Origin of the sequence: Vibrio sp. 1F169 (assembly GCF_041439605.1) — a bacterium.
Taxonomy (GTDB): Bacteria; Pseudomonadota; Gammaproteobacteria; order Enterobacterales; family Vibrionaceae; genus Vibrio; species Vibrio tasmaniensis_A.
Window position 1 is genome coordinate 36,987 of record NZ_JBGOOI010000015.1, and the last position, 47,357, is coordinate 84,343.

Below are 47,357 nucleotides of genomic sequence, written 5' to 3' on the forward strand. Positions count from 1 at the left end.
CGCTACTCGCTACTCGCTACTCGCTACTCGCTACTCGCTACTCGCTACTCGCTACTCGCTACAGCATATCAACGGCTTTTTCTATCGCCGCTACGAGCTTTTCAACATCATCTAGATTGTTATAAATACCAAATGAAATACGAACAGTTCCTTTCACATTAAGTGCATCCATTAATGGATGAGCACAGTGGTGGCCAGCACGAACTGCGATACCTTGTTGATCCAGCAGAGTAGCAATATCTTGATGGTGAACACCGTCCATCACAAAAGTAATCACACTCGCGTTGGGTTGATAACCCAATATCTGAATATCATCCAGTTTACTGAGTGCAAGATAAGTCTCGTGCTGTAGCTGGTGGATATGATTTTCGACATTTTGCTGGGCAAAACCACTTAACCATTCTATCGCTGCACTTAATGCGATGGCTCCCGCTACGTTTGGCGTGCCCGCTTCAAATTTTCCCGGCAGTTCAGAAAAGGTAGTGCCAGAGAAAGACACGCGTTCAACCATCTTGCCACCACCATGCCAAGGTGGCATCGCTTCTAGCAATTCAAGCTTGCCATAAAGCACCCCAATACCAGCTGGAGCATAGAGCTTATGCCCAGAGAACACGTAGAAATCAGCCCCTAAAGCAGTAACATCTACAGGCTCATGAACAATACCTTGCGCTCCATCGACCACAACAATCGCATTCATCTTGTGTGCTTTCTCGATCACTTCTTTGATGGGCTGACGAGAACCAGTCACATTAGTTATCTGAGCCAGAGCAACAATCTTGGTTCGATCATTTAATAGAGCGTCAAAGGCAGTAAGATCAAATTCACAATCTGACGTCATTGGTACTTTCACGACTTTAGCACCAGTTTGTTCAGCCACTATTTGCCAAGGCACGATGTTGGCGTGATGTTCCATTTCACTGACTAAGATCTCATCGCTAGGTTGAAGCGTGCTTCTTGCGTAAGTTTGTGCGATCAGGTTAAGTGCTTCGGTTGCGCCGCGAGTCCAAATAATCTCTTTTGACGATGTCGCGCCAATAAACTGAGCGACCTTATCTCTTGCGGCTTCAAATTGACTGGTCGCGTTCGCTGTTAAGCTATGACTACCACGGTGAACATTGGCATTTTGTTTGGAGTAGTATTGGCTAATGGCATCAATAACCACCTGAGGTTTTTGTGTCGTTGCTGCGCTGTCTAAATAAATCAACGGTTGTTGATTGATGGTTTGTGATAGCGCAGGAAACTGCTCTCGGATGTGATTGATATCAAGCATCTATTCTTACCTAAAATCTTGGAAATTGTTGCTAGCGTTATGCTGAGCGGTATCGTTATTTTATCGCGACTTGTTAATCGTTGCTGACTAATCTTGATGATTCCAGCGATTTTCTCGTTCTTTAACCTGCGTAAACAGCTTTTGGTTAACAGGAACCTCTATCTGATGCTTAAGTGCTGTTTTTATCAAGTGTCCGGTAATGAAGTCGATCTCTGTCTTTCGTTGGTAAAACATATCTTGCTTCATTGATGAATTGTTCTTTGCTGTCGCTTGAATAACCTTGTTGACGCTTGTTTCTAATTCGTCGAATGAACAAGTAATGCCTTCCGCCAGCATCACTTGCGTGAGTTCTTTAACTATAGAACTCAAAATATCGTTAAACCTTTGGTCAGCAAGCTCTCCATTTTTGATTTGTTCCAGCCCAGTCAGTGGGTTGATTGCACAATTTATGGCGAGTTTAGCCCACAGCGCCGTTGTTATTTCTGGATTCCAACTCACGGCAGGGAAGGCATGTTCCAACACATCAACTAAAAAAGTGCACTGTTGCCCCTTTAGGTTAAAAGCACCCAATTGAGTTTGGCCGATTCCGGTGTGGGATACATTGTTGCTATTGGGTTTGAATGCTGCTTGAGTCGTGGTCGCCAATACTACAGGGTGAGCGTCAATTTGATTAGCAATGTTATCGACCGCTCCCATACCGTTGTGCATGAACATGAGAATGGTGTCAGAGTCTAGATACTGAAGTAACGGAGTGGTGGCTTCTTCTACTTGCCAAGCTTTGACCGTGAAGATCACTAGATCACTTTCTGGTAGCTTCTCAATATTGTTGTTACTGAAGGAAAGTGAAGTTTGTTCATCAAGCGATAAGTCAATTGAGTTATCTGCGGAACGACTCCACAAAGCCACATTATGACCCGCTTGAAGTAGTTTTATCGCCCACAAAGAGCCGATAGCCCCAGGCCCAACAATAGTGATGTTCACAGCAATACCGAGATAAGAAAGTGGTGCTGCAAGGATAGCGAGGCATTAAATGAAAGCAATAAAAAATGGCACCCGAGGGTGCCATTTTGGAAACTTTCTTAGAAGTTCGATTAGAACTTGTAAGTTACAGCGAAGTAGTGACCTACGCCTGAAGTAGAGAATTCACCAATTTGTGGTTTATTCGGATCCATTAGAGCACCATCTCTTAGACCGTATACATCTTGGTATAATTTAAGACCGTAACCTACAGCAAATTGGTCATTGTGCCAGTAAATACCATTGAACATAGATCCGCCGTTGCTCGACTGGTTGTATGAACTATCACGACCAAACTCGTAATCGATGTAACCTTGGTAAGCAATGAATGAACCGTTATCGAAGTTTACGAATGGCTTAAACCAGTTTGTAGAAAATTGGTAACCGTTCCAGTCTTTCGCATTTAGATCGTACGTAGCGTAAAGGTTGAATTGCATTTTACCAAACCAAGGTACCATTACGTCTGAACCGATACCTGTTTTAGTTGCGTAACCACCGTCAGCTTTGCCATCGATAGTTGTGTAGTTTGCAACGTATAGTTCTTGTACTGGACCAAAAGAAAGGTCTTTACCAGTCAGACCATCGATAGACATACGAGGCGCAAATTTAACAAACAGTTGATCGTCATTTGCTTTATCACTGCCACTATCGTTAGTTAGGTTGAATACATCAATGTAACCGTAAAGATCGAAGATACCAGAGCGTCCACCAAACTCCATTTCAAGATAAGTATGATCTTTGTCTTGAGGCTTCTCATCGATAGTGTGCATGATATTAAACTGCATCCAGTTGTAATCATTCTTGTGAGTATCGCCGTCAGAATAATCAGCCGCCATTACTGGAGCAGAAGCTGCTGCAAGTAGGCCAAGAGTTAAAAGTGATTTACGCATAATGGAACTCTCTATGTTTGAAATAAGTAACCCGCTAATCCGTGCGTGTTTATATGTCCGAATGCCGAGCATAATAGCGATTTTGTTCTCAAATAAAAGTGAGACAGAGTGAAAGCTATGATTATTATGGTGAGCGTGATCACACTAACGATCTAAATGATGGAACTTTAATGTTGCTATGCATCTTGATGAATCCCCACTTCTATTGATTTTGTGAAATTCGATTATTTTGTGTATAAATTGGTGAAATACCGCTCTAAGCAAACGATTCTACCAAAAATCGTGACATGCATATCAAAATCAACAGTATTCCTTTCCAAGGCTTTTCGTGCTGAAAAGTGACTTAATCAAATCGCCCTCCATCCTGTCTTTGATCTATTTTTGACCAACTTCGTAATGGTGTTGGAATCAATTGATGAACAATTCATGTGATGACTAGCCTGACATTTAAATCTGTTTGTTTTTTCATCGCTGACAATATTGAGACCGTTCATTGCACCAATTTTGAGGCAACATTTAAAGATCTGCTCCTGAGCTTATCTTCTGTGTGACGAACTGGTCGAACTTTTTGGAGAGAAGACCAATGAAATATTCACCTATACTCGCTGTAGCGATGTCAGCCCTATTCATTGTAGGGTGTAATGATGACGATCAACCAACAACCCAGCTGCAAGCTGTTCACGCATCGCCAGATGCTCCACTAGCTAATGTGTTAGTTAATAGTCAGGCTCGTTGGACTGGGGTTGATTATGCTCAGGCATCTGGATATACCTCGGTCAATCAAGGCCAGACAACTCTACAGGTCGATGTTCAACTCCCTGGAGATGGTGTGGCGACGGTGATTCCGCCAAGCCAGTTCAATTTAAGCGGTGATTTAGATTACACGGTGATGGTGGTCGGTGATGCTGACGGTTCCAACAACCCAGTTGAGGCTCTCGTTGTGACACGACCTGCAGCAGGCACGGCGACGAGTTCGAGTTTGGATGTGCAAGTTGTTCACGCGGCAACTGGAGTTGGTGATGTGAATCTATACGTTACAGCGCCGAATGATCCTCTAGGCGCACCGATTGGAACTTTGGGATACAAAGGGTTCACTGATGTGCTAAACATACCTGCAGGACAATATCGAGTGAGATTAGAAACCGTGAGTGGAAGTGCTATCGCGTTTGATTCAGGAGAGATCACTCTCCCTGCTGGTAGCGAGCTGACCATTGCAGCCGTGCCAAGAGCGGATTCAACCAGTACGTCTCCGGTGAAGTTGATGGTAATGGATGGCAAAGGTTCATCTATAATTTACGACATGGCAGAATCTGCAGAAGTGAGAGTAGGGCATTTAGTTGATGGTGCACCCTCTGTGGATGTGTTTGTAAACTCGGCTAAGTTTGCTCCTCTTGATGCTCTAATGTTTAAAGAAGTTCGTGGCTTCTTAGATTTGGCAGCAGGCAGTTACGATATCGATATTTATGAAACAGCAACCACCTCTCCAACATTCATTGATGTTGACGGTTTAGCGGTGTTTGCCGGAATGGATTACAGTATCTATGCCGTGGGGACGGTAAGTCCTTTCAATTTGGAAGCGCTAGTTGTTCCAGAAAATCGACGCTCTGTTGCAACCAGTGCAGTATTGAACATTACTCATGCTGCAGCTAATCCAATTGCAGCTTCGGTTGATATTTATTTAACCGAGAACGTGGGAATTTCTGGAAGTACGCCTGCGTTGAGTAATGTGAAATTCAAAGACTTCGCGAATGGTATTTATGTAGCTGCGGGAACTTACTATGTGACGATTACGGTGGCTGGCGATCCATCTACTGTTGCTATTGACTCCGCGCCTGCGACCTTAGTTAACGGTGTTGTGTATCAAGTAGTGGCGATTGATGATTCGATGGGAACGGGATTTAACTTAATAGTAAGTGAAACCACAGATTAATCCGTTAAGCGTCTGCAAATAGAAAAGAGAAGAGGGTAGCTCAATGCTCCCCTCTTCTCTTTTGCTTTCTTTTTCTTTTATTCGTGGTTGTTTTTCGCTTTTTCTAATAAATCAGTGAAAAAGTGGCGTAGCGAATAGAGCATGATCAAACTCGGAATCACCATTAATGACGTCAGTATAAAGAAGGTTGACCAATCATTTAGGTAATCGACGAGCTCGCCACTGAATGAAGCCAGTGTTGTTCTACCGAAATTGCCTAAGGATGCTAATAAGGCATATTGCGTCGCTGAGAAAGCTTGACCAGTCAGTAAGGTTAAGAAAGAGACAAATGCTACCGTCGAAAAGGCGGTTGTGAAGTTGTCGACAATGATAGTTGCCAAGAACAGAGTTTCACTAGGGCCAGCCTGAGCGATCCAAGCAAACATTAGGTTGCTGGCTGCCATTGCTATGCCACCAATCATTAGTCCGCGTACAATACCGAATTTCACATTGAAGATACTGCCGAGCAAGGTGAAGAATATCGTCGCGCCCCAACCGATTAACTTAGAGTAGTGGCCAATCTGTTCATTGCTAAAGCCTATCTCTTTATAGAAGGTGATTGACATTCTACCCAAGAAGGCTTCACCTATCTTAAATAGGAACACAAACAGTAGAAGGGTGATGGCAACTTGAACTCCGTTTCGTTTGAAGAAATCATAAAACGGTTCTAGCACTGTAACGCTGAACCAAGCGACGACTTTTGAACCCACAACTCTGTTGTGACGTTGTTGTGCTTGCTCTTGTAATGCTTCACGTTGTGTATTGGGTTCTCCGACAAAAAGAGTAAACAGCATTAACACGACAACCACACCAGCCATACCGTAATACACACCATTCCAACCGATTGAGTCAGCATTGATAAAAGCAAGATAACCTGGAAGAGAATAGCCAGTCCACCATCCCATCACGGCCATTGCGGATGCTTGTGGCAACTTTGATGCTTCCGATTTTGGAAATGAATCAATACGGAAGGCATCTATTGCGACATCTTGAGTTGCTGAGGCGATAGCTATTCCGAGAGCAAGCATAGAGGTGAACATCAAGTCATTGGCTGGGTTTACTCCAGCAATGAACAGGGTACAGATCAATACCAAGCTTTGGCACAAGAATATCCAACTGCGTCGTTGGCCTAATATCGCGTGTAAAACTGGCAGTTTGACTCGGTCTACCAACGGTGCCCATAAAAAGTTAATAGCATAGACAGCAAACACACTGCCGAAATAACCGATCGCAGCACGAGTTAACCCGGCATCTTTTAGCCAACCAGACATGTTGGATCCAATCAGAACCCATGGGAAGCCACTCGAACAACCGAGCATAAACACCCAAAGTAGACGTTTGTCTAAGTAGCTGCGGAAAGTTTGCATCCAAGAAAGAGAGGGGGTGCCTGATGACATGGGGCGTCCTTGTATAGAAAACGCCCTTAAGAATAAGGGCGTTACATTGGATTACTTAAGAAGGGTCACTTTAGTGATGACGATTGGGTCGACAGGAATGTCTGACATGCGGCCCATTCGCTTGGTTGGAATTGTTGCCATCTTCTGAACAACGTCAAAACCATCGGTTACTTTACCAAACACAGCGTAACCAGGATTACCGCCTTTCGCGTTTAAGAAATCGTTGTCTGCAAAGTTAATGAAGAACTGGCGAGTTGCAGAATCTGGTGCATTGGTGCGAGCCATTGCGATCGTTGCAGTATCATTCTTCAGGCCATTGCTGCCTTCATTTTTGATAGGCGCATAAGTTGCTAATTGCTTCATATCTTGATCGAAGCCACCACCCTGAGCCATAAAGCCCGGGATCACACGGTGAAACTGAGTGCCTTCGTAGCTACCGTCAGCAACATATTTCAGAAAGTTATCAACACTAACCGGTGCTTGCTCTTGGTTTAGCTCGATAGTGAAGCCGCCTAATGTTGTTTCTACGTTCACTTTAGGACCAGCCCAAACGCTCACGCTCACCAGCATCAATGCGATAGAAGATAGAATGCGCCCCATTAGAAACGTTCCTTCATGTAAGTTTGCAGCTCTTGGTCATTGGCAATCTCTTTAAGAACTAAGTCGATAACATCGTTTAGTACCATTGCGATATCGTCATTTGATGCACTTAATGCACCTGTGCGAGTTGCTGTACCATTGAATGTCTTAACTAGCTTGCCTTCAGGCGTTTCAGCGGTTACTTCAAGAGTTACTTTACCATCCATTTGGTTTTCCATGATGGTGTGCTTGACGGTAACAAGCGCTTCTTGAATCTCTAAAACAATTGAGTTTTCACTGTTAACGCTTGCACGAAAACCTTGAGACTCCAATTGTTGAGCAATAGCGTTTTCTAGAGAAATACGCATGTTTTGCTTAGCGTGAATTGGCTGAATGTTTGAACGGCCACTATCAACCAATGCAACATATTGAGCGGCACGAACATCTTTACTGGTTAGTGTGTATGTTTTGCCTTGTACAAGGTTGCTTGAGCTTAGTGAAGCTTCTGGCATTACGTTGATCTGTTCTTTCTGAGGGGCTGAACATGCTGTCAAAGCCAAAATAGAAGCAGCCAAAATCAGTTTTTTCATTCCTTTATCCTTTCTAAATTCACACCAGGAGCTTGGTATCTTAAATTCTTGTGACGTCGTTTCTGCTTATTTATTAAAATTCGCAGGTTCTCTTGTTGCTTGTAATATCTCAAATTTCTGGTTCAGTTCAAGCGTTTCAACGTTTGCTTCACCAAATAGTCTTGCTAGTTTGACATCGTATCCGAGGTGTCGGTTACCAATAACAATTAATTTGCCTCCGTTGCTAAGAACATGCTTTGCATCACAGAACATTTGCCATGCAATGTGATCTGTAATCGCTTGTTGTTGGTGGAACGGAGGGTTACACATAACTAAGTAAGTGCTGTTTTTCTTAAAACCATCTAAACAGTTATTGGCGATGAACTGGAAATTACCTTCTTCGCCAAGGTTATCCTTAATATTTTGGCGCGCTGATTCCACTGCCATAAAGCTTTCATCAACACAGGTGATACGCGCTTGTGGGTTTAATTGCCCAGCTTTTACACTCAATACACCGTTGCCACAACCTAGGTCGATAATATGACGCAGTTCAGGATCTTGAGGGATGTGCTCTAGCATATAGCGAGCACCTTGATCGAGTGCCTCGCCTGAGTAAACGTTCGGTAAATTTTTCAGGCGAATATCTTCACCGTCTACATCCCATTCAACAAAAGGTTCGACCGTTTGAATCGGCTGACAATTTGGTGAAGAGAAAACCAAGCGATGTTTCTTCTTCGCTAGAGAAGTTTTGGTTTCACCTAGGTACTTTTCGAAAATATTAAGTGTAGATGTGTGGATATCTTTTACTTTGTTTACACCGATGACTTGGCAGCCTTCTGGCAACGCTTGGCGTAGTTGGCTCAATTGCCATACTAGATGACGGTTTGTTTTCGGTAGTTGCATGATCACAAGATCGATACCGTGTGGGATATCATCCATCGTATTCAGGAAGTTCACACGGTTACTTTGATTGCGCTGCAAGTTTTTTAGCGCACCGCGATGAGAGATAAACGAGTCGCTCATCATGGTGACATCATGATCTTTAGAGAACCATGCCGACAGGGCACCAAAGCTATCGTTCATGATCAGGATGTGTTTGCCAGGTTCCAGATTCATCTCTTCAACGTGACTAATAATGTATTCGTCGCCCGCATCCCAAGCTTGAAGGGTTTCATTTGAACGGTTGGGGAAACGATGTAAGGTCAAAGTTCTATCGAGAAGAGTAAGTTCGGTTTTCATAGCTTGAGATACTTATGTAAGAAATAACAAAGATATTGTCTCAAATGCAGCCTGAACAAGATAGAAAAAACTCAACCAAACCTAAGTCGTTCGTTATGAAATACTCAGACAGTCGACCAGTTAGGGTTTATACTTCCCCCACAGATAATGCCAATACGTTATTAAGGAATCATAATGATCCAAGAAGTTATCGAAACAAAATTGCACAATGAGTTTTCACCAAGTCATTTAAACGTGGTCAATGAGAGCTACATGCACAATGTTCCGGCTGGTTCTGAGAGTCATTTTAAAGTGATTGTTGTCAGCGATGCGTTTGAAGGCTTGCGCCTTATTGGTCGTCATCGAGCGGTAAATAAAGCACTTTCAGAAGAGCTAGCGAATAATATTCACGCACTATCTATTCACACTTATACAAAAGATGAATGGATGAAGCAACTCGATAACGTGCCAGACAGCCCTATGTGTATGGGCGGTGGTAAGTAATAAAACTAACTGATAGAAGAGGTGGCGATGCTGCCTTTTTTATCGCCAGGCTGATGTGTTTTTAGGGTTTATATCACTCAAATTGATGTCAAATTAGGCGTCTTTAAATACCCACAATGAGTAATGTTTTTATTAACAGTGTTTCAACATAACTCGTAAAATATTAGTTTGTGACAGAGTATTAATCTCTTGTTTAAAACACGATTCAAAAGCCATTTTATCTGTGCGGCTCGTCAAATTTATACATATTTGAGAGTCCATATGCTTCAAATCTCACCAAATTAAGGCCGTATTCAAGTTATTGGTCATGGCATCAAGTTGTCAAAAAATGCTAGAATACGGCACCTGATAAATCTCACATAATCTTTGTGATGAGTTTATTAATGTAATGTTGCGATTTTGGTATCTCTAATTTACCAAAACCGGACACTGTAATGTCGTGTCTAAGGGCGATTTTAAAACGTCCCGAATTTACGCAATTAAAAGAATCTTTTTCCCGATAAAGTAGTGCAAGTGCGTATGATTACAATAAAGAAGGGTTTGGATCTTCCTATCGCAGGAACTCCATCCCAGGTGATTAATGATGGTAAGTCCATCACTAAAGTCGCCTTGCTTGGCGAAGAGTACGTTGGTATGCGTCCTACGATGCATGCTCGCGTTGGTGATGAAGTGAAGAAAGGCCAAGTTCTTTTTGCAGATAAAAAGAACCCAGGTGTTGTATTTACTTCTCCAGCAAGCGGTAAAGTTATTGAAGTGAACCGTGGTGCTAAGCGTGTTCTTCAATCAGTAGTGATTGAAGTAGCAGGCAATGAGCAAATCACGTTCAATAGCTATGAAGCTAACCAACTAGTAAGTCTTGACCGTGAAACGGTTAAAACTCAGTTAGTTGAGTCTGGCGCATGGACCGCTTTGCGAACTCGTCCGTTCAGCAAGGTTCCAGCAGTTGATTCTGAAACTCAGGCTATTTTCGTTACTGCTATGGATACTAATCCGCTAGCAGCTGAGCCAGAATTAATCATTAACGAGCAGTCTGATGCTTTTGTTGCTGGTTTAGATCTTCTTTCAACTCTGACTAACGGTAAAGTGTACGTTTGTAAAAAAGGTACTAGCTTACCTCGTTCAGCTCAGTCTAACGTTGAAGAACATGTTTTTGATGGCCCACACCCTGCAGGTCTTGCAGGCACGCATATGCATTACCTATATCCGGTAAATGCACAAAATGTAGCGTGGAGCATTAACTACCAAGATGTTATCGCATTCGGTAAGCTTTTCCTTACTGGTGAGATTTACTCTGAGCGTGTTGTTTCTCTGGCTGGTCCAGTGGTGAATAACCCACGTCTAGTTCGTACTCAAATTGGTGCTAGCCTTGAAGAGTTGACAGACAGCGAGTTAATGCCAGGCGAAGTTCGTGTGATTTCTGGTTCTGTACTTACGGGTACTGAAGCAACAGGTCCACATGCTTTCCTTGGTCGTTACCATCAGCAAGTTTCTGTTCTACGTGAAGGTCGTGATAAAGAGCTATTCGGCTGGGCTATGCCTGGTAAGAACAAGTTCTCTGTTACTCGTTCATTCCTTGGTCACCTGTTTAAAGGTCAGTTGTTCAACATGACAACGACGACAAACGGTAGTGACCGCTCAATGGTTCCAATTGGTAACTACGAGCGCGTAATGCCTCTAGATATGGAACCTACATTGCTGCTTCGTGATCTATGTGCAGGCGACATTGATAGTGCTCAAGCACTTGGTGCGCTAGAACTAGACGAAGAAGATGTAGCATTGTGTACCTTTGTATGTCCAGGTAAGTACGAGTACGGTCAACTACTTCGTGAATGCCTAGATACGATTGAGAAGGAAGGGTAATTTTCATGGGCCTTAAAAAGTTTCTTGAAGACATCGAGCATCATTTTGAGCCAGGTGGTAAACACGAGAAGTGGTTTGCGCTTTACGAAGCAGCAGCGACAGTGTTCTACACGCCAGGTCTTATTACAAAGAAAAGCTCGCACGTTCGTGATAGCGTTGATTTAAAACGTATCATGATCATGGTTTGGTTCGCGGTATTCCCAGCAATGTTCTGGGGTATGTACAACGCGGGTGGCCAAGCTATCGCTGCACTTAACCATATGTACGCAGGCGCTGAACTAGCATCTGTTATCAGTGGTAACTGGCACTACTGGCTAACCGAAATGCTTGGAGCCTCCTTAGGAGCCGATGCAGGTGTTGGCAGCAAGATGCTACTTGGTGCGACATACTTCCTACCTATCTACGCAACGGTATTCATCGTAGGTGGTTTCTGGGAAGTTCTGTTCTGTATGGTGCGTAAGCACGAAGTAAACGAAGGTTTCTTTGTTACTTCTATCTTATTCGCGCTTATCGTTCCGCCAACGCTTCCTCTATGGCAAGCAGCACTAGGTATTACCTTCGGTGTTGTTGTGGCGAAAGAGATCTTCGGTGGTACGGGTCGTAACTTCCTGAACCCTGCACTTGCTGGCCGTGCGTTCCTATTCTTTGCATACCCTGCACAGATTTCAGGTGACGTAGTTTGGACTGCTGCAGATGGTTTCTCTGGTGCAACTGCTCTTAGCCAATGGGCTCAAGGTGGCGGTAGCGCACTAATGAACGTGACATCAGGTGAAGCAATCACTTGGATGGACGCATTCATTGGTAACATCCCAGGTTCTATCGGTGAAGTATCAACTCTAGCACTTATGATTGGTGCAGCGATGATCGTTTACATGCGTATCGCTTCATGGCGTATCATTGCCGGTGTAATGATCGGTATGATTGCTGTGTCTACGCTGTTCAACGTGATCGGTTCTGATACTAACGCAATGTTCAGCATGCCTTGGCATTGGCACCTAGTTCTAGGTGGCTTCGCATTCGGTATGTTCTTCATGGCGACTGACCCAGTATCAGCTTCATTTACCAACAAAGGTAAGTGGTGGTACGGCATCCTAATCGGCGCAATGTGTGTAATGATTCGTGTAGTTAACCCTGCATACCCAGAAGGCATGATGCTTGCGATTCTATTCGCAAACCTATTTGCTCCTCTGTTTGATCACGTTGTAATCGAGAAGAACATTAAGCGGAGACTAGCGCGCTATGGCAAGTAATAACGATAGCATTAAAAAGACGCTGTTTGTTGTTATCGCATTGAGCCTAGTGTGCTCAATCATCGTTTCAACAGCTGCAGTTGTTCTTAAACCTAAGCAGCAAGCTAACGCAGTTCTGGATCAGCAAACTAAGATCCTTGAAGTTGCGGGTATTGAGCTTGCAGGTGATATCCCAGCACTCTACGCAGAGAACATCGAACCTCGTCTAGTTGATTTCGCTACTGGCGATTTCGTTGACGGCGATGCCGCTGCATACGACCAACGTAAAGCGGCAAAAGATCCAGCTCAGTCAATCAAGCTTTCAGCTGAAGATGACATCGCTAAGATCATTCGTCGTGCTAACACGGGTACTGTATACCTAGTGAAAGATGGCGCTGAGACTTCTAAAGTTATCATCCCTGTTCACGGTAACGGCCTTTGGTCAATGATGTACGCATTCGTTGCGGTAGAAACTGATGGCAACACAGTTTCTGGTATCACTTACTACGAGCAAGGTGAAACTCCTGGACTTGGTGGTGAAGTTGAGAACCCAACTTGGCGCGCTCAATTCGTTGGTAAGAAATTATTCGACGAAAACCACAAACCTGCTATTCAGGTTGTTAAAGGTGGCGCTCCTCAAGGTTCTGAGCACGGTGTAGATGGCCTTTCTGGTGCAACACTGACTAGCGTTGGTGTTCAACATACATTTGACTTCTGGTTAGGTGATATGGGCTTTGGTCCGTTCCTAGCAAAAGTTCGTGACGGAGGTCTGAACTAATGTCTAGTGCAAAAGAAATTAAAAAGAGCATCTTAGCGCCTGTGTTGGATAACAACCCAATCGCGCTACAGGTTCTTGGTGTGTGTTCTGCTCTTGCAGTAACCACTAAGCTAGAAACAGCATTTGTTATGACTATCGCGGTAATGTTCGTTACTGCTCTGTCTAACTTCTTCGTTTCTTTAATCCGTAACCACATTCCTAACAGTGTGCGTATCATCGTTCAGATGGCAATTATCGCATCATTAGTAATCGTGGTAGACCAAGTGCTTAAAGCATACCTATACGATATCTCTAAGCAGCTATCTGTATTCGTTGGCCTAATCATTACTAACTGTATTGTAATGGGTCGTGCTGAAGCATTCGCAATGAAGTCTGCGCCAATCCCATCGTTTATCGACGGTCTTGGTAACGGTCTTGGTTACGGTTTCGTTCTTATCACTGTTGGTTTCTTCCGTGAGCTTCTAGGCTCTGGCAAACTATTTGGTATGGAAGTACTACCTCTAGTGAGCAACGGTGGTTGGTATCAGCCAAACGGCTTGATGCTTCTAGCACCTTCAGCATTCTTCCTAATTGGTTTCTTGATTTGGGCAATTCGTGTGTTCAAACCAGAACAAGTAGAAGCGAAGGGGTAAGGTAGTCATGGAACATTATATTAGTCTGCTAGTTAAATCGATTTTCATCGAAAACATGGCGCTTTCTTTCTTCCTAGGTATGTGTACGTTCCTAGCGGTATCTAAGAAAGTTAAAACTTCTTTTGGTCTTGGTGTTGCGGTAGTTGTAGTACTTACAATTGCTGTTCCTGTAAACAACCTTGTTTACACACACATCCTGAAAGAAAACGCGCTTGTTGAAGGTGTCGATTTAAGTTTCCTTAACTTCATCGCATTCATCGGTGTTATCGCGGCACTTGTACAAATCCTAGAGATGGTTTTAGACCGTTTCTTCCCACCTTTGTACAACGCACTAGGTATCTTCCTTCCACTGATCACAGTTAACTGTGCAATCTTTGGTGGTGTATCTTTCATGGTAACGCGTGACTACAACTTTGCTGAATCTGTTGTTTACGGCTTCGGTTCTGGTGTGGGTTGGATGTTAGCTATCGTTGCTCTTGCGGGTATCCGTGAGAAGATGAAGTACTCTGACGTACCTCCAGGTCTTCGTGGCCTTGGTATCACGTTCATTACTGTTGGTCTGATGGCGTTAGGCTTTATGTCTTTCTCTGGTGTTCAACTGTAGGGTAAGCACCCAGTAATAAGGAATAACAAATGCAAAGCATTATTCTTGGCGTAGCGATGTTTACCATTATTGTATTGGCTCTAGTACTAGTGATTCTTTTCGCTAAGTCTAAGCTAGTACCATCAGGTGACATCACTATTGCTGTAAACGGCGACCCTGAAAAGGCGATCGTTACTCAGCCTGGTAGCAAGCTACTTGGTGCCCTAGCTGGCGCAGGTATCTTCGTATCTTCTGCTTGTGGTGGCGGTGGCTCTTGTGGTCAGTGTCGTGTAAAAGTTAAGTCTGGTGGTGGCGACATCCTTCCAACTGAACTTGATCACATCACAAAAGGTGAAGCTCGCGAAGGCGAACGTCTTGCATGTCAAGTTGCTATGAAAACTGACATGGAGATTGAACTAGACGAAGATATCTTTGGTGTGAAGAAGTGGGAATGTACTGTTATCTCTAACGATAACGAAGCTACTTTCATCAAAGAATTGGCTCTAGCTATCCCTGAAGGTGAAGAAGTTCCGTTCCGCGCGGGTGGTTACATTCAGATTGAAGCTGAACCACATCACGTGAAATACGCAGATTACGATATTCCTGAGGAATACCGTGGTGACTGGGATAAGTTCAACTTGTTCCGTTACGAGTCTATCGTTAAAGAGCATTCGATCCGTGCTTACTCTATGGCTTCATACCCAGAAGAGAAAGGCATCATCAAGCTTAACGTGCGTATCGCAACTCCGCCGCCAAACAACCCTGACGTAGCTCCTGGTGTGATGTCTTCATACATCTGGTCTCTTAAAGAAGGCGACAAATGTACTATTTCTGGTCCATTTGGTGAGTTCTTTGCTAAAGACACAGACAATGAAATGGTATTCATCGGTGGTGGTGCAGGTATGGCGCCAATGCGTTCACATATCTTCGACCAACTTAAGCGTCTTAACTCTACTCGTAAGATGTCTTACTGGTACGGTGCACGTTCTAAGCGTGAGATGTTCTACATTGAAGACTTCGACGGCCTAGCAGCTGCAAACGAAAACTTCGTGTGGCATTGTGCTCTGTCTGATCCTCAACCAGAGGACAACTGGGACGGTTACACTGGTTTCATCCACAACGTATTGTACGAAAACTACCTGAAGGATCACGAAGCTCCTGAAGACTGTGAGTACTACATGTGTGGTCCACCAATGATGAACGCGGCTGTGATCGGCATGCTGAAAGATCTTGGTGTAGAAGATGAAAACATCCTACTAGATGACTTCGGTGGTTAATCCATTTAAGTGATTGATATTATGGCTGACTCTTACGAGTCAGCCATTTGTTTTTCTAAGACTACTCGTGACAACAAACTGGCTTATATAAGAAAGAGTAAGGCATTTAAAATACCTATTTTTCACTCTTATTTTTCCTTATATAAATCCTCAACATTAGACAGGAGTAAGCAAGTGAGAATTTGGCTTGTTGCATTAACTTCTTTAATTTTTCTTGCGGGCTGTGAGCAGGCAAGAGAGCAAGTACATTTAAGTGGTCCGACAATGGGGACCAGTTATAACATTAAGTACATCAATGGCGATGAATTTCCTGAGTCTAAAGAAGTTCATACCGAGATCGATCGTCTACTTGAAGAAGTAAATGATCAAATGTCGACTTACCGTGAAGATTCAGAGCTGAGCCGTTTCAACCAACATAAAGGTGCGGACGCATTCGAAGTATCTGAACAAACCGCTATCGTTGTGAAAGAAGCGATTCGTTTGAACGGTCTTACTGAAGGTGCGTTGGATGTGACGGTTGGTCCATTAGTTAACTTGTGGGGTTTTGGTCCAGAAGCACGTCCTGAAGTGGTTCCATCAGACGAAGAGCTTGCGGCTCGTAAGGCTAAGATTGGTATTCACCACTTAAGCGTTGAAGGTAATAAGCTAAGCAAAGATTTGCCTAATTTGTATGTTGACCTTTCGACTATCGCAAAAGGTTGGGGCGTGGATGTCGTTGCTGACTACCTCGATTCAATTGGCATTCATAACTACATGGTAGAAGTGGGCGGTGAAATCCGTTTGAAGGGCTTAAACCGTGAAAGTGTGGGTTGGCGTATCGCCATCGAGAAGCCAAGTGTTGACGAGCGCAACATTCAAGAGATCATCGAGCCTGGTGATATGGCGATCGCAACGTCTGGCGACTACCGAAACTATTTTGAGCGTGATGGTGTTCGTTATTCACACATCATCAACCCAGAAACAGGTAAGCCGCTTCATCACAAAGTGGTTTCAGTGACTGTTTTAAACCCGTCTTCAATGACTGCAGACGGTTTATCTACTGGCCTTATGGTCTTAGGTGAAGAAAAAGGACTGGAAGTCGCAAACCAACATAACATCCCAGTGTTCATGGTGGTAAAAACAGCTGATGGCTTTAAAGAAATTGCTTCAGAAGCATTTAAGCCATACTTAGGTAAATAAGGTAAGCGAGATAATTATGAATACATTTCTGATTACATTTGGTGTTTTTCTTGCAGTAATCGCAGCGATGTCAATTGGCTATATTATCCAAAAGAAAGTTGTGAAAGGTAGCTGTGGTGGCTTAGGTGCTGTTGGTATTGATAAAGTATGTAACTGCCCTGAACCTTGTGATGCGCGTAAAAAACGTGAAGCACGTGAAGCATACCGTGAAGAGAAACTGGCAGAACGTCAACAAAAAGAAGCGGCTTGGAGTAAAGACCGTATCGCTTAATTGGTGACAGTCATAGGGGAATAGAGTTGTCTATGCCCTTAGAATAAGAAGCTCAAGATTATCGTCTTGAGCTTTTTTTGTTTGAGTGAACTGTCTATTTTGGAATGCTAAAAACGGAAACAAAAACGAATTTCTAGTGGTCGATTTGCATGTTATTGCGCGCAAAGACCAGTTGGTTCCTACCTTGTTCTTTTGCAGTATAAAGTAGTTCGTCCGCGGCTTTTATTTGCTCATCCAAACTGCCAACTAAGTCGCTTAACCCGATACTCATGCTGACTTTAATCCGTTGTGAGTCATGAATAACTTCTTGGTTTTGTATCGCAATCCTCATTGACTCTAGCGTGTCGACAAATTCTTCAAATGGTCGGCATGATTGAATGCAGAACTCTTCACCGCCGAAACGAACGGCGACATCATCTTTAAAATGATTTTTGATGATCTTTCCGACTTCAATGAGTACCGCATCGCCACCATCATGACCGTAGGTATCATTCACCTTTTTAAAGAAGTCTATATCCATCATGGCGATGCTGCGATGTTCGCAGCCTTTACATGTTTGATTGAATAGATAACGACGGTTCCAAAGCCCGGTCAGAGCATCTTCATTTGCATGACGAAATAGTTCATTGGTGGCCTCTTTCATATCGAGTAGCTGATGAATACGGCAGAAAAACTCTTCTTGGTTAAATGGCTTGTAAAGGAAGTCGTTGGCACCAGCCTTAAGGAAACGAGCTGTCATGGTTCGGTCGTCACTGCCAGATAGCCCAAGAATAGCGAGTTGATTACGATCATGGTGTACTCGAATGTCACGGGTCATCGAAATGCCATCTTTGTTTGGCATGTCATGATCGGTAACGACGAAAGTGATGTCGGGGTCGTTTTGGAGAAGCTCTAGTGCTTGTTCGCCATCTTCCGCTTGAATCGTTTGAATATATTGGTGCTCAAGAAGTTGCACTACATATCGACGAACAACCGCAGAATCATCAACAACCAAGGCTTTATGATATCGGTTATTTGAGATTCGATTAACCAAAGGAAGCAAATAACTGACTGATGACATGCTGTCTTTGAGGATGTAATCAATCACACCCTTCGCGAGTACTTGTTCTCGAAGTGTGTTGTTGAACATGCCGGTTAGGACTATAATTTTTTGTTGATAGCCGAGTACCAAATCAATGATCTCGCCATCTTGACCATCGGGTAAGCAGTAATCGAGCACCGCGCACAAGAAATCCGTATCTTGTTCTAAGATTGCTTCAGCTTCAGCCACTGATTCAGCCAGCGCAACCTCATAGCCATCATTTTTCAATTGCTGGTACAGGTAGTTTCTGAATGCACGACTATCTTCGACTACTAGTATTTTATCACTCAAAAGTTATCCCTACTTATAGGTTAAATACTCTCTAACAATACTATCAGAATAGTAAGTGGCTAATGAAGTTAAAGCTATTTAGCTGGGCTCCAGATCATTTTAAATCTGAGAATAATTGATTATACTGTTTATAAATACAGTTGTAAGGTTGGGTTATTCCTAGATGTGTAGTGCGGGTGAAGAGAAAGTAAGAAAGATAATCCACGTTGATATGGACTGTTTTTACGCAGCTGTTGAAATGAGAGATAATCCCGCTTACCGAAATCGACCACTTGCAGTAGGGGGGCATGAAAAGCAGCGTGGCGTTTTGAGTACCTGTAATTACGAAGCTCGCAAGTTTGGTATTCGTTCTGCAATGCCGACGGGAAAGGCGCTGCAGCTTTGTCCCAATCTGTTGGTTGTTCCTGGGAGGATGTCGGTCTACGTCGAGATATCGAAAAAGATTCGCGAGATTTTTTCTCGATATACATCCATCATTGAACCCCTGTCTTTAGATGAAGCTTTTCTTGATGTCACGGATTCGACGCTGTGTCGTGGTTCGGCAACACTTATTGCCGAAGCAATTCGTAGCGATATCTGGAATGAACTTAACCTGACCGCTTCTGCTGGTATTGCGCCGATTAAATTTTTGGCGAAGGTGGCCTCGGATCTAAACAAGCCCAATGGTCAGTTTGTTATTCCTCCACAGGATGTTCAATCAGTGATTGATGAGCTGCCACTCGAAAAAATCCCAGGCGTTGGCAAGGTCAGTATTGAAAAGCTCCATCAAGCTGGCTTCTTTACTTGTAAGGACATTAAGGAATCTGACTATCGAGATCTATTGCTCCGGTTTGGCCGTCAAGGCGCATCACTCTGGAAGCGCAGCCATGGTATTGATGACAGAGAAGTTATTATTGAGCGTGAACGAAAATCGGTAGGCGTGGAGCGAACTTTTACTCAGAATATTTCTACTTACGCAGAATGTTGGCAGGTAATTGAAGACAAGCTTTTTCCTGAGCTTGAAGCACGTCTAGAGAAAGCTAGCCCAAGTAAAGCGATCATCAAGCAGGGCATTAAGCTCAAGTTTGCCGACTTCCAGCAAACCACTATTGAGCACATACACGCCTCTCTCGATCGAGAGCACTTTAAAGAACTGTTGAGTGAGATACTTAAAAGGCAGCAAGGGCGAGAAATACGCCTACTTGGTTTAAGCGTAATGCTACAACCCAAAGACCAAATGCGTCAATTGAGTTTCTTCTAGGGAAAGGCGCTGAGAGTTTAGATTTAGAGGTGTTGCTGGAAGGGTTAGAGTTTGAATAGCGACTAGACTCCACAGCCTAGCCAGCTTCTATATCAATACGTGATATGCCTTATCTAGGAAGTTGTTTAACTCGCGCTAAGGTATCACTGAATGGTTGTTGCTCTAGCTTTCCGTATCCAACCATTTTGCTGGCTTTAAGCTTGGTTGAAAGTGGAGTTGCGATTCCGCATAGAAAACGAGTAATAGCTTCGTCGGTGATCAATTGTTGACTCTTAGATACAAATTCATGAATCCATGTCATTACCGTTTCATCATCAATAGGCTCAACATCAACGGTTGGTAATATTGCTACTTGACCGCGACATACTGAGCAGTGACCACACTTGGCTGGCGCTTTATCATCGGCGAAGTAACTCGCAAGGCAAGAGCTTAGGCAGGTATCAGCCTCAAAGAAGCTCAGCATTTGGTTAAGGCGGTTTATCTCACTGTTCTCTTTTGCCTTAAACAATTCAGTTAGACGTTCCGATAACTGCATCATGTCTTCAGTGGTGTTGTGGATCGCATACACATCTGTGATCTGCTTACTTTCCAACTCAATCCAACCTTGTTCATTGAAGTAATCGATAGCCGCAATCACACGCTGACGATCTGCTTGAAAGTGAGTCCAAAGGGCATCGAAATCGACTTGGCACCAAACTCTGGCTTGAGGAGAGCATTGGAAAATTGCTTCTACAAAATGGCGACGTTCGCTTTGGAATTGCTCGATGATCTGCTGCTTAGTACGTATGAATTTAAATTTGTAGTCAGCAAAGTAGCTGTATTTAGGCTCAATCACGCCTTCAATTTCGAGATACACCAGTAGCGTTTTAAGTGGTAACTGACGAATGTTGGACTCACGCGATAGTTGGTTGAACATGATTTCCCATTGGTTTGCGCCAGAAGCAGCAATGTTTTGGTTTTCGTATATTTCTTTTAAGACCGTTTGAATTGATATGTTGTCTGGCGTATCACCAAAAACGAAGTTCTCGAGTGTGCTCAAACCATGTTTGTTAGCCAGTAAAATACATTCAGACGCTTGCCCATCTCGGCCTGCTCTGCCTATCTCTTGCGAGTAGTTTTCGATCGATTTCGGTAAGTCAAAGTGAATCACTCGGCGAATGTTGGACTTATCGACACCCATACCAAAAGCAATGGTTGCCACGATGCAGTTCACATCATCGTTCATGAATTGATGTTGAATGGCATCTCTGTTTTCAGGCTTAAGACCCGCATGGTAAGCCACGGCATTAACGCCAGCATTACGGAGTTGCTGAGCCACCATCTCTGCTGTCTGTTGAAGGGTGACATAAACAATAGTCGGAGCGAGAGAAGCTTGGTTAACGACATTGCACAAGGTTTCTAGTTTGCTGGTTTGTTCGCAAGGTTGAATCGACAGGTCGAGGTTTTGACGATAGAAACCCGTAACCACAACGCGCTCCTCATCAATTTCAAACTTCGACTTCATATCTTGGATAACCGATGTCGTCGCAGTAGCTGTCAGTAGCAGTACTTGTGGAATATTGAGCTGCTTTTGGTATTGGGGAAGCTTCAGGTAGTCTGGCCTGAAGTTGTGCCCCCATTCTGAAATACAGTGCGCTTCATCGACCACCAGTAACGAGATTGGTACTTGGGAGATAAACTGACGAAAGCGTTCATTCTTCAAGCGCTCAACAGAGATCATTAGGATTTTGGTGTCCCCGTTACGCACGGATTGCATCACCTGTTGTGTGGTTTGTCTGTCTTGGCTTGATTCGATTGCAGCCGCGCTTATTCCCTTACTGTGTAAGAAGCTGAGCTGGTCTTTCATTAAGGCTAACAATGGTGATATCACTAAGGTTAAGTGCGGCAACTCTAATGCTGGCAATTGGTAGCAAAGCGACTTGCCTGAGCCTGTTGGGAATATAGCGGCAGTCGAGTGACCAGATAGAACATTATCAATGACTTGCTTTTGCCCATTACGCAGTGAGTCGAATCCGAATACTTGTTTTAGCTTCTGCTCAATCATTTATGTTCTACCTGAGTTATTAAGTGTCGTATTGATGTTAAAGCGGGCGCCTATTGATGATTGCGTCGCTTGATGAATCAAATGTCTTGCACCTGATTGTACCTAATTCTATTCTGTAGCTCCTATACAAAAGCACCCCAATAGTATGAATAAGTCTGAGCTTCGCCAAATAATCATAGAGCAACTTGAATCCCGATTACGTATTGCACAATCTGCTACTCAACGCGCTATTGATGCGGCGACCGATGAAGAGACAGTGCCTGAGCATAAGTACGATACATTGGCACTAGAAGCTTCGTATCTTGCTCACGGTCAAGCAGTAAGAGTGCAAGAGTGTGAAGGTGACATTCAGTGTTATCGTAACTTAGTGCTGCGTGATAGTGAGAAGATTACAGTGAGCAGCTATGTTGTGGTCATTGACGAGCATGATCAATATAAACACTTTTTCATGGGGCCGAGAGTCGGTGGGCTTTCTGTTACGTGGAATAACAATGAAGTTGCTATCGTGACGGAAAATGCACCTTTTGGTCAGGCTCTAATGGGGAAAGAAGTCGGTGATGAGATTGAGTTTAAGGTCGCAGATAAACAGTTTTGCTATGAAGTAATATCTATCGACTAACTGAGTAACGGATATATATAAAACGTTTCTCTGACAAAGAAGCATATACCAAGGGTATAGTAATCTGTCAGATTGATGAGAGGATGTTATGAAAAACAATGTATTTATGAAAAACAAAATGTTTATGAAGAACAGTGTATTAATCGCATCGTTAACAGCGGTAATCTCTGTTGTGAGCCTGCCAACTTTTGCTGCTCAGTGTCGAGTTGATTTGAAAAATGAATTGCGAATCGATGACCAGAAAGTCGAAATCCACCAAGTGAATGGTGATACTGCCGTTTTTGATGGTAACAACGATTTATATATCCATGGTGAGAAGGTTGAGCTTGATGCCGACCAACAAGCGGCGATTGAGAAATACCGCGAAAAAGTGAGTGAGTACTTGCCACGAGCGAAACAAATGGCTAACGATGGCTTAGCGTTAGCGAATGACGTTATTGATGACATTGCTGCTAGCCTAGATTCACCGGAATCATTTGATAATGTAAAAGAGTCAATGAAAACCTACTTTGATGAACTGGAAGCTCGTTACTACAAAGATGGCGAGTTAGTGTTACCAGCAGACAGTTTTGATTCGATGGCCAATGGTTGGTCTGAAGATTTCGAGAAGGCTAAGGAGATCTTTAACCAAGAATTTATCTCTAGCGCTTTTAATGCGATGTCAGAAAAAATGAAACAAGATGGTGGCTTAAATCTTACTGAATTGGCTGACAGCATGGCTGCATTAAAGCTTAAAGTTGAAGAGCGCATGAAAGAACACTCTCAACAAGTGCAAGAGGAAGCGAATGAGTTCTGTGATTCTCTTGATGAGATGGCAGAACAAGAGCAACAGCTGCATGAAATCATTCCGAACCTAAAAGACTATCAAGTCTTCACGATCTAATCTGAATCTAACTATAAGTCACAAGAGCACCATTTGGTGCTCTTTTTGTTCGTATAAATTGAACAATACGACGAGTAATCATCTCAATTCAATCCATTGTTTCTCTAGTCCTGAACCTTGCTTTACTGCTTTTCGGTAAACGATAAGACCAGTTATTTGTTAATTTAATGGTTCTAAATAGCGTATTTGTTGTAAAAACTAGAAGATCACTCATTTATTAGTTGTGCCTATCATTGCTTTTGATTACTGTACTTCTCAACTAGTTCACTGATTTTTAATGCGGGCAATATGGACCAACAATCTTCCTCTTCAAGAGAGCACTTTAGCTCTCGTTTGGGTTTTATTTTAGCAGCGGCGGGTGCAGCTGTTGGCTTAGGTAATATTTGGGGTTTCCCAACCCAAGTCGCCAGTAACGGCGGTGGTGCTTTTCTGCTTGTTTACCTAATTATGATTTTCGTGGTTGCTTTCCCGATGCTGGTGGTTGAGATGGCTATTGGTCGACATGGCCAAGCAAATCCTGTCGATAGCATGCGTTCTTTGACTACAAACCCGTTAGGCAAGAAAGTCGGTGAATTTGTCGGTTGGATTGGGTTGAGTGTTCCAAGTGCAGTGCTAGCGTTTTATAGCATTGTCGGTGGTTGGTTGATCTGCTTCCTAATTGGTGCTGTCGCTGACCTGATTGGTCTAGAGGCCGCTGCTGATTGGTTTAAAGGCTTCAGTGTTGAGCGCAATGTTTTTGGTACCGTCGCATTCTATGTGCTGACTATCTTGATTGTTCAGGGCGGTGTTAAGCAGGGGATCGAGAAATGGTCGACCCGTTTGATGCCTGCGCTATTTGTGTTATTTGGCTTATTGTTTGTTTACATCATGACGCAATCTGGCGCGATGGAAGGCCTAAAGCATTACCTCGTTCCAGACTTTGAGAAAGTGTGGGATAGAAAACTGATTTTGGCAGCTATGGGGCAGGGCTTCTTCTCGCTCACTATTGGTGGTTGCTCGATGTTGGTTTATGGCTCTTACTTAAGTAAGAAAGAGAACCTGCCAAAAATGGCAATGAACGTTACCTTAGTTGATACCGCGGTTGCTTTTATTGCGGGCTTAGTCGTGATGCCTGCCATGTTTATTGCGATGCAAAAAGGTGTTCAAATCTATGCTGAAGATGGCTCATTACTGAGCTCTGATACCCTAGTATTTACGGTTCTGCCTTTGATGTTTGATAGCTTAGGTATGCTGGGTCAGGTCTTCGCAATTGTGTTTTTCTTATTGCTAACGATTGCTGCACTTACTTCATCGATTTCAATGTTGGAAGCCCCTGTCGCTCTTGTTAGTGAGCGTTTTAAGACCAGACGAACGCCAACAAGTTGGGTAATTGGTGGTGCTATCGCATTGTTCAGTGTGGTGATTGTTTACAACTTTGCCGCTATGTTTGGCATGGTTGCGATGATTGCGACTCAGTACCTTCAACCAGTCGCTGCACTGATGTTCTGTGTGTTTGGTGGTTGGGTATGGAGCCGAGCTTCAAAAGTGAAAGAACTTGAACAAGGTTGTCCTGATTTTCAACTTGGTTGGTTTGGTAAGGTTTGGCCAATGTATGTGAAGTTTGTGTGCCCAATTTTAGTCGCAACGGTTATCTGGGCATCTTTTGGCTAGTAGACCATTTAACATCTAGATGATTAGACTTGCAGTTCAAGGCCACTCTTAATGAGTGGCTTTGTTGTTTTTGTATCGAACAAGCTTGTTCGATAGAAAAAAGGCGCTGAACATAAAATTCAGCGCCTTTGTATTGTTCGTTAAGCAATCGTGATTACTTAATTTCCATACCTTGTGCTTGCAAGTCTGCATGGTAAGAAGAACGTACAAACGGACCACATGCTGCGTGAGTGAAGCCTAGCTCTAGAGCAATCTCTTTCAACTCATCAAACTCAGAAGGCGGCACGTAGCGTTCAACTGGCAAGTGGTGACGGCTTGGTGCTAGGTATTGGCCTAGAGTCAGCATCGTTACACCATGTTCACGAAGATCTTTCAATACTTGAACGATCTCTTCTTTCGTCTCACCAAGGCCCATCATCACACCTGATTTGGTTGGGATGCTTGGATGCTGCTCTTTGAATTTTCTTAACAGATCAAGAGACCACTTGTAGTTCGCACCTGGACGCGCTTTACGGTATAGACGCGGCGCTGTCTCTAGGTTGTGGTTGAAAACATCTGGTGGGTTGTCTTTCATTAGTTCAAGCGCAACGTCCATACGACCACGGAAGTCCGGAACCAGTGTTTCGATACGAATGTTTGGGTTTTGCTCGCGAATTTCACGGTTACAATCAGCAAAGTGTTGAGCACCGCCATCACGTAAGTCATCACGGTCTACTGAAGTGATTACAACGTACTTCAGTTTCATGTCTTTAATCGTCTTAGCCAGTTTCTTCGGCTCTTCGGCTTCTGGAGCATTCGGTCGACCATGGGCAACATCACAGAACGGGCAGCGACGAGTACAGATAGCGCCAAGAATCATAAACGTTGCCGTGCCGTGGTTAAAACACTCAGCTAGGTTAGGGCAAGACGCTTCTTCACAAACTGAGTGCAGGTTGTTTTTGCGCATTGCAGATTTGATTTCTTGAATACGATGGCTGTCTGAAGGAAGTTTAATCTTCATCCATGCAGGCTTACGTAAAACTTCTTTCTGTTCAGCAGGCATATTCTTTACGGGAATTAATGCCATTTTGTCAGCGTCACGATATTTAACGCCTTTTTCCATTTGGATTGGTTTGCTCATGATTTTATGCTTCTGCTGTAATGTTACTGGTGGCTTGAATGTCTACTTGGTCATAGCCGAGTAGTTCTACGAGCTCTTGTATTAACTGTTGCTCAACGTTTTCTAGTTCACTTGGACCGCCGAGTTGGCTTACTTGCGCCATTTCCATTCCTTGGTAACCACATGGGTTAATACGTTGGAATGGAGACAAGTCCATATCGACGTTGAGTGCTAGCCCGTGGAACGAGCAGCCGCGTCGAATTCGTAATCCGAGTGAACAGATTTTCTTGCCATCGACATAAACACCAGGAGCGTCAGGTCGGGCAGTTGAATCTATATTGTAAGCTTTCAGAGTATTGATTACGAGGTTCTCAATATGAGTAACCAAATCACGCACTCCAAATTTCTTGCGGCGGATGTTTATCAGGAAGTAAGCGACTAACTGACCGGGCCCGTGGTACGTCACTTGGCCACCGCGATCGCTTTGTATCACAGGGATATCACCAGCATTTAATACATGCTCAGCTTTACCTGCTTGTCCTTGAGTGAAAACTGGGTTGTGTTCAACCAACCAAATTTGGTCTACGTCTTCATCCGTGCGTTCGTCTGTGAACTTATGCATGGCTTTCCATACAGGTTCGTAATCCTGACGACCTAATTTTTTTACGATTAGCTTATTTTGCAAAGCGGCACTTCCTCAAGGATTAATAAAGTGAGCGCATTATAAACGCGAAACAGGTTTCTAACTACAGACGGACAGCAAGGTTTTTCAACTTTCTTTGTATTTATTGAAAATTAAGTTGAATGCTTTGGAAGGGGAGCGAGGGTTTCAAACAAAAACAGCGGCAATAAGCCGCTGTTTTTCATGCGTAATCGAAAGTTACAGAACCATACGAACGATTTCGATTTCGCCCAGTTCTTTATATAGCGTTTCTACTTGCTCAATTGAAGTCGCAGTAATATTGATAGAAACAGAGTGGTAGTTACCTTTCGCACTCGGTTTTAGAGTTGGGCTGTAGTCACCAGGAGCATGACGCTGGATCACTTCTAGTACTAGTTCAGTAAGTTCTGGCTTAGCGTAGCCCATAACTTTGTAAGTGAATGAACAAGGGAACTCTAAGAGGTCTTTTAGTTTTGCATCAGAATTGATGTTCATGATTAGCTCCAAAAGGCTAGACTCTCGCAAATTGGCGAAATGTCGATAAAAAGCGTGTTCGGTCAACAGACACGAGTAATAATGCGGAATATTACGTGTAAATATCACCGAACTCAAGATCAACAAAAGCCGCACATGGCGGCTTTTGTTTCGCTAATGAGAAAATCATGAACCTACTCATTAGGTTAGCTATACAGCAAGCTTAGGTTTTGTGTAGAACAAACCGTTGGCTGATTTAGAATAAACCCTTGAACAGCAGTACTAGGTAGTCCCATAGGCGGCTAAATAAGCTGCCTTGCTCTACATTTTCTAGTGCAAGTAGTGGGTATTCAGCAACGTCTTCACCGTCGACTTGGTAGAATAGTTTACCCACAACGTCGCCTTTGCTGATTGGTGCTTCTAGCTCTTTCTCAAGAACGAAGCTTGCCTTCAGGTTCTTAGCTTGGCCACGAGGCAGAGTAACGAACGTATCTTCGTCGACACCTAGTGCAACCGTGTCCTTGCTACCCATCCAGATTTTTTCTTCAACGAATGTCTCGCCAGCGGTGTGTGGTGCCACTGTTTCGAAGAAGCGGAAACCGTAGCTAAGCAGTTTTTTGCTTTCTGTTTTACGAGCGTTAGCATTCTTGGTGCCCATAACAACAGCAACTAGGCGCATTTTACCTTCGGTTGCTGAGCTTACTAGGCTGTAACCTGCATTGCTTGTGTGGCCCGTTTTAATGCCATCAACGTTCATGCTCTTATCCCATAACAGACCGTTGCGGTTGTACTGGGTGATGCCGTTGTAAGTGAATTTCTTTTGTGAGTAGATACGGTACTCATCAGGAACATCGCGAATCAGCGCCTGACCTAGTAGCGCCATATCGTAAGGCGTTGAGTAAAGGTTAGGGTTGTCTAGACCGTGCACGTTAGCAAAGTGCGTGTCTTTCATTCCGATAGAGCTCGCCCATGCGTTCATTAAGTCAACAAATGCATCTTCAGAGCCAGCAATATGTTCAGCCATCGCAACACAAGCATCGTTACCTGATTGAATAATGATACCGCGGTTCAGCTCTTCAACTTTAACGGTTGTACCCACTTCAATGAACATCTTAGATGAATCAGGGAAGTTTTTAGCCCAAGCATTTTCACTGATAACAACATCGTCGTTTAGGTTGATGTTGCCGCGCTCTAGCTCTTGGCCGACTACGTAGCTCGTCATCATCTTGGTTAAACTTGCTGGAGAAAGTTGAGTGTTCATCTCTTTCTCTGCGAGTACTTTGCCTGAATGGTAATCCATCAGAACAAATCCCTTAGCAGCGATTTGAGGAGCGTCAGGAACAATAATAGGAGCGGCGAATGACGATGTTGCTATCGTTGCAGAAAGTGCAACTGAAGTAGCAAAAATCGATTTAACAAGTTTATTAGATTTAATCATTTTGAATGCAATTATTAGGTGAACTATTCATATATTAACAGAATCACTCTGTCACACCAGAGCGCTGATTACCAGAAGTAACTGTTAGATAAATTAGCGAGTTAGCGTGTGTTTTTTTATATAAGCTGACGGGTAACCCATTAGCTTAACTTGTTCTAATTTTTCTTGAGTCAGAGCATAGTCATGAAATGGGCCAAGCATCAGGCGGTAGTTATCATCATTTGGCTGCAAGAACGTTGCTACAGCTAACTTTTCGCCTAGATCTTTGGCTAACTTCTCGGTTCTATCTTCATGTTGGGAAGTGGCTACTTGAATAATAAATTGAGGTAAAGCCGCCTTTTTATTTGCGTCAGTTGGCATAGCCACAGTGATGACTTCTATCTCAACATTTGCCGTGCCTGTTCTCAATACATCGAGTTTGTATGCTGCGGCATAACTAAGGTCAATGATTCGCCCTTCATGAAATGGGCCTCGGTCATTGATGCGCACAATCGTCGTTTTGTCATTGTCGGTATTCGTCACTTTTACATAGCTCGGAATCGGCAATGTTTTGTGTGCCGCAGACATCGAATACATGTCGTAGATCTCGCCATTCGACGTTAAATGACCATGAAATTTCTTACCGTACCAAGAGGCTTTGCCTTTCTCAGTAAACCCTTCTGTCTTCTTTACGATTTTGTAGTCTTCGCCACGCAAAGTGTAATCCGTGTTACCACCTAAACTATAAGGTTCATACTGAGGGTGAGCATCCTCGAGATGCTCTACTGAGATCGGTGCGTCTGGTGCAATGTCTGAATCTATATCGTAGCGTCCTGTTGGTTCTGTCGAAGAACAACCGTTTATAACAACGGCTAGGCTCACTATAGATACTAGTTTTTTTATTGGCAGCTCATTAACCAAAGATGTTTTTATAGGAGTTACTTTAACAGACATCAATTAGGTCGCCTTTGAGAATGCTTTTCTGTGTGTATGGATTGACATTAAAATACCGAAACCAGCCATAAGGGTAACCATAGAGGTACCGCCATAGCTGACCAGAGGTAGAGGGACACCCACCACAGGTAGAATGCCGCTTACCATACCAATGTTTACGAAAATATAGACGAAGAAACTCAGTACGATACTGCCGCCCATCATTCGCCCAAATGCTGTTTGAGCTTGGCTTGCAAGCACTAAGCCACGGCCAATAATGAACAGGTAGATAGCGAGCAAAAACAAAATACCAATCATGCCCCACTCTTCTGCGATGACCGCAAAAATAAAGTCGGTATGGCGCTCTGGAATGAACTCTAGTTGAGATTGGGTACCTTGCAGCCAACCTTTTCCTGATATACCACCAGAGCCAATTGCAATCTTACTTTGGATGATGTGATAGCCTGCACCTAATGGATCTGATTCAGGGTCAAAAAGGGTTCTTACACGAACTTTTTGATATTCACGCATCAAGAAGAACCATAAGATTGGAATAAACCCACCCAGTGCAATCGCGGCACTAGCAATGATCTTCCAACTAATACCTGCCAGGAATATCACGAAGATACCGGATGCTGCGATGAGTATCGATGTGCCTAAATCGGGCTGTTTAGCGATAAGGATTGTAGGTACAAACACCATCACTAATGAGATAGCCAAGGTTTGGAAAGTGGGTGGCAGTGAGCGCTTACCAATAAATCGAGCTAGCATCAAAGGTACTGCAAGCTTCAATAGTTCAGAGGGTTGGAATCGAATAAAGCCGAAGTTTAACCAGCGCTGTGCACCTTTAGAGGCCTCGCCAAAGAACAACACTCCGAGTAGTAGAATAACGCCGCCCGCAAACAGTAGTGGAGCCAAGGTCTCATAAGTACGAGGCGAGATTTGCGCTAAAAAGATCATCACACCTAAAGACAGCACCATACGCATCGCTTGGCGATCCATCATCGCAAGGCTTTGTCCGCTTGCGCTGTACATGATCAATAGGGCAAAGCCCATTAAAACCAGAATGCCAAGCAATAGCGGAAGGTCGATATGCAGCCGTTCAAATAGGGCTCTATTTCGTCCAGTTGAAGGATCAAGTTTCATTATTTTATTGGCTCACTTTCATAATCTTCTGCAAGAATAATATGGTCTAAAATTCTTCTTACAACTGGGCCACCATTTGATGAACCACCACCGGCATTCTCCAAAACGATAGTTACGACCGCTTCAGGATCTTCAAAAGGCGCATAACCGGTGAAGAGGGCATGATCGCGTAAATGTTCTGCGATTTCATCTGCGTTGTATTCTTCATCTTCTTTTAGACCGAATACTTGTGCAGTACCTGATTTACCAGCAGTTTGATAAGACATTTTTTGGAATGAGCGTCTTGCTGTGCCTTTCTTTCCGTGGTTTACCAATCTCATGCCTTCTTGCGCGATATCCCAGTATCTCTGCTTAACACCAGTTACCGGAGGGTACGTTTCGATTTCAGATATCGTTTGTTCATCGAACGGTTGACCGTTCTCAATTGTCGCGCGTAGTAAATGGGGAGCGGTTACCTCTCCTTCATTGACCAATACTGAAGTCGCTTTTGCAATCTGCATTGGTGTTGCTGTCCAGTAGCCCTGGCCAATACCGACAGGGATGGTGTCACCTTGATACCAAGGTACACGGTGTCTGGCCATTTTCCATTCGCGAGTGGGCATATTCGCTTTGCTTTCTTCGTAAATGTCGATGCCAGTGTAATCACCAAAACCGAATAACATCATCCATTTAGATAAGCGATCGATGCCTAAATCAAATGAAATTTGGTAGAAGAAGGTATCAACCGATTCTTCAATGGCTTTCTCTATGTCAACGACACCGTGTCCCCAACGTAACCAGTCGCGGAACGGCTTCGTTTTTGAGTTTGGAATCTTCCAATAGCCCGGGTCATTACGCGTCGTGTTCGGAGTAATTACGCCTTCTTGTAGAGCTGCGACGGCAATGAAGGGTTTGATCGTCGATGCTGGCGGATAAATTCCTAGCGTTGCACGGTTAACTAAAGGTCGGTCTTTGTCTTGAAGCAGGGCATTATAACCTTTCGAGGAAATACCATGCACAAAGGCATTTGGGTCGTAGCTTGGGCTGGAAACCATGGCTAATACGCCATTGTCTTTCGGGTCGAGAACCACGGCTGAACCACGACGTCCATCAAGCAGTTTATGCACGTATAGCTGAAGTTTGATATCCAAGTTGAGCACGATATCTTTCCCCGGAGCCGAAGGTACAAATTTAAGAGTGCGGATCACTCGTCCACGGCTGTTTACTTCGACTTCTTGATAGCCAGCGGTGCCGTGTAGCATGTCTTCGTAATAGCGCTCAATGCCGAGTTTACCGATATCGCGGGTGGCTTGGTAATTGGCGTCTTTCTCTTCACGAACCAAGCGCTGCATATCACGGTCGTTGATGCGAGATACGTAGCCAATCACGTGAGTTAACACATCACCATAAGGGTAGAAACGTTTTAGCGTCCCTGTCACTTCAACGCCTGGGAACTTATGTTGATTTACAGAAAAGACCGCCACTTGTTCTTCGGTAAGCTGATTAAGAATAGGTACTGATTTGAAGCGACGTGAATTACGACGATCACGATTAAAACGTTCGATACGCTCCGGTGGTATGTCGATTAACGCTTGTAAACGAACAAGCGTATCTTCCATGTTTTTGACTTTTTCTGGGGTGATCTCCAGATTAAAAACAGGCCGGTTTTCTGCAAGAAGTACACCGTTGCGGTCGTAAATTAAACCACGATTGGGTGCGATTGGAACGACCTTGATGCGGTTGTCGTTGGAGCGGGTTTTATAGTCCTGATATTGATTAACTTGGATGTTGTAAAGGTTCACAACCAGCAAGCTCATCATCACTATAATCCCTGCAAACGCAACAGAAGCACGACTAGTAAATAGTCGTGCTTCTGCTTTGTAATCACGAATTTGGCTACGTTTACGTAACATTAACGCTTATTCTCGATGATAAGGGTGGTTAGCAGTGACGCTCCAAGCTCGATACAAGCTTTCAGCCATGATAACGCGTACTAATGGGTGAGGGAGAGTAAGTGCTGACAGAGACCAGCTTTGGTCTGCTGCCGCTTTACATGCTGGTGCTAATCCTTCAGGCCCGCCAATAAGGATAGAAACGTCACGGCCATCCAGCTTCCAACTTTCCAATTGCTCTGCGAGTTGAGGCGTATCCCACTTTCTTCCTGGGATATCGAGTGTGACAATGCGGTTGCCTTTCGGAACTGCAGCTAACATTGCTTCGCCTTCTTTTTGAAGAATACGTGCAATATCGGCATTTTTACCGCGTTTTCCCGCAGTGATTTCAATGAGTTCTAATGGCATATCATGAGGGAAGCGGCGTTTATATTCTTTAAAGCCTTCTTCAACCCACTTTGGCATTTTTGTACCAACTGCGATTAACTGGATCTTCAAAGCTTAGCCCCAAAGTTTTTCTAGTTGGTACAGTTCACGATGCTCTTCTTGCATAACGTGAAGCATGCTTGTGCCCATGTCTAGAACAACCCATTCACCTTCTTTTTGGCCGTCCATGCCAAGGGGATTCATGCCAGCCTTGCGCACTTCATCAGCAACGTGCTGTGCAATAGAGGCAACATGGCGCTTAGATGTACCAGTACAAACAATCATGTAGTCAGTAACACTTGATTTGCCTTCTACATCGATAGTCACAATCGATTCTGCTTTCATGTCGTCGGCTTTGTCTGCAAGAAAATCTTTTAGTTCTTCACGTAACACGGGGTGTTCCTTTAATCTGAGTTTAGCTTTTTAGGGTCTGTTGACCCTAGAATATACCACGCTTTTATGCGTGAGATGGGATTGAAGCTGAAGGGATACAAAACTCTACGCTTAACTGATGAATTAGTGGCCAAGGCGACTGTTCATATTGGGTTTTTGTCATCAATTCAGCTTGAGTGAGCAACGCAAACAGGGAGTGTAATCGAGAAATCGAAACTCTTGTTAGCGCGGCGTTATAAAGAGGTTTTTTTGATTGCCAGATACGGTGCTTTTCAAATACCTGCGCGATTGGCATCTGCTTCATTTGTTGCTGCATTTGTAATAGCAGAGCAAGCTCACGTTGTATGCTACGCAGCAAGATGACGGGTTCGACACCTTCGGCTTCTAACTGACGCAGGATTCGCTGTGCACGGTTGCCTTTGCCTGCTAATAACGCATCACTCCAATGGAATGGCGTAAAGTGGTTGTGTCGACTCAGCGATTCTTCTAAACGTACTAATGTGAGCTTTCCATCTGGGTATTGGAGAGCCAGTTTTTCTAGGCTTTGGGTGAGCGCAAATAGATTACCCTCATGCCATTGCGCCAACATTTGTATCGCTTCAGGATCCGGTGATAAGCCGATCTGACGACAGCGTGTTTGGACAAACTGAGGTAAGCGGCTGACATCAGGAGTTAAACAGCTTACCCAATGCCCTTGATTAGAGAGTGCTTTAAACCACTTAGCACTCTCTTGAGCCTTAGTTAGCTTAGTGCCAATCAAGATCAATAGAATATCGTTGTGTATATGCTCAGAGATTGCGAGTAATTCTTTTGCAATCGACGCATTGACCCCGGACTCTGGCAATTCAAGTTCGATGACCTGACGACTAGAGAATAGGCTCAATGCTTGAGTGCAGTCGTAGACTTGATTCCAGTCGAGACTGCTATCAATAGCAAAGCGGTGGCGTTCTTCGAAGCCTTGCTCTTTGGCTGTCTTTTGAATCGCTTCTCGGCTTTCCTGCAGCAGTAAAGGTTCGTTACCAAAAATTAGGTAAACGTTGCTTAATTGCTTAGCAAGTTGCTCAGATAAACGATCAGCAAAAATACGCATTAAATAAACCTATTGCTCGACAGTTACGCTAGGCTCAGCATCAGGTACTGCACTTGCGTCGACCTCAACATCGTCAATTTCGATGTTTTTGATGTTGTACTGTTTTTCTAGCTCTTTTACTTGAACCTGTTCAAGCTCTTCTAGGTTCATATTTCCTGCGGCAATAGTCGCTTTCAGTCGGGCCATTTGACGAAGGATTTGGCTTGTTGCAAGCTTGCGCATTTCGTCTTCAATCATGTCACGCTCAACCGATTTTGCGAGTGCCGTTAGTGGGTTGTCTAAATAGCTGCGGGTTACGCTAGTTGAGAAGGTATTGGCCCCTAATTCTGGGATCGTTACGCGGTATGAAGCGTTAAGCGTCAGCTCTTTCTCAGCGGCACGAGTATTTTGGTATAGCGACAAAGTACGTTCCCCAACTCCTTCACCAAGAATATGTAGGTTAGGGATATTTTCAGCTGGTGGCACTATTTCTACATCATTCATACGTAGCTGGCTTTTCATCATACGTGTAAACGTACTGTATTGGTCGTAACTGGTTACTGAGATCTTGTTGAGCTCTTGTGGCACGGAGTAGTCACCACGTAAATGGAAACCACAGGCGCTCAGCAGGCTAACGGTTAGAACAACAATAGTAACTTTCAATGAAGATAGTGAATTCAGGCGCATTATTTGATGGCTCTCATGAAGGTAGAATACTTATTTAAAGGCTTTAGTTCGTTTGAGTTGTTATGCTCAAGTCTAAAGCGCTTAAATAAGTAGACAGGGCTATTAGCTACCCTGTCTACAGACTGCTTTTGATGAATTAAGTTCGTTAATTCTTCAGTAATTGCACTGTGCTAACGAAATTAGTTAGCAACGATGTTTAGAAGCTTACCAGGTACGAAGATAACTTTACGGATAGTTAAGCCATCTAGGAATTTCTTAGCGTTCTCATCGTTTAGACCAAGTTCACGAACTTGCTCTTCTGTCGCGTCAGCTGCAACCGTTAGTTTTGCTCGTAGCTTACCGTTGATCATTACCACGATAGTCTTCTCGTCTTCAACTAGCGCTTTCTCATCGAAAGTTGGCCATGTTGCTGAGTCTACGTTTGATTCACCCAATGCAATCCACATTTCGTAAGAGATGTGTGGCGTCATAGGGTAAAGCATACGTACAACTGCTTTTAGTGCTTCATCAAGAATTGCACGATCTTGTACAGACTCTTGAGGCGCTTTCGCTAGCTTGTTCATCAGCTCCATGATTGCAGCGATTGCTGTGTTGAACGTTTGGCGACGGCCGATATCGTCCGTTACTTTCGCGATAGTCTTGTGGATATCACGGCGAAGTGCTTTCTGGTCACCAGATAGCGCAGAAGCGTCAACAGCTTCAGCTGCACCCTTAGCAGAGTGAGCGTGAACCAGTTTCCAAACACGCTTAAGGAAGCGGTTTGCACCTTCAACGCCAGACTCTTGCCACTCAAGTGTCATGTCTGCAGGCGATGCAAACATCATGAATAGACGTACTGTATCAGCGCCGTACTTGTCTACCATCTCTTGTGGGTCGATACCGTTGTTCTTAGACTTAGACATTTTGATCATACCTGAGTGTTCAACGTCGCGGCCTTGGTTGTCGACTGCTTTTTCAATGCGACCTTTTGCGTCACGGTCGATAGTCACGTCAGTTGGAGCAATCCATTCTTTCGTGCCTTTCTCGTTCGTGTGGTAGAACGCGTCAGCGAGAACCATGCCTTGACATAGGAGTTGCTTGAACGGTTCATCAGATGTCACGTAACCCGCATCACGAAGAAGCTTGTGGAAGAAACGAGAGTAAAGCAGGTGCATACAAGCGTGCTCAATACCACCAACGTATTGGTCAACTGGCAGCCAGTAGTTAGCTTTCTCTGGATCTAGAATGTCATCAGCTTGTGGTGAACAGTAACGCGCGTAGTACCATGAAGACTCCATGAAAGTATCGAACGTATCAGTTTCACGTAGCGCAGGTTCGCCATTGAATGTGGTTTCAGCCCAAGACTTATCCGCCTTGATTGGGCTAGTTACGCCATCCATTACCACGTCTTCTGGAAGAATAACGGGCAGTTGGTCTGCTGGTACTGGGTGAACTTCACCGTCTTCTGTCGTTACCATTGGGATTGGAGCACCCCAGTAACGCTGACGAGAAACGCCCCAGTCACGTAGACGGAAGTTTACTGTCTTCTTACCTTTGCCTTCAGCTTCAAGCTTCGCAGCGATTGCATCGAATGCTTCTTGGAATGCAAGACCATCGAATTCACCAGAATCGAACAGTATACCTTTCTCAGTGTAAGCCGCTTCAGACACGTCTAGCTCAGAACCATCTTCAGGTTTGATCACTGGGATGATATCGATGCCGTACTTAGTTGCGAATTCGTAGTCACGTTGGTCGTGAGCAGGAACCGCCATTACCGCACCTGTGCCGTAATCCATAAGAACGAAGTTAGCTACGTAAACAGGAACAACACGACCGTTAAGAGGGTGGATAGCCGTTAAGCCAGTATCCATACCTTTCTTTTCCATCGTTGCGAGTTCAGCTTCAGCCACCTTGGTGTTACGACATTCTTCAACGAATGCTGCAAGATCAGGGTTGTTCTGTGATGCTTTCTCTGCAAGAGGGTGACCTGCAGCGATACCAACATAAGAAACACCCATTAGTGTATCAGGACGTGTTGTGTACACTTCTAATGGCGCTTCTTCACCGTTAACAGCGAAAGATAGCTCAACACCTTCAGAGCGGCCGATCCAGTTGCGCTGCATGGTCTTAACCATTTCAGGCCAACCTTCAAGGTTGTCTAGATCGTCTAGTAGCTCTTGAGCGTACTCAGTGATTTTAATGAACCACTGTGGGATTTTCTTTTGTTCTACCGGAGTATCACAACGCCAGCAGCAACCGTCTTCTACTTGCTCGTTTGCAAGAACCGTTTGGTCGTTTGGACACCAGTTAACAGAAGATGTCTTCTTGTAAACTAGGCCTTGTTCGTAAAGCTTCGTGAAGAACTCTTGTTCCCAACGGTAGTACTCAGGCGTACACGTTGCGAATTCACGTTTCCAGTCGTAACCAAAGCCTAAAAGCTTAAGCTGGTTTTTCATGTATTCGATGTTTTCGTAAGTCCACGGAGCAGGCGCTGTGTTGTTTTTTACAGCTGCGTTTTCTGCTGGTAGGCCGAATGCATCCCAACCGATTGGCTGCATTACGTTTTTGCCTTGTAGACGTTGGAAACGAGATACCACATCACCGATGGTGTAGTTACGCACGTGACCCATGTGCAGTCGGCCACTTGGGTACGGGAACATAGAAAGACAGTAGAATTTTTCTTTGTTTGGGTCTTCACTTACAACGAAAGTCTCGCTGTTATCCCAGTGTTGTTGAACCTTTTGTTCAATCTCTTGCGGGTTATATTGTTCTTGCATCGATGGTATCCGGTTATCTTGGAATTTGTGAGTTCGGTTAGAACAGAATCTTACAGATCGTCATAGAATACCTAAAGGAGCCTAGTACAACAATAGTTATACCCTTCATACTTGCAGTTGCTGCCTAGTAGATGGCGTAATTTTCACTGAATTTCGCAGGGCAACTATACTTAAGAGTATGAATTGCATTTGTTTGTGAGCGGGAGTGCATTGCGGCACATCCGTTTGCCCGCGTAAAAGTTGGTTATCTTAAGGAGGTTGTTATGCCGAAGAAAAAAGCACTCTATGAAGAAGTGGTTGAAGAGGTCATCGAAACGCTGAAGCATAGTCCTGAAGAGCTTAACAACAAAATAGAAACGTCAGGTAAGTATGCGAAAGCAGCCAATGACATGACCAAAGACGAGCTGTCGTTGATTTCCGCTTACGTGAAGTCAGATTTAAAAGAGTTTTCCGAAAGCTATGAAGAGAGTAAAGGTGGTCCGTTCTATTTGATGATTGCAGACTCTATTTGGCAAGGGCTGTTGGATATTACTGATCGTACTAAGGTGGAATGGGTTGAACTGTTCCAAGATTTAGAGCATCAGGGCTTATATCAAGCGGGAGAAGTCATTGGGTTAGGTACTTTGGTATGTGACGAGTGTGGTCATCAAACCGAATATAACCATCCAACCAATATCATTCCATGCATTAAATGTGGTTCTAAAGGGTTTAGTCGTAAAGCCCTTAAACCGTAAGCTTCCGAACTATAGCGCTATCAATGTTAAACCACAGCAATAAAAAAGGGTTGACTCAATCAGTCAACCCTCTAATCACTTTTCTTCGAATCTAGCTCTTTGGCTTTCTAATTACCCAACCCATCACCAAACTGAGCAACGTCCAGATGTACAGTGGCCAAGTACCAACTGTGTGATAAGGCGTTTGACCATCCGTTGAAATGAGTTCAGCTTTTAATACGGCCGTTTCAAACTGAGGCACTTGTTTGATGATGTTGCCTTTATAATCGGTAACAGCCGTCACACCATTGTTGGTAGAGCGAATAAGCGGCTTACCAAGCTCTAGAGCACGCATCTGTGCAATTTCCATATGTTGCAATGGCCCAATCGAACGACCAAACCACGCATCGTTAGAGAGCGTTAGAATAAAGTCAGTTTCATCTGTTACGTTTTGTCTAACTTGATCATTAAATATGATCTCATAACACAACGCAGGCGCTAGATGACGACCATTTGCTACGATGTTTGGTTGAACAAAGTCGCCACGGCTAAATGATGACATTGGCAAGTTAAAGAACGGTGCTAATGGGCGCAAGATATCTTCAAACGGAACAAACTCACCAAACGGTAACAAATGGTGTTTATGATAGCGCTCGTCTGGATCGTAGCTGTACTCACCATATGGATTCACACCAAGTGAAAGAACACTGTTGTAGTACTTCTTATCTTCAGATTGATTCAGCACGCCAGTGATGATCGAGCTGTTGTTCATCTTGGCTGCACTGTCTATGTTGCGTAGGAAAGATGGAATCTCAACTTCGAATGCTGGAATAGCCGCTTCAGGCCAGATGATGATATCGGCATCCCAGTTTTCTCTGCTTAGGTCGGTGTACTTCATCATGGTTGGCCAGCGATGACTCGGCAGCCATTTGCTGTCTTGATCGACGTTGCCTTGTATTAAGACGACTGACGTAGTTTTTTCCGGGTTCGGCGTGACCCAATCGATGTTGCGAATACCAAAACCGGTGCTAAATACGACGGCAGGAATGATAGCGATACTCCAGGCCCGGTTAACAATCGCATAAGCGAATGCAGAGGCTGAAACAATGATCGCTAGAGTTACTAACTCGACGCCGCCAATCGGTGCAAATGAACCTAGTGGCGAATCGATTTGGCTGTAGCCTAACCAAAGCCAAGGGAAGCCCGTCATTACCCAGCCACGTAGCCAATCACTGATTAACCACAATGCAGGAGCTGCAAGGAAAAAGCGGCTTAGGTTATTAGCAGGGAAGAACTTGTTCAAACTCCAGGTAAATAGACCCGAATAAACGGCTAGGTAGCCAACAAGCAATGCCATCAAAAATAGGTTGGCAGCCAGTGGCATGCCGCCAAAACCATCAATGCTGACGTATACCCAGCTGATACCTGTCGTGAATTGACCTAAACCCCATGCGTAGCCAATCCAAAGCGCACTCTTAGGAGAGCGGTTGTGGATCAGTAACAGCAACAAAGCTGGGCTGAGAATAGCAAGAGGCCATATAGAGTATGGAGCGAATGAAAGGGTGGTTATAGCGCCAACAAAAACGGCCGCAAGCGGCCGTAATAGGCGATGAATAAAGGTCTTAGTCATCTAATTTCTGTCATCTCTTTAGAGAGAAGTTGTTATTCTTCGATAGTAGGAAGAGGCTGTTCGTCAGGAATGGTTACCTGTAACTGAATCACACGACGGTTATCTGCAGACGTAATTTTGAAATGGTAGTTTTCGATTTCTACAATTTCGCCACGAACTGGCAGGTGACCGAGTGCTGTCATCACCATACCGCCTACGGTATCCACTTCATCGTCACTAAAGGCAGTGTTAAACGTATCGTTGAACTCTTCAATAGTGGTTAAAGCTTTTACAGAGAAGGTATGCTTACTCAGCTTGCGAATATCTAGCTCTTCTTCATCGTCGAACTCGTCTTCAATTTCACCAACGATTTCTTCGAGGATATCTTCAATGGTTACCAGGCCAGAAACTCCGCCAAACTCATCGACAACGATAGACATGTGGTAACGCTCTTCTTGGAATTCCTTAAGCAGGCGATCAACTCGCTTACTTTCAGGAACAACCACGACAGGTCGAATCACTTGCTCGATATCAAATGGGGCACTTTCTGAACCCAAATACTTAAGTAGGTCCTTCGCTAATAGAATGCCTTCAACATGGTCTTTATCTTCACTGATCACTGGGTAGCGAGAGTGTTGAGCATCAGTAATAAGCGCAATCAATGTATCTAAATCATCGGTGCGTTCAACTGTAACCATTTGAGAGCGAGGCAGCATGATATCGCGTACTCGCATCTCTGAAATTTCCATGACACCCTCGAGCATGTCGCGCGTGTCGTGGTCAATGAGGTCATTAATTTCTGAGTCGCGGATTACATCTACGAGCTCTTGGCGATCTTTTACTTCACCTTGAAATAGTTGGCCTAGGCGTTCAAAGAAGGACTTTCTACTCGGACCTTCAGATTTTTTACTTCCCTCAGAAGTGGGGGGGTTACCTTCGTTCATGATTTCTCAAAAAATAACGCTATCAGAAGTGTGATAGCACACGTTACAACTCAGATTCCTGCGAAAATCACAGGTTCGATGAGTTATTGTTTCTCTGCAACCTACTTTACTAGAATCGATTTACTTTTCTAGAATATACGGGTCTTCAAACCCCATAGTTTGCATGATTTCTGTTTCGAGTGACTCCATCTCTTCAGCTTCATCATCTTCGATATGATCATAACCTAGCAGATGCAGACTGCCATGTACAACCATATGAGCCCAGTGTGCTAGCAGAGGCTTACTTTGCTCTTCTGCTTCTTTTTCGACAACTTGGCGGCAAATAATGAGGTCACCCAGTAGATCTAATTCCACTCCTGGTGGTGCTTCAAATGGGAAAGACAGCACGTTAGTTGGCTTATCTTTTCCACGATAGTCATGATTGAGCTGGTGGCTTTCTTGTGTATCAACAATACGAACCGTCAACTCGGCACTCTCTTGAAACTGAGGGATTGTCTTATCCAACCAAAGCTGAATATCTTGCTCGGTTGGAAGACCTTGCTCATTTTCGACCGCTATTTGCAGGTCTAGTTCAATAGACATCTATTTATCACCTTGTTCTGCAATGACAGAGCTATTTTGTGTTGCTAATTGTATCGTAACTGCTTGTTGAGCCTCAAGAAGCTTGGCCTCGCGCTCTTCACGCTTACGTTGTTCAAACTCTTTGCGCTCTTTCTGGTCTTTTGCTTCCCACTTCTCGTACGCGTTGACGATACGAGCAACGACAGGGTGACGAACGACGTCTTCAGACATGAAGAAGTTAAAGCTAATATCATCCACTTCACTGAGCACTTCAGTTGCATGACGTAGGCCTGATTTTGCACCACGAGGTAAATCGATTTGCGTAATATCACCTGTGATCACAGCGCGAGAGTTAAAACCGATACGGGTTAAGAACATTTTCATCTGCTCTACCGTGGTGTTTTGGCTCTCATCAAGAATGATAAACGCATCATTCAATGTACGACCACGCATGTAAGCCAGTGGAGCAACTTCAATCACGTTACGTTCAATCAGCTTCTCAACTCGCTCAAAGCCAAGCATTTCAAACAGTGCATCGTAAAGCGGACGCAAATATGGGTCTACTTTTTGGCTTAAATCACCCGGTAGGAAACCAAGCTTCTCACCAGCTTCAACAGCAGGACGAGTCAGTAGGATTCGACGAACTTCTTGACGTTCAAGTGCATCAACCGCAGCCGCAACAGCTAAGTATGTTTTACCAGTACCAGCAGGTCCAATACCAAAAGTGATGTCATGAGTGACCATGTTCATTAGGTATTGTGCTTGGTTTGGCGTGCGAGGCTTGATGACGCCTTTTTTAGTCTTAATGGTCACTTCTTTGCCGTAGTCGATTTCAGACTCGACGTGTTGCTCCAAAATACCAGACTCAGTGACGGCCAGATGCACTTGCTCTGGTTCGATATTGATTATGTTGCCTTTAACTGGAGCCGTTTCAACATAGAGGTGTTTGATGATGTCTAAAGCGGCGGCTGTAGTGTGAGGCTTACCGACAATCGTGAAAAAGTTGCTACGGTAATTAATCTCAACGCCCAGACGACGCTCAAGATGCTTGATGTTGTCGTCAAATGGACCGCATAAACTTGCCAAGCGCTTGTTGTCTGCTGGCTCTAGATTTATCTCTAAGGTAACGATTTTATTGCTCAAATTAGCCTCTCATTTTGTGCCACTCACTCTTAAATATAAAAAAGAGCAAAAAGCCCGATTTAGACCGGGCTTTTGATGGTGATATCCCTATTTCTAAGATGGTCACTTAGTTAGGTAATTTCAAGCTTTGTGTTTGCGCTTTGTGCTCAAACAGTTGTATTGCCTATGGCGTAAATGTCGCTACACCTAGCTCGTCTTCACGTTTTGTTTTTTCCATCATTTCTGCTGGAGTCATTACAACGCGTAGACCCATGTCTTTTTCTGTGCGAACTAGCTCACCACGTAGTGAGTTAGTGTAAACCTCAGTGATCTTCACATCTACAAACTGACCGATTAGGTCTGCAGAACCTTCGAAGTTCACAACACGGCTGTTTTCAGTACGGCCACGCAGTTCCATGAGATTCTTTCTTGATGGACCTTCAACAAGAATACGCTGCTCTGTGCCTAGCATTAGACGAGAGAAACGCATAGCTTGTGTGTTTACTGTTTGTTGCAGTTCGTACAGACGATCTTTTTTCTCTTGTGCTGGTACATCACATGGGTAATCTGCCGCTGGCGTACCTGGACGTGGAGAGAAAACAAAGCTGAAGCTCATATCGAAATCAACTTCTTTAATTAGCTTCATTGTATCTTGGAAGTCTTGCTTAGACTCACCAGGGAAACCAACAATAAAGTCAGAGCTGATTTGAATGTCAGGACGAGCTTTACGCAGTTTACGGATAATAGATTTGTACTCGATAGCCGTATGTGGACGCTTCATCATCGTAAGAATACGGTCACTACCACTTTGTACTGGTAGGTGAAGGAAGCTCACTAGTTCAGGGGTATCTTTGTAAACTTCAATGATGTCGTCACCAAACTCAAGCGGGTGGCTTGTTGTGAAACGAATACGGTCGATACCGTCGATAGACGCAACTAGGCGAAGGAGCTCTGCAAATGTGCAGATGTCACCTTCGTGAGTAGGGCCTCGGAATGCGTTTACGTTTTGGCCTAGCAGGTTTACTTCACGTACGCCTTGCTCTGCAAGTTGTGCAACTTCGAATAGCACATCATCCATTGGACGACTAACTTCTTCGCCACGAGTATATGGAACAACGCAGTAAGTACAGTACTTAGAACAACCTTCCATGATAGAAACGTAGGCTGTTGCGCCGTCTGCTTTTGGCTCTGGCAGGTTATCGAACTTTTCGATCTCTGGGAAAGAGATGTCCATTACTGGCTTTTCGTTAGACAGTGATGACTTAATCATCTCTGGTAAACGGTGTAATGTTTGTGGGCCAAAGATAACGTCTACGTAAGGTGCACGTTGACGAATGTGATCACCTTCTTGAGTCGCTACACAGCCACCCACACAGATCACCACACCTTCTTTTTTATCTTTAAGCGTTTTCCAACGACCAAGCTGGTGGAATACTTTTTCTTGCGCTTTTTCGCGGATAGAACAAGTATTCAATAGTAGTACGTCTGCTTCCTCAGGTACTTCAGTTAGCTCATAGCCATTTGCAGCGTTAAGCAGGTCGGCCATTTTTGATGAATCATATTCATTCATCTGACAGCCCCAAGTTTTAATTAGCAGTTTCTTACTCATTATATGTTCGCTCGATCGTTAGTTTAATTTAAGGGAGCAAATCGCCCATTATTCATCCGCTAGCTCCGTTCGTCATAATTCGGTATTCAATTTTATGACAGGCTCTAGCGGCAAGCGGCGTATTGTACTGGTTTCAAAACCGACTGACTAGTAGTCTGAACAAATCTCTTATGTAGTGGTTTTTATTATCGTTAACGCCATATGCCATAAGGGATAACCCTTCTTTCGAATAAGGTTTTTGGTTACAAGTTCGTTATGAAAAAGTACAATCAAAAACAGTCAAAGAATCAAACTGATAAGTACAAAATATGAACAGTTACGATATTGTAGTCGTCGGTGGCGGCATGGTTGGTGCAGCAACAGCAATCGGTTTTGCAAAGCAAGGTCTGAGTGTTGCGGTGATCGAAGGTTTTGCCCCACAAGCTTTTGATGAGTCGCAAGCGATGGACATTCGTGTGTCAGCGATTTCTCAAGCATCGGTCGATTTGCTTGAAGATCTTGGTGCATGGCAAAGTATTGCAGCGATGCGCGTCTGTTCTTACAAGCGATTGGAAACTTGGGAACACCCAGAGTGTCGTACTCGGTTTGATGCTGCATCTCTTGATTTACCTCGTTTAGGTTACATCGTTGAGAATCGATTAATCCAATTGGGTTTATGGGCTCAGTTTGATGCCTACAACAATCTCGAACTGTTATGTCCAGAAAAGCTCGATGAGATTGAGTTTGGTGAAACCAATATAGTCAAGCTTCAGTCGGGTACTCAGTTGTCAGCGAAGTGGGTGGTTGGCGCTGATGGCGCAAATTCAGCCGTCCGTCAGCAAGCAGGGATTGGTATTACGGCTTGGGGTTACCGACAGCACTGCATGCTTATCAACGTAGAAACAGAACAGCCTCAGCAAGATATTACTTGGCAGCAATTTTTACCAAGTGGTCCTCGTTCATTTTTGCCTTTGTGTTCTCTAGTCTCTGACGATCAAGAAGTCGGGCAGGGCTCGTTAGTTTGGTATGATTCTCCACGGCGTATTAAGCAACTGTCAGCAATGCCCCCTGAAAAACTACGTAATGAAGTACTTACTCACTTTCCTAAAGAGTTAGGTGATATCAAAGTTTTGAACTCGGGTTCTTTTCCTCTGACACGACGTCATGCTCAATCATACTCAAAGAATAACTGTATTTTAGTCGGAGACTCTGCACATACGATTAACCCTCTAGCAGGGCAGGGTGTTAACTTGGGTTTTAAAGATGTGGCAGCACTATTGGATATCACCCAAGAGAAAGGTGAATTGAATCAATCAGTGGCGAGACGCTATGAAGTGATCAGAAGAGGTGACAATCTAATGATGCAAAGTAGCATGGACTTTTTCTACAAAACGTTTAGCAATGACATTGGCCCACTTAAGTTTGTGCGTAATGCTGCACTAAAGCTAGCAGAAAACTCAGGGCCGATTAAATCACAGGTACTTAAATACGCTTTAGGGTTGTGATTGGTTAGTCCAAATTATTGAGTTATAAAAAGAAGGAGAGCTGAGGCTTTCCTTTTTTGATTTCGTGATAGTGCTTAGTGCTTAGTGCTTAGTTCTTAATACTATTGCGTTACACACACAGGTGCATCGATGGCTAAAGAGCATCCAGTATAGGTGAGGGAGCCATCTTCAATATCTCGTTTGAATGATGTGAGGTTGTTGGAATGCTGGTTTGCGGCGATAAGCCATTGCCCGTCTTTAGTGATATGAAAGTCGCGAGGGAACTTACCTTCAACATCGTAACTATCCATAAAAATGAGCTTTTGAGTGACGGAGTCTATTCTAAAACAACTGATTCTGGATTGATGTCGGCAAGACACATAAAGGAATTGCTCATCTGGCGATAGCTTAATCGCAGCTGCGGCTTCTCCTTTCTCCATATTTGCTAATGCATCAACCTCTTCCACAATACTCCACACCCCTAAAGACTTTTCCAAAATCAATATCGTTTCAGAGAGCTCACACACCACATAGGCTCTATCTTCGGCTTGGTTAAAGATTAGGTGACGAGGTCCATTCCCTGCCCGCACTTTGATAGATTGCATTGGTTCATCAAGGAACTCTTCTTGCTCTTCGTCAAAGCAATAGAAGTTGATTCGATCGGCTCCGAGATCGACGGTGACAAACTGCGGAGAGTTCTTTAGGAAAAGGCTTTGATGTGCATGTGGGCCTGTTTGTCTTTCTGCATTAGGTCCAGAACCAACCATTTTGAGTGTTTTGAGCCGTTTATCGATATTGCCATTGATACTTAAACTAAAGATATCGAATGTCCCTGATGAATATTGCGATGTAATAGCAAACTTATTGTGGGGATCTATCGTGATATGACAAGGGTGATCTCCTGAGATTGGTCCAGTATTTGACGCTATTGTTGAATCAGAATTCGGTATATGAATCAGTTGTGGTTGCATCTTTTGGTCAACTTCAGAAGCTGTGTAGACCCCCAGCTTTGTCGTGGTAATAAACGAGGGGTTAGTGCAGGCCGCTATAAGCTCTAAAGGCAACAGCGTTCCCGTTTCTAGATCTAACTGAGTTTGATATACACCTTGGCTATTACTTGGAGAATCTGTGTAGCAACCGATCGTTAAAGGGAGGGTTTTCATAGGCAGTCATACTCAGTTAGGAAATGGAGCAGACATTGTCTAATAAAATTGTAGTAAAAGTGAGGTTATAGGAGAGAATACTTGGTGACTTGGCTTGCAGATTTACATATTCCAGATAAAACAAAACCCAGCTAAAAAGCTGGGTTCCATTCAATGATGGTGCGGTCGGAGAGACTTGAACTCTCACACCTCTCGGCGCCAGAACCTAAAT

The 47,357-nt window shown here is 44.0% G+C and carries 43 protein-coding genes; 16 read left to right on the forward strand and 27 right to left on the reverse strand.

Annotation, left to right across the window (positions count from 1 at the left end; translation table 11 throughout):
- Positions 1 to 58: 58 nt before the first annotated feature.
- The 3 genes from csdA to ACED53_RS08695 form a co-directional block, all read right to left on the reverse strand.
- Positions 59 to 1,270, reverse strand: a complete 1,212-nt coding sequence (gene csdA / locus ACED53_RS08685) for a cysteine desulfurase CsdA (RefSeq protein WP_017101901.1) — start codon at positions 1,268 to 1,270, stop codon at positions 59 to 61.
- A gap of 87 nt (positions 1,271 to 1,357) precedes the next feature.
- On the reverse strand, positions 1,358 to 2,251 hold the full coding sequence (gene panE / locus ACED53_RS08690; RefSeq protein ID WP_017101902.1) for a 2-dehydropantoate 2-reductase: 894 nt from the start codon (positions 2,249 to 2,251) through the stop codon (positions 1,358 to 1,360).
- 110 nt (positions 2,252 to 2,361) lie between these two features.
- Positions 2,362 to 3,249, reverse strand: a complete 888-nt coding sequence (locus ACED53_RS08695; protein WP_017101903.1) for an outer membrane protein OmpK — start codon at positions 3,247 to 3,249, stop codon at positions 2,362 to 2,364.
- 511 nt (positions 3,250 to 3,760) lie between these two features.
- On the opposite strand from ACED53_RS08695, the gene ACED53_RS08700 reads away from it, so the two are divergent.
- On the forward strand, positions 3,761 to 5,107 hold the full coding sequence (locus ACED53_RS08700; protein ID WP_017101904.1) for a DUF4397 domain-containing protein: 1,347 nt from the start codon (positions 3,761 to 3,763) through the stop codon (positions 5,105 to 5,107).
- Positions 5,108 to 5,184: 77 nt separating this feature from the next.
- On the opposite strand, the gene ACED53_RS08705 is transcribed toward ACED53_RS08700, so the two are convergent.
- From ACED53_RS08705 to ACED53_RS08720, 4 genes are all read right to left on the reverse strand, one after another.
- Entirely contained in the window at positions 5,185 to 6,543 is a 1,359-nt protein-coding gene (locus tag ACED53_RS08705; protein ID WP_012603364.1) for an MFS transporter, read from the reverse strand.
- A gap of 51 nt (positions 6,544 to 6,594) precedes the next feature.
- Positions 6,595 to 7,143, reverse strand: coding sequence for a peptidylprolyl isomerase (locus ACED53_RS08710; RefSeq protein ID WP_009848367.1), 549 nt, complete (start codon positions 7,141 to 7,143; stop codon positions 6,595 to 6,597).
- Positions 7,143 to 7,712, reverse strand: coding sequence for a YajG family lipoprotein (locus tag ACED53_RS08715; RefSeq protein ID WP_017101905.1), 570 nt, complete (start codon positions 7,710 to 7,712; stop codon positions 7,143 to 7,145). Before ACED53_RS08715 ends, ACED53_RS08710 begins: the two co-directional genes overlap by 1 nt.
- A gap of 66 nt (positions 7,713 to 7,778) precedes the next feature.
- Positions 7,779 to 8,930, reverse strand: a complete 1,152-nt coding sequence (locus tag ACED53_RS08720) for a class I SAM-dependent methyltransferase (RefSeq protein WP_012603366.1) — start codon at positions 8,928 to 8,930, stop codon at positions 7,779 to 7,781.
- 174 nt (positions 8,931 to 9,104) lie between these two features.
- Between ACED53_RS08720 and bolA the strand changes: the two genes are divergently transcribed.
- The 9 genes from bolA (at position 9,105) to nqrM (ending at position 17,222) form a co-directional block, all read left to right on the forward strand.
- On the forward strand, positions 9,105 to 9,413 hold the full coding sequence (gene bolA, locus ACED53_RS08725; RefSeq protein WP_009848370.1) for a transcriptional regulator BolA: 309 nt from the start codon (positions 9,105 to 9,107) through the stop codon (positions 9,411 to 9,413).
- Positions 9,414 to 9,932: 519 nt separating this feature from the next.
- On the forward strand, positions 9,933 to 11,273 hold the full coding sequence (locus ACED53_RS08730; protein WP_009848371.1) for a Na(+)-translocating NADH-quinone reductase subunit A: 1,341 nt from the start codon (positions 9,933 to 9,935) through the stop codon (positions 11,271 to 11,273).
- Between the two features lie 5 nt (positions 11,274 to 11,278).
- A complete protein-coding gene (locus ACED53_RS08735; protein ID WP_017067139.1) occupies positions 11,279 to 12,523 on the forward strand; it encodes an NADH:ubiquinone reductase (Na(+)-transporting) subunit B in 1,245 nt (414 codons plus the stop codon).
- Positions 12,513 to 13,280 (forward strand): Na(+)-translocating NADH-quinone reductase subunit C, encoded by a 768-nt coding sequence (locus ACED53_RS08740; RefSeq protein ID WP_017098020.1) that lies wholly within the window; start codon positions 12,513 to 12,515, stop codon positions 13,278 to 13,280. Before ACED53_RS08735 ends, ACED53_RS08740 begins: the two co-directional genes overlap by 11 nt.
- A complete protein-coding gene (locus tag ACED53_RS08745) occupies positions 13,280 to 13,912 on the forward strand; it encodes an NADH:ubiquinone reductase (Na(+)-transporting) subunit D (protein WP_004735210.1) in 633 nt (210 codons plus the stop codon). The genes ACED53_RS08740 and ACED53_RS08745 overlap by 1 nt, the downstream gene beginning before the upstream one ends.
- Before the next feature lie 7 nt (positions 13,913 to 13,919).
- Positions 13,920 to 14,516 carry an NADH:ubiquinone reductase (Na(+)-transporting) subunit E gene (gene nqrE, locus ACED53_RS08750; protein WP_009848375.1) on the forward strand — a complete coding sequence of 199 codons (597 nt, stop codon included), beginning with the start codon at positions 13,920 to 13,922 and terminating at the stop codon, positions 14,514 to 14,516.
- A 29-nt stretch (positions 14,517 to 14,545) separates the two neighbouring features.
- Positions 14,546 to 15,772: an NADH:ubiquinone reductase (Na(+)-transporting) subunit F gene (gene nqrF, locus ACED53_RS08755; protein ID WP_009848376.1), complete on the forward strand. Its 1,227-nt coding sequence runs from the start codon at positions 14,546 to 14,548 to the stop codon at positions 15,770 to 15,772.
- Between the two features lie 174 nt (positions 15,773 to 15,946).
- On the forward strand, positions 15,947 to 16,951 hold the full coding sequence (locus tag ACED53_RS08760; protein ID WP_009848377.1) for an FAD:protein FMN transferase: 1,005 nt from the start codon (positions 15,947 to 15,949) through the stop codon (positions 16,949 to 16,951).
- A 16-nt stretch (positions 16,952 to 16,967) separates the two neighbouring features.
- Positions 16,968 to 17,222, forward strand: coding sequence for a (Na+)-NQR maturation NqrM (nqrM, locus tag ACED53_RS08765; protein ID WP_009848378.1), 255 nt, complete (start codon positions 16,968 to 16,970; stop codon positions 17,220 to 17,222).
- 133 nt (positions 17,223 to 17,355) lie between these two features.
- Here the strand turns inward: nqrM and ACED53_RS08770 are convergent, their stop codons facing one another.
- Positions 17,356 to 18,594 carry a response regulator gene (locus ACED53_RS08770; RefSeq protein ID WP_017101906.1) on the reverse strand — a complete coding sequence of 413 codons (1,239 nt, stop codon included), beginning with the start codon at positions 18,592 to 18,594 and terminating at the stop codon, positions 17,356 to 17,358.
- 163 nt (positions 18,595 to 18,757) lie between these two features.
- Between ACED53_RS08770 and dinB the strand changes: the two genes are divergently transcribed.
- Positions 18,758 to 19,834, forward strand: coding sequence for a DNA polymerase IV (gene dinB, locus ACED53_RS08775; RefSeq protein ID WP_017101907.1), 1,077 nt, complete (start codon positions 18,758 to 18,760; stop codon positions 19,832 to 19,834).
- A 109-nt stretch (positions 19,835 to 19,943) separates the two neighbouring features.
- On the opposite strand, the gene ACED53_RS08780 is transcribed toward dinB, so the two are convergent.
- Positions 19,944 to 21,878, reverse strand: coding sequence for an ATP-dependent DNA helicase RecQ (locus tag ACED53_RS08780; RefSeq protein WP_017101908.1), 1,935 nt, complete (start codon positions 21,876 to 21,878; stop codon positions 19,944 to 19,946).
- A 145-nt stretch (positions 21,879 to 22,023) separates the two neighbouring features.
- Here ACED53_RS08780 and ACED53_RS08785 point away from each other — a divergent pair, with 145 nt between their 5' ends.
- The 3 genes from ACED53_RS08785 to ACED53_RS08795 all read left to right on the forward strand — a co-directional run bounded on the left by ACED53_RS08785 (position 22,024) and on the right by ACED53_RS08795 (position 25,030).
- Positions 22,024 to 22,497 carry a GreA/GreB family elongation factor gene (locus ACED53_RS08785; protein WP_009848382.1) on the forward strand — a complete coding sequence of 158 codons (474 nt, stop codon included), beginning with the start codon at positions 22,024 to 22,026 and terminating at the stop codon, positions 22,495 to 22,497.
- Positions 22,498 to 22,585: 88 nt separating this feature from the next.
- Positions 22,586 to 23,380: a YggN family protein gene (locus ACED53_RS08790; RefSeq protein ID WP_009848383.1), complete on the forward strand. Its 795-nt coding sequence runs from the start codon at positions 22,586 to 22,588 to the stop codon at positions 23,378 to 23,380.
- Positions 23,381 to 23,668: 288 nt separating this feature from the next.
- Complete coding sequence (locus ACED53_RS08795; RefSeq protein WP_017101909.1) at positions 23,669 to 25,030, forward strand: sodium-dependent transporter; 1,362 nt, start codon at positions 23,669 to 23,671, stop codon at positions 25,028 to 25,030.
- Positions 25,031 to 25,184: 154 nt separating this feature from the next.
- Here ACED53_RS08795 and lipA read toward each other — a convergent pair whose 3' ends face one another.
- The 12 genes from lipA to leuS all read right to left on the reverse strand — a co-directional run bounded on the left by lipA (position 25,185) and on the right by leuS (position 37,962).
- Positions 25,185 to 26,150, reverse strand: a complete 966-nt coding sequence (gene lipA, locus ACED53_RS08800) for a lipoyl synthase (RefSeq protein ID WP_017096213.1) — start codon at positions 26,148 to 26,150, stop codon at positions 25,185 to 25,187.
- A gap of 4 nt (positions 26,151 to 26,154) precedes the next feature.
- Entirely contained in the window at positions 26,155 to 26,814 is a 660-nt protein-coding gene (gene lipB / locus ACED53_RS08805) for a lipoyl(octanoyl) transferase LipB (RefSeq protein ID WP_012603371.1), read from the reverse strand.
- Between the two features lie 195 nt (positions 26,815 to 27,009).
- Positions 27,010 to 27,288, reverse strand: a complete 279-nt coding sequence (gene ybeD / locus ACED53_RS08810; RefSeq protein WP_029223108.1) for a DUF493 family protein YbeD — start codon at positions 27,286 to 27,288, stop codon at positions 27,010 to 27,012.
- Positions 27,289 to 27,520: 232 nt separating this feature from the next.
- Positions 27,521 to 28,702, reverse strand: coding sequence for a serine hydrolase (locus ACED53_RS08815; RefSeq protein WP_017101910.1), 1,182 nt, complete (start codon positions 28,700 to 28,702; stop codon positions 27,521 to 27,523).
- A gap of 93 nt (positions 28,703 to 28,795) precedes the next feature.
- On the reverse strand, positions 28,796 to 29,635 hold the full coding sequence (locus tag ACED53_RS08820) for a septal ring lytic transglycosylase RlpA family protein (RefSeq protein ID WP_029225605.1): 840 nt from the start codon (positions 29,633 to 29,635) through the stop codon (positions 28,796 to 28,798).
- Positions 29,636 to 29,638: 3 nt separating this feature from the next.
- A complete protein-coding gene (rodA, locus tag ACED53_RS08825) occupies positions 29,639 to 30,760 on the reverse strand; it encodes a rod shape-determining protein RodA (protein WP_009848472.1) in 1,122 nt (373 codons plus the stop codon).
- A complete protein-coding gene (gene mrdA / locus ACED53_RS08830) occupies positions 30,760 to 32,652 on the reverse strand; it encodes a penicillin-binding protein 2 (RefSeq protein ID WP_017101912.1) in 1,893 nt (630 codons plus the stop codon). Before mrdA ends, rodA begins: the two co-directional genes overlap by 1 nt.
- Before the next feature lie 6 nt (positions 32,653 to 32,658).
- A complete protein-coding gene (gene rlmH, locus ACED53_RS08835) occupies positions 32,659 to 33,129 on the reverse strand; it encodes a 23S rRNA (pseudouridine(1915)-N(3))-methyltransferase RlmH (RefSeq protein WP_017096211.1) in 471 nt (156 codons plus the stop codon).
- 3 nt (positions 33,130 to 33,132) lie between these two features.
- The gene (gene rsfS, locus ACED53_RS08840) at positions 33,133 to 33,450 is read right to left on the reverse strand and encodes a ribosome silencing factor (protein ID WP_009848475.1); all 318 of its coding nucleotides are present in this window, start codon (positions 33,448 to 33,450) and stop codon (positions 33,133 to 33,135) included.
- A 64-nt stretch (positions 33,451 to 33,514) separates the two neighbouring features.
- Complete coding sequence (gene holA, locus ACED53_RS08845) at positions 33,515 to 34,540, reverse strand: DNA polymerase III subunit delta (RefSeq protein WP_017101913.1); 1,026 nt, start codon at positions 34,538 to 34,540, stop codon at positions 33,515 to 33,517.
- A 9-nt stretch (positions 34,541 to 34,549) separates the two neighbouring features.
- Positions 34,550 to 35,206, reverse strand: a complete 657-nt coding sequence (gene lptE, locus ACED53_RS08850; RefSeq protein ID WP_012603378.1) for an LPS assembly lipoprotein LptE — start codon at positions 35,204 to 35,206, stop codon at positions 34,550 to 34,552.
- 179 nt (positions 35,207 to 35,385) lie between these two features.
- Entirely contained in the window at positions 35,386 to 37,962 is a 2,577-nt protein-coding gene (gene leuS, locus ACED53_RS08855; RefSeq protein WP_017101914.1) for a leucine--tRNA ligase, read from the reverse strand.
- Positions 37,963 to 38,225: 263 nt separating this feature from the next.
- Here leuS and ACED53_RS08860 point away from each other — a divergent pair, with 263 nt between their 5' ends.
- Positions 38,226 to 38,696 (forward strand): zinc ribbon-containing protein, encoded by a 471-nt coding sequence (locus ACED53_RS08860; protein ID WP_017101915.1) that lies wholly within the window; start codon positions 38,226 to 38,228, stop codon positions 38,694 to 38,696.
- Positions 38,697 to 38,787: 91 nt separating this feature from the next.
- Here the strand turns inward: ACED53_RS08860 and lnt are convergent, their stop codons facing one another.
- The 5 genes from lnt to miaB all read right to left on the reverse strand — a co-directional run bounded on the left by lnt (position 38,788) and on the right by miaB (position 44,520).
- Positions 38,788 to 40,305 carry an apolipoprotein N-acyltransferase gene (lnt, locus tag ACED53_RS08865; RefSeq protein WP_017101916.1) on the reverse strand — a complete coding sequence of 506 codons (1,518 nt, stop codon included), beginning with the start codon at positions 40,303 to 40,305 and terminating at the stop codon, positions 38,788 to 38,790.
- A gap of 32 nt (positions 40,306 to 40,337) precedes the next feature.
- Positions 40,338 to 41,228, reverse strand: a complete 891-nt coding sequence (corC, locus tag ACED53_RS08870; RefSeq protein ID WP_012603382.1) for a CNNM family magnesium/cobalt transport protein CorC — start codon at positions 41,226 to 41,228, stop codon at positions 40,338 to 40,340.
- 120 nt (positions 41,229 to 41,348) lie between these two features.
- On the reverse strand, positions 41,349 to 41,810 hold the full coding sequence (gene ybeY / locus ACED53_RS08875) for an rRNA maturation RNase YbeY (protein ID WP_017101917.1): 462 nt from the start codon (positions 41,808 to 41,810) through the stop codon (positions 41,349 to 41,351).
- Positions 41,811 to 42,932, reverse strand: a complete 1,122-nt coding sequence (locus ACED53_RS08880) for a PhoH family protein (RefSeq protein ID WP_017101918.1) — start codon at positions 42,930 to 42,932, stop codon at positions 41,811 to 41,813.
- A 163-nt stretch (positions 42,933 to 43,095) separates the two neighbouring features.
- Positions 43,096 to 44,520 (reverse strand): tRNA (N6-isopentenyl adenosine(37)-C2)-methylthiotransferase MiaB, encoded by a 1,425-nt coding sequence (miaB, locus tag ACED53_RS08885; protein WP_017101919.1) that lies wholly within the window; start codon positions 44,518 to 44,520, stop codon positions 43,096 to 43,098.
- A gap of 308 nt (positions 44,521 to 44,828) precedes the next feature.
- On the opposite strand from miaB, the gene ACED53_RS08890 reads away from it, so the two are divergent.
- Positions 44,829 to 46,004 (forward strand): 2-octaprenyl-3-methyl-6-methoxy-1,4-benzoquinol hydroxylase, encoded by a 1,176-nt coding sequence (locus tag ACED53_RS08890; protein WP_017101920.1) that lies wholly within the window; start codon positions 44,829 to 44,831, stop codon positions 46,002 to 46,004.
- Between the two features lie 101 nt (positions 46,005 to 46,105).
- Here the strand turns inward: ACED53_RS08890 and ACED53_RS08895 are convergent, their stop codons facing one another.
- Positions 46,106 to 47,146, reverse strand: a complete 1,041-nt coding sequence (locus ACED53_RS08895; RefSeq protein WP_017101921.1) for a lactonase family protein — start codon at positions 47,144 to 47,146, stop codon at positions 46,106 to 46,108.
- Positions 47,147 to 47,357: the final 211 nt, after the last annotated feature.

Bases quoted from the DNA above. Each gene is read 5' to 3' on its own strand.
- csdA (WP_017101901.1), bottom strand. From the start codon at position 1,270: ATGCTTGATATCAATCACATCCGAGAGCAGTTTCCTGCGCTATCACAA.
- ACED53_RS08695 (WP_017101903.1), bottom strand. From the start codon at position 3,249: ATGCTCGGCATTCGGACATATAAACACGCACGGATTAGCGGGTTACTT.
- ACED53_RS08700 (WP_017101904.1), top strand. From the start codon at position 3,761: ATGAAATATTCACCTATACTCGCTGTAGCGATGTCAGCCCTATTCATT.
- ACED53_RS08705 (WP_012603364.1), bottom strand. From the start codon at position 6,543: ATGTCATCAGGCACCCCCTCTCTTTCTTGGATGCAAACTTTCCGCAGC.
- ACED53_RS08710 (WP_009848367.1), bottom strand. From the start codon at position 7,143: ATGGGGCGCATTCTATCTTCTATCGCATTGATGCTGGTGAGCGTGAGC.
- ACED53_RS08715 (WP_017101905.1), bottom strand. From the start codon at position 7,712: ATGAAAAAACTGATTTTGGCTGCTTCTATTTTGGCTTTGACAGCATGT.
- ACED53_RS08720 (WP_012603366.1), bottom strand. From the start codon at position 8,930: ATGAAAACCGAACTTACTCTTCTCGATAGAACTTTGACCTTACATCGT.
- bolA (WP_009848370.1), top strand. From the start codon at position 9,105: ATGATCCAAGAAGTTATCGAAACAAAATTGCACAATGAGTTTTCACCA.
- ACED53_RS08730 (WP_009848371.1), top strand. From the start codon at position 9,933: ATGATTACAATAAAGAAGGGTTTGGATCTTCCTATCGCAGGAACTCCA.
- ACED53_RS08735 (WP_017067139.1), top strand. From the start codon at position 11,279: ATGGGCCTTAAAAAGTTTCTTGAAGACATCGAGCATCATTTTGAGCCA.
- ACED53_RS08740 (WP_017098020.1), top strand. From the start codon at position 12,513: ATGGCAAGTAATAACGATAGCATTAAAAAGACGCTGTTTGTTGTTATC.
- ACED53_RS08745 (WP_004735210.1), top strand. From the start codon at position 13,280: ATGTCTAGTGCAAAAGAAATTAAAAAGAGCATCTTAGCGCCTGTGTTG.
- nqrE (WP_009848375.1), top strand. From the start codon at position 13,920: ATGGAACATTATATTAGTCTGCTAGTTAAATCGATTTTCATCGAAAAC.
- nqrF (WP_009848376.1), top strand. From the start codon at position 14,546: ATGCAAAGCATTATTCTTGGCGTAGCGATGTTTACCATTATTGTATTG.
- nqrM (WP_009848378.1), top strand. From the start codon at position 16,968: ATGAATACATTTCTGATTACATTTGGTGTTTTTCTTGCAGTAATCGCA.
- dinB (WP_017101907.1), top strand. From the start codon at position 18,758: ATGTGTAGTGCGGGTGAAGAGAAAGTAAGAAAGATAATCCACGTTGAT.
- ACED53_RS08780 (WP_017101908.1), bottom strand. From the start codon at position 21,878: ATGATTGAGCAGAAGCTAAAACAAGTATTCGGATTCGACTCACTGCGT.
- ACED53_RS08785 (WP_009848382.1), top strand. From the start codon at position 22,024: ATGAATAAGTCTGAGCTTCGCCAAATAATCATAGAGCAACTTGAATCC.
- ACED53_RS08790 (WP_009848383.1), top strand. From the start codon at position 22,586: ATGAAAAACAATGTATTTATGAAAAACAAAATGTTTATGAAGAACAGT.
- ACED53_RS08795 (WP_017101909.1), top strand. From the start codon at position 23,669: ATGGACCAACAATCTTCCTCTTCAAGAGAGCACTTTAGCTCTCGTTTG.
- lipA (WP_017096213.1), bottom strand. From the start codon at position 26,150: ATGAGCAAACCAATCCAAATGGAAAAAGGCGTTAAATATCGTGACGCT.
- ACED53_RS08815 (WP_017101910.1), bottom strand. From the start codon at position 28,702: ATGATTAAATCTAATAAACTTGTTAAATCGATTTTTGCTACTTCAGTT.
- ACED53_RS08820 (WP_029225605.1), bottom strand. From the start codon at position 29,635: ATGTCTGTTAAAGTAACTCCTATAAAAACATCTTTGGTTAATGAGCTG.
- rodA (WP_009848472.1), bottom strand. From the start codon at position 30,760: ATGAAACTTGATCCTTCAACTGGACGAAATAGAGCCCTATTTGAACGG.
- mrdA (WP_017101912.1), bottom strand. From the start codon at position 32,652: ATGTTACGTAAACGTAGCCAAATTCGTGATTACAAAGCAGAAGCACGA.
- holA (WP_017101913.1), bottom strand. From the start codon at position 34,540: ATGCGTATTTTTGCTGATCGTTTATCTGAGCAACTTGCTAAGCAATTA.
- lptE (WP_012603378.1), bottom strand. From the start codon at position 35,206: ATGCGCCTGAATTCACTATCTTCATTGAAAGTTACTATTGTTGTTCTA.
- leuS (WP_017101914.1), bottom strand. From the start codon at position 37,962: ATGCAAGAACAATATAACCCGCAAGAGATTGAACAAAAGGTTCAACAA.
- ACED53_RS08860 (WP_017101915.1), top strand. From the start codon at position 38,226: ATGCCGAAGAAAAAAGCACTCTATGAAGAAGTGGTTGAAGAGGTCATC.
- lnt (WP_017101916.1), bottom strand. From the start codon at position 40,305: ATGACTAAGACCTTTATTCATCGCCTATTACGGCCGCTTGCGGCCGTT.
- corC (WP_012603382.1), bottom strand. From the start codon at position 41,228: ATGAACGAAGGTAACCCCCCCACTTCTGAGGGAAGTAAAAAATCTGAA.
- ybeY (WP_017101917.1), bottom strand. From the start codon at position 41,810: ATGTCTATTGAACTAGACCTGCAAATAGCGGTCGAAAATGAGCAAGGT.
- miaB (WP_017101919.1), bottom strand. From the start codon at position 44,520: ATGAGTAAGAAACTGCTAATTAAAACTTGGGGCTGTCAGATGAATGAA.
- ACED53_RS08890 (WP_017101920.1), top strand. From the start codon at position 44,829: ATGAACAGTTACGATATTGTAGTCGTCGGTGGCGGCATGGTTGGTGCA.
- ACED53_RS08895 (WP_017101921.1), bottom strand. From the start codon at position 47,146: ATGAAAACCCTCCCTTTAACGATCGGTTGCTACACAGATTCTCCAAGT.